Origin of the sequence: Pseudonocardia sp. Ae331_Ps2 (genome assembly GCF_001932405.1) — a bacterium.
Lineage (GTDB): Bacteria > Actinomycetota > Actinomycetes > Mycobacteriales > Pseudonocardiaceae > Pseudonocardia.
Genome location: NZ_MCIM01000001.1, coordinates 5,556,680 through 5,614,350, shown reverse-complemented (window position 1 = coordinate 5,614,350; position 57,671 = coordinate 5,556,680). Strand labels below are relative to the sequence as shown.

The window sequence follows — 57,671 nt, the reverse complement described above, 5'->3', positions numbered from 1 at the left end:
GCCTCGTTGCTCTGCTTGCACACGAGCAGGTAGGCGTTGTTGTCCATCTCGCCGACCGAGATCTTGCTGATGCTCAGCCGCTCCAGGTCGCGGCGGATGGCCGCGCCGCCCGGCTCGGTGTGACCGGTGTAGTTCTCCAGGACGTCCACGAGCGGGAGGGTAGCGGCCCGTCCCGACATCCCGCGGTGGGGAGAACCCGCCGGTCGCACGCACGGGGCCGCTGACGGATCGAACAGGCGTGCGAGTACCGTGCGCGGTGGACCGACCGGCGCGTACCGAGGTGCATCCACCGCGCCGGACCACCGCCGGGCCCCGCTCACCGGGTTCCTGTCGGGGGTCGCACCTAGCATCGACGGCGGACGAGGGGACGAACCTCACCGGCCACGGGTGCCCGGTCCGGGAATGTCCGTCAGCCCGCGGGCGTCACAACCGGGTCCGACCCGGACGGCACCGCCACCCCAGGAGGCGCGCAACGTGAGCGACCACAGCACCGACCGCCGCGACGCCGGCACCGCCCTGTCCCCGGGCGCGTCGCCGGTCCCGGAGGGGCCGAAGCTGGTCGTGCGCGGTGCGCGCGAGCACAACCTGCAGGGCATCGACATCGACCTGCCCCGCGACAGCATGATCGTCTTCACCGGGCTGTCCGGGTCCGGCAAGTCCAGCCTCGCGTTCGACACGATCTTCGCCGAGGGGCAGCGGCGCTACGTCGAGTCCCTCTCGGCGTACGCGCGCCAGTTCCTCGGGCAGATGGACAAGCCCGACGTGGACTTCATCGAGGGCCTGTCCCCGGCGGTCTCGATCGACCAGAAGTCGACCAACCGCAACCCGCGCTCGACGGTCGGCACGATCACCGAGATCCACGACTACCTGCGGCTGCTCTACGCGCGCGCCGGCATCCCGCACTGCCCGACCTGCGGCGAGCGGATCGAGAAGCAGACCCCGCAGCAGATCGTCGACCAGGTGCTGGAGATGGAGCAGGGCAGCCGCTTCCAGGTGCTCGCGCCGGTCGTGCGGACCCGTAAGGGCGAGTTCGTCGACCTGTTCGGGAACCTGCAGGCCCAGGGCTACTCCCGCGTCCTCGTCGACGGCACGGTCCACCCGCTGTCGGACCCGCCGAAGCTGAAGAAGCAGGAGAAGCACGACATCGCCGTCGTCGTCGACCGGCTCTCGGTGAAGGCGACGGCCAAGCAGCGGCTCACCGACTCGGTGGAGACCGCGCTGCGGCTGGCCGACGGCCTGGTCGTGCTGGACTTCGTGGACCTGCCCGACGACGACCCGCAGCGCGAGCGCCGCTTCTCCGAGAAGATGGCCTGCCCGAACGGGCACACCCTCGCCGTCGACGACCTCGAGCCTCGCACCTTCTCCTTCAACTCGCCCTACGGCGCCTGCCCGGCCTGCTCCGGCATCGGCATCAAGAAGGAGGTCGACCCGGAGCTGGTCGTCCCCGACCCGGACCTGTCCCTCGGCGACGGCGCCATCGCGCCCTGGTCGTCCGGACACAACGCGGACTACTTCGGCCGGCTGCTGTCCGGCCTGGCCACCGCGGTCGGGTTCCGGATGGACACCCCCTGGCGCAAGCTCCCCGCCGCCGCGCAGAAGGCGGTCCTGCACGGCAGCGACGACCAGGTCCACGTGCGCTACCGCAACCGCTACGGCCGCGAGCGCTCGTACTACGCCAACTTCGAGGGCGTGATGCCGTTCCTCGAGCGTCGCCTGGAGCAGACCGAGTCCGAGTCGCAGCGGGAGCGCTACGAGGGCTACATGCGCGACATCCCCTGCCCGGCGTGCAACGGCGCCCGGCTGCGTCCCGAGGTGCTGTCGGTGACCCTGCCGCACCGCGACCTGGGGGAGCGGTCGATCGCGCAGGTGTCGAACATGTCGGTGGCTGAGTGCTCACAGTTCCTGAACGGCATGGTGCTCGACGACCGGCAGGCGATGATCGCCGGTGCGGTGCTCAAGGAGGTGCAGGCCCGGCTGGGCTTCCTGCTCGACGTCGGGCTGGACTACCTGTCGCTGGACCGTGCCGCGGGCACGCTGTCCGGTGGCGAGGCGCAGCGGATCCGGCTGGCCACCCAGATCGGATCCGGCCTGGTCGGGGTCCTCTACGTGCTCGACGAGCCGTCGATCGGGCTGCACCAGCGCGACAACCGGCGGCTGATCGACACGTTGACCCGGCTCAAGGAGCTGGGGAACACGCTGATCGTCGTCGAGCACGACGAGGACACCATCCGCGCCTCGGACTGGGCGGTGGACATCGGCCCCGGCGCCGGCGAGCACGGCGGCCGCGTCGTGCACTCGGGCACCATCGCCGACCTGGAGTCGCACGACACCTCGCTGACCGGCGCCTACCTGTCCGGGCGCAAGTCGATCCCGCTGCCCGAGCGCCGGGTGCTCGACCACGACCGCAGGCTGACCATCGTCGGCGCGCGGGAGCACAACCTGCGCGGCATCGACGTCGACATCCCGCTCGGTGGCCTGGTGTCGATCACCGGGGTCTCCGGGTCCGGCAAGTCGACGCTGATCAACGACATCCTCGCCACGGTGCTGGCGAACCGGCTCAACGGCGCCCGCCAGGTCCCCGGCAGGCACACCCGGATCAACGGCGTCGACGAGCTCGACAAGCTCGTCCGGGTCGACCAGTCGCCGATCGGGCGGACCCCGCGGTCCAACCCGGCGACCTACACCGGCGTGTGGGACAAGGTCCGCAAGCTGTTCGCCGCGACCACCGAGGCGAAGGTCCGCGGCTACGCCGAGGGCCGCTTCTCCTTCAACGTCAAGGGTGGCCGCTGCGAGGCGTGCACCGGCGACGGCACGATCAAGATCGAGATGAACTTCCTGCCGGACGTCTACGTGCCGTGCGAGGTCTGCAAGGGGGCCCGGTACAACCGGGAGACCCTGGAGGTCCACTACAAGGGCAAGACCGTCGCCGACGTCCTGGACATGCCGATCGAGGAGGCCGCCGAGTTCTTCGAGCCGATCACCTCGATCGCCCGCTACCTGCGGACCCTGGTCGACGTCGGCCTCGGCTACGTCCGGCTCGGGCAGCCCGCGCCGACGCTGTCCGGCGGTGAGGCCCAGCGGGTCAAGCTCGCCAGCGAGCTGCAGAAGCGCAGCAACGGCCGCACCGTCTACATCCTCGACGAGCCGACCACCGGCCTGCACTTCGAGGACATCCGCAAGCTCCTCGCCGTCATCCAGGGGCTGGCGGACAAGGGCAACACGGTGATCGTGATCGAGCACAACCTCGACGTCATCAAGACCTCGGACTGGGTCATCGACATGGGCCCGGAGGGCGGCTCGGGCGGTGGCACCGTGGTGGCGCAGGGGACACCGGAGCAGATCGCGGCGCACCCCGACAGCCACACCGGCCGGTTCCTGCGTGATCTGGTCACCCCGGACCACACCCCGGTCACACCGGCCCGGCGGCGGGCCGCGTCGTCGAAGGGCAGTGGAAGCGGCACGGGGACCGCGGCCGCGGGCCGGTCGACGACCGCACGGCGAAGTCGGGCCAAGGCGGCCAGCGCGGGCTGAGCCCCGCCCCGGGCCGGGGTCCGCGCAGGTCCCGGTCCGACCCCGCGTTCCCGGCGCACCGGCGGCCTGTTACCCTCGGGAATGCGACCACCCGGGATCGCGTTGTCACGTGTGTTCCGGGCGTCAAGTGGAGCCCCGCTCCCACCCGTGCCGTGATCGTGACGGTGTCCGGGTCCATGGTCCGGCTTCACGGCAGAATTCTGTCGCGGGCCGATCAACGGGTCTTCGCTTGTCGTCGCCGGCGCAGCAGGTAGTAGCGACACAGCGAGTCACTCAGGAGACCCCATCAGCACAGAGCCCCGCATCAACGACCGCATCCGCGTGCCCGAGGTCCGCCTCGTGGGCCCGAACGGCGAGCAGGTCGGGATCGTGCGCATCGAGGACGCCCTCAAGCTGGCCCAGGACGCCGACCTCGACCTCGTCGAGGTCGCCGGCCAGGCCCGCCCGCCGGTCTGCAAGCTCATGGACTACGGAAAGTTCAAGTACGAGAGCGCGCAGAAGGCCCGGGAGTCCCGGCGCAACCAGCAGCTCACCGTGATCAAGGAGCAGAAGCTCCGGCCGAAGATCGACAAGCACGACTACGAGACGAAGCGCGGTCACGTCATCCGCTTCCTCGAAGGCGGCAACAAGGTCAAGGTCACGATCATGTTCCGTGGTCGCGAGCAGTCGCGTCCCGAGCTGGGCTACCGCCTGCTCCAGCGCCTGGCCGAGGACATCGGTGACATGGCCGTCGTCGAGGCCGCTCCGAAACAGGACGGCCGCAACATGACGATGGTGCTGGCACCGACGAAGAAGCCGGTCTCGCGCAAGACGACGGCCGCAGCCAGCTCCGACGCCCCGGCAGACGCCGAGGCGTGAGGTCCCACTCCCGTGTCCGGCCGCCGCCGGGCACGGGAGGGACACGCAGTACCCGCACCGACCCCCGGAACCTCGGGGGCCGACATCGAACGGATACGTCATGCCGAAGAACAAGACGCACAAGGGGACCGCGAAGCGCGTCCGCATCACCGGTGGCGGCAAGCTCATGCGCCAGCAGGCCGGGCTGCGGCACCGTCTCGAGGTCAAGTCGCGCAAGGAGAAGCGTGACCTGTCGGGCACCGTCGAGCTCGCCAAGGCCGATGTGAAGCGCGTCAAGAAGCTGCTCGGTCACTGACCTTCCGCCCCTTTCACGAACCCCGGCACGCCGCACCCCCACCGCGGTAGTGCCGGAGAAGCCCCAGGAGATACCCCATGGCACGCGTGAAGCGCTCCGTGAACGCCCAGAAGAAGCGCCGCACCACGCTCGAGTCGGCCGCCGGCTACCGCGGGCAGCGCTCGCGGCTGTACCGCAAGGCCAAGGAGCAGATGCTCCACTCGATGAACTACGCCTACCGGGACCGTCGCGCGCGCAAGGGCGACTTCCGGCAGCTGTGGATCACCCGCATCAACGCCGCGGCCCGCGCAAACGACATGACCTACAACCGGTTCATCCAGGGCCTCAAGGCCGCCGGTGTCGAGGTCGACCGCAAGAACCTCGCCGAGATCGCCGTGAGCGACCCGGCCGCCTTCGCCGCGCTCGTCGCGGTGGCGAAGGAGAACCTGCCGGTCGGCACCGAGCAGGGCTCCGCGGCCTGAGGTGACCCGGGGCGACATCGAGTCGCGCAGCGCCGGTGAGCGCTCCGCGGACTCCACGCCCGGCACCGAACGCACCCCCCGCGTCGCAGCGGCACGCAAGCTGCTGCGACGCGCGGGGCGCGATCGGGCCGGGCGTTTCCTCGTCGAGGGGGCCCAGGCCGTCCGTGAGGCCCTCGACGCCGTCACGGTGCACGAGCTGTTCGTCACCGCCGTCGCCGCCGCGCGCCACCCCGAGCTGGTCGAGGCCGCGGAGCGCTCCGGCGCCCGGGTGTCCCCGGTGACCGAGAAGGCCGCCGCGGCCCTGTCGGAGACGGTCACCCCGCAGGGGCTCGTCGCCGTCTGCGACCTGCTCGACGTGCCGGTGTCCGCCGCGCTGGCCGGGGTCCCCGGCTTCGTCACCGTCTGCGACGGCATCTCCGACCCCGGCAACGTCGGCACCGTGGTCCGGGTCGCCGACGCAGCCGGCTGCGACGCGGTCCTCCTCGCCGGGGACACCGTCGACCCGCACAACGGGAAGGCCGTCCGGGCCTCCACCGGCAGCGTGTTCCACCTGCCGCTGGCCCGCGACCGGGACGCCCCCGCCGTCGTCGAGATGTGCCGGGCGGCCGGGCTGACCACACTCGTCGCCGACGGGCACGGCGAGGTCGACCTGCACGACCCCGCCGTCACCCCGACCCTCGCCGGGCCGGTCGCCTGGATCCTCGGCAGTGAGGCGCACGGCCCGTCGGCCGAGGTGCACGACGCCGCCGACCACCGGGTCCGCGTCCCGATCCACGGCCGGGCCGAGTCGCTGAACCTCGCCACCGCCGCGGCGATCTGCCTGTACGCGACGGTCGCGGCCCGTGCGGGCGTCGCCCCGCAGCTGCCCCCGGCGCGCGGCTGAAACCCGCTCGCGGCCGCCCTCTACGATCGTGGGCACCATGAGTGAGAACGACACGGCGAGCCCTCTTGACCCGGACGTACTGAAGGCCGCGGTGGAGGCCGCCCGCACGGCGTTCGACGAGGCGGGCGACCTCGACGCGCTGGCCGCGGTGAAGCCCGCGCACCTCGGGGACCGCGCCCCGATCCCGATGGCGCGCCGGTCGCTGGGACAGCTGCCCGGTCCCGAGCGCGCCGACGCCGGCAAGCGGGTCAACGCCGCCCGCGTGGAGGCCCAGGCCGCGTTCGACGCGCGCCGCGAGGTCCTGCTCGCCGAGCGCGACGCCCGGGTGCTGGCCGAGGAGACCGTCGACGTCACCCTGCCCTGGGACCGTTGCCCGCGCGGCGCGCGCCACCCCATCACCCAGCTGTCCGAGCGGATCGCCGACATCTTCGTCGGGATGGGCTGGGAGGTCGCCGAGGGCCCCGAGGTCGAGGCGTCTTGGCTGAACTTCGACGCGCTCAACTTCGGCAAGGACCACCCGGCCCGCACCATGCAGGACACCTTCTACCTGGGTGACCCCGAGCGCGGGCAGGACTCGGGCACGGTGCTGCGCACGCACACCTCGCCGGTCCAGGTCCGGTCGCTGCTGGAGCGCGAGCTGCCGGTCTACGTCGCCTGCCCGGGCCGGACCTTCCGCACCGACGAGCTCGACGCCACCCACACCCCGGTGTTCCACCAGGTCGAGGGCCTCGCCGTCGACCGCGGGCTGACCATGGCCCACCTCAAGGGGACGCTCGACGCGTTCGCCCGCGCGGTGTTCGGCCCCGAGGCCGGGACCCGCATGCGACCGTCGTACTTCCCGTTCACCGAGCCCTCGGCCGAGGTGGACCTGTGGTTCCCGCAGAAGAAGGGCGGCCCCGGCTGGGTCGAGTGGGGCGGCTGCGGCATGGTCAACCCGAACGTCCTGCGCGCCTGCGGCGTCGACACCGAGGTGTACTCCGGGTTCGCCTTCGGCATGGGCATCGAGCGGACCCTCATGTTCCGCAACGGCATCCCGGACATGCGGGACATGGTCGAGGGCGACGTCCGCTTCTCGACCGCGTTCGGCGTCTGACCCGGCCCACCCCGCTTCCACACGAGGAGTTCTGAGCAGTGCGAGTGTCCGCGTCCTGGCTCGCCCGGCACATCGACCCGGCGGCGCTGCCCGCCGGGCCCGAGGCGATCGGCGACGCCTTCGTCCGGGTCGGGCTGGAGGTCGAGGACATCCACCCGGCCCCCGCGATCACCGGGCCGGTGACCGTCGCCCGCGTGCAGGAGATCGAGGAGCTCACCGAGTTCAAGAAGCCGATCCGGTACTGCCGGGTGGGCTTCGGAACCCAGGGCGACGGCACCGAACGTCACCGGTACGTCGTCTGCGGTGCGCGCAACTTCGCCGTCGGCGACCTCGTCGTCGTCACCGAGCCGGGTGCCGTGCTCCCCGGCGACTTCGCGATCGCCCAGCGCACGACCTACGGCAAGGTCTCCGACGGCATGATCGCCTCGGCGAAGGAGCTCGGCCTCGGCGCCGACACCGGCGGCATCCTCGTGCTCCCGCCCGGCACTGCCGAGCCCGGCGACGACGCGCTGGAGGGCCTCGGGCTCACCGAGCCCGTCGTCGAGCTCGCCGTCACCCCGGACCGGGGCTACTGCTTCGCCGTCCGCGGCCTCGCCCGCGAGCTCGCGACCTCGCTCGACGCCGACTACACCGACCCGGTCACCAGGGTCGCCGTCCCGGACACCACCGGCGACGCCTGGCCGGTCCGGCTCGCCGACACCGACGCCTGCCCGCGGTTCGTCGCGCGGCGGGTCGACGGCGTCGACCCGGCCGCGCCCAGTCCGTGGTGGATGCAGCGCGCGCTGCTCTCGGCCGGGATGCGCCCGATCTCGCTGGTCGTCGACGTCACCAACTACGTGATGCTCGACCTCGGCCAGCCGCTGCACGCCTACGACGCGTCCCGGCTGAGCGGCGCCATCGAGGTCCGCCGCGCGACGACGGGGGAGAAGCTGCAGACCCTCGACGGTCAGACCCGCGCCCTGGACCCCGACGACCTGCTCATCACCGACGACTCCGGCCCGATCGGGCTCGCCGGCGTGATGGGCGGGGCGTCCACCGAGATCCCCGCGCCGGAGGACCTCGCCGACGGCGCCCGGGTCGACGTCCTGCTGGAGGCCGCGCACTTCTCGCCGCCGGTGATCGCGCGCGCCGCACGCCGGCACAAGCTGCCCAGCGAGGCGTCCAAGCGGTTCGAGCGGGTCGTGGACCCGGCGCTCCCGCCGGTCGCGGCCGAGCGTGCCGCGCAGCTGCTCGTCGAGCTCGGCGGCGGCACCCTCGCCGACGGGCGCACCGACGAAGGCGGGGTCCCCGCCGTCGCGAGCGTGCGGATGCCGCTGTCGATGCCCGACCGCGTCGCCGGGGTCGAGTACCCGCGCGGGTCCACCGTGCGGCGCCTGACCCAGGTCGGCTGCGCGATCTCCCTGGACACCGGCGCCGGCGGGGAGGGTGTCGTCGTCGCGACCCCGCCGACCTGGCGCCCGGACCTCACCATGGCCGCCGACCTGGTGGAGGAGGTGCTGCGGCTGGAGGGCTACGACGCCATCCCGTCGGTGCTGCCCGCCGCCCCGGCAGGGCGTGGCCTGACCGCCGCCCAGCAGCGCCGCCGCGCGGTGTCCCGGGCCCTCGCCGAGGCGGGCCACGTCGAGGTGCTGCCGTTCCCGTTCGTCTCCGACGCCGTCTGGGACGACCTGGGCCTGGCTGCCGACGACGAGCGCCGCCGCACCGTCGCCGTCACCAACCCGCTCGACGCCGAGCGGTCCCGGCTCGCGACGACCCTGCTCCCCGGCCTGCTCGACATGCTGGTGCGCAACCGTTCCCGCGGCGCCGAGGACCTCGCGCTGTACGCGATCGCGCAGGTCGTGCAGCCGGGGGAGACCACCCCCGCGATGCCCGACCCGGCCGTGACCGGCCGTCCCTCCGACGAGGAGTACGCCGCCCTGCGCGCCGCGCTGCCCGACCAGCCCGTGCACGTCGGGATCGTCCTCGCCGGGAACCGTGAGCCGCGCGGCTGGTGGGGCCCGGGCCGTCCGGCGTCCTGGTCCGACGCCGTCGAGGCGGCCCGGCTGACCGGCGCCGCCGCCGGGGTGGAGCTGCGGCCGCGCCGCGCCGAGCGGGCACCGTGGCACCCCGGCCGGTGCGCCGAGCTCGTCCTGGTCGACGCGGCCGGGACCGACACCGTCGTCGGGTACGCCGGTGAGCTGCACCCCAAGGTCGTCGAGGCGCTGGGGCTGCCGGCCCGCACCGCCGCGGCCGAGATCGACCTCGACGCGATCCCGCTGCGGGAGAACCTGCCGGTGCCGCGGGTGTCGGCGTTCCCGCCGGTCGCGGTGGACGTCGCGCTGGTCGCCGACGAGTCGGTCCCGGCGGCGGACCTCGCCGACGCGCTCACCGCGGGCGCGGGGGAGCTGCTGGAGTCGGTGCGGCTGTTCGACGTCTACACCGGTGACCAGGTCGGACAGGGGCGCCGTTCGCTGGCGTTCTCGCTGCGCCTGCGCGCCTCGGACCGCACGCTGACCAGCGAGGAGGCGAACGCCGCCCGCGACGCGGCGGTCGCCGAGGCCACGGCCCGGCACGGGGCCGCGCTGCGCTGAGTCCGGGCCCGCAGCGGTCCGTGCCGCGCCGGCCCCGGCCGGCTCAGCGCGGGACCGCCGCGGCCGCGGCCACCGCCGCGGCCCGCCACTGGTCCCGGGACGGGGTCCGCCCCGCAACCGCCACCGTCACGAGGTACCGGGCGGTGGCCAGCTGCAGGGTCGGCCCGGCGACGGTGTCGAGCACCGTCGCCGAGGTCCCCGCCGGCAGCCCGGTCACCGCGCTGCCGTGCCGCGCGGCGGCCACGTAGCCGGCAGGGGTGCTCCGGTTGGTCGTGTAGGCGTTCACCGACACCGTCACGCCGTCGGCGAGCGCGAAACAGGCCCGGGTGCGGGTGCCGTCGGTGCGGGTGACCACGGCGTTCGTCGCCGGCGCGACCGGTGGGCCGCCCAGCAACCCGGTCAGCGTCGCACGGTCGAGCAGGCACTCGTCGGCCACCACGTCGGAGGTCAGCGGGGCCGGTGCGGCCGGCGCGGCGGCCCGCGTGGGAGCGGCGCGCGCCGCGTCCGGTGCGGGCCGGGCCCGGCCGTCCGGGACACGGGACGCACCGTCCCCGACCGGCACCGGCGGCACCGTGCGGGCCGTGCCGTCCCCGCCGTCCCCGCCGTCCCCGCCGTCGGGGAGACCGGACGAGGGCGGAACCGGGACGGGCGGGACCGTCGTCGTCGGACGGCCGTCGGTGGTCGGGGCGGCGAGCGGCCCGTTCGACAGCGGCCCCGGCACCGTGAACGACGTCGGCGGCCGCCGCGTGGGCTCCACCGGAGCCGCCGCGGTCGAGGGCAGCGCCGGCCCCTGTCCGGTGGGCCACGGCGTCCCGGCCACGGTCGAGGCGCACCCGCCGAGCAGCCCCGCGAGCACCGCCGTGACCACCGCGGTGACCGCCGCCGTCGGGGTCGCCGACCGTCCCCGGGCAGGCGTTCCCGCGCCCGGTCCCACCCCGCGTGTCACCCGTCGCCGCACCCGCGGGAAACTAGGCGCCGGACGTGCCCGCCGGGCCCGGTTCCGCCCCGCCCGGTCGCGATCGCGAATCCCGATTGCATGGCTTTGCGTGGCCGTGCATACTCATCCACGTGGTACGCATCGCAGTGGCGGGAGCCAGTGGCTACGCCGGGGGAGAGCTCCTCCGGCTGCTGCTCGCACATCCCGAGGTGGAGATCGGCGCCCTCACGGCCGGCGGGAACGCGGGCACGCGTCTGGGCGAGCACCAGCCGCACCTGGCCCCGCTCGCGGACCGCGTCCTGGGCGAGAGCACGGCGGAGAACCTCGCCGGACACGACGCGGTGTTCCTGGCCCTGCCGCACGGCAAGTCCGCCGAGCTGGCGGCGCAGCTGGGGCCGGACACCCTCGTCGTGGACTGCGGGGCGGACCACCGCCTGACCGACCCGGCCGCCTGGGACCGGTGGTACGGCGGCGAGCACGCCGGGCACTGGCCCTACGGGCTGCCCGAGCTGCCCGGCGCCCGGGCGTCGCTGACCGGCACCAGGCGCGTCGCGGTGCCCGGCTGCTACCCGACCGGGACCAGCCTCGCGCTGGTCCCCGCGCTGGTCGCCGGCCTGGTCGCCCCCGAGGTCGTGATCACCGCGGTCACCGGCACCTCCGGTGCGGGCAAGTCGCTCAAGCCGCACCTGCTGGGCGCGGAGGTCATGGGGTCGCTGTCGGCGTACGGCGTCGGCGGTGTGCACCGGCACACCCCCGAGATCGCGCAGAACCTGTCCGCCGCGCTCGGCTCGCCCGTCTCGGTCAGCTTCACCCCGGTGCTCGCGCCGCTGCCGCGCGGCATCCTCGCCTCCTGCTCGGCCCTGCTGGCCGACCCGGCGACCGATGCGGCCGCGGTCCGGTCGGTCTACGAGAAGGCCTACGCCGACGAGCCGTTCGTGCACCTGCTGCCGGAGGGCCAGTGGCCCACCACGGCGCAGACCCTGGGCTCCAACAACGTCGCGCTGCAGGTCACCGTCGACGCCGACGCGGGCCGCCTCGTCGTCGTCTCGGCGATCGACAACCTGACCAAGGGCACCGCGGGCGGCGCCGTCCAGTGCATGAACCTGGCCCTCGGTCTGCCCGAGACCACCGGCCTGCCGACGACGGGAGTGGCGCCGTGAGCGTGACCGCAGCGAAGGGCTTCCGGGCCGCCGGGATCGCCGCCGGGATCAAGAAGTCCGGGCGGGCCGACCTGGCGCTCGTGGTGAACGACGGCCCGCGCACCGAGGCCGCCGGGGTCTTCACCCGCAACAAGGTCAAGGCCGCTCCCGTCCTGTGGTCGCAGCAGGTGCTGACCACCGGCTCGCTGCGCGCGGTGGTCCTCAACTCCGGCGGGGCGAACGCCTGCACCGGGGCCGAGGGCTTCCAGACGGCGCACGCCACCGCGGAGCAGGCCGCCGAGGTACTCGGCTGCGGTGCGATCGACGTCGCCGTGTGCTCCACCGGCCTCATCGGCGAGCAGCTCCCGCGGGAGACCCTGCTCGCCGGGGTCCGGACGGCCGCCGGGGAGCTGGCGTCGGGGCCCGAGGCCGGGTCCGCCGTCGCCGGCGCGATCATGACGACCGACACCGTCCCGAAGGAGTCCGTCGTCACCGATCCGGCCGGCTGGACCGTCGGGGGCACGACCAAGGGCGCCGGGATGATCGCCCCGTCGATGGCGACAATGCTCAGCGTGCTCACCACCGACGCGGTGCTCGACCGGGCGACGCTCGACGCCGCGCTGCGCGAGGCCGTCCGCTACAGCTTCGACCGGCTCGACGTCGACGGCTCGATGTCCACCAACGACACCGTGCTGGTGCTGGCCTCCGGCGCGTCCGGCGTCGAGGCCGACCCGGCGGTGTTCACCGCCGCGCTCACCCGCGTGTGCCGTGACCTCGCCGAGCAGATGCAGGCCGACGCCGAGGGCGTCACCAAGCGCATCACCGTGCGGGTCACCGGCGCCGCCTCCGAGGACGACGCGGTGACCGTCGCCCGCACGATCGCCCGCGACTCCCTGGTGAAGACCGCGATGTTCGGATCCGACCCCAACTGGGGCCGGGTCGCGGCCGCCGCCGGGTACGCCGACGCCGAGCTCGACCCCGAGCACCTCGACGTCACGATCAACGGCGTGCTGCTGTGCAAGGGCGCGGCCGTGGCCGGGGACCGGGCCGACTGCGACCTGTCCGGGAAGGACGTCCTGATCGAGGTCGGGCTGGGTCTGTCCGGCGGGGCCGAGGGACACACCGCGGAGATCAGGACCACCGACCTGTCACACGCCTACGTGGAGGAGAACAGTGCCTACTCCTCCTGAGCCGGTCGCCCCGGACGCGCTGCCCCAGCCGCAGATCGCGCGGTCCCCGGAGACCCCGGCCCGACTGAAGCGGGCGGGGGAGAAGGCGGGCGTGCTCGCCGAGGCGCTGCCCTGGCTGCAGCGGTTCCACGGCCGGATCGTCGTCGTCAAGTACGGCGGGAACGCCATGATCGACGAGGAGCTGAAGCAGGCCTTCGCCCGGGACATGGTGTTCCTGCGGCTCGCCGGCATCCACCCGGTCGTCGTGCACGGCGGCGGGCCACAGATCTCGGCCATGCTGAAGCGGCTCGGCATGCCCGGCGAGTTCCGCGGAGGCCTGCGCGTCACCACCCCGGAGACGATGGAGATCGTCCGGATGGTGCTGTTCGGCCAGGTCGGGCGCGAGCTCGTCGGGCTGATCAACGTCCACGGCCCGTTCGCCGTCGGGTTGTCCGGGGAGGACGCAGGACTGTTCACCGCCGAGAAGCGCACCGCGCTCGTCGGCGGCGAGCCCGTCGACATCGGCCTGGTCGGCGACGTCACGAAGGTCAACCCGGACGCGGTGCTGGACATCATCGCCGCGGGCCGCATCCCGGTCGTCGCGGGGGTCGCGCCGGACGCCGACGGCCAGGTCCACAACATCAACGCCGACAGCGCCGCCGCGGCGCTGGCCGGTGCGCTGGACGCCGCGAAGCTCGTGGTGCTCACCGACGTCGAGGGTCTCTACGCGAACTACCCCGACCCGGAGTCGATCATCACCTCGTTGACGGCGGACCAGCTGGAGCCGATGCTGCCCCGCCTGGAGAGCGGCATGGCCCCGAAGATGGAGGCCTGCCTGCGCGCCGTGCGCTCGGGCGTCGGACAGGCCCATGTGATCGACGGGCGGGTGCCGCACTCGGTCCTGCTCGAGGTGTTCACGCACGAGGGCGTCGGCACGATGGTGCTGCCGGACGCCCCCGGTGCCACGGCTGGGGGAACGACATGAACACGCACGCGCAGCGGTGGCAGGCCGCCCTGATGAACAACTACGGGATCCCGCCGCTGACCCTGGTCCGCGGCGAGGGCGCCCGGGTGTGGGACGCCGAGGGTCGCGCCTACCTGGACCTGTATGCGGGGCTCGCGGTCAACGCGCTCGGGCATGCGCACCCGGCCGTCGTCGAGGCGGTGTCCGAGCAGGTCCGCACCCTCGGCCACACCTCGAACTTCTTCATCACCGAGCCCGCGCTGCAGCTCGCCGAGCGGCTGCAGGCACTGCTCGGCCGCGACGACGCCCGCACCCTGCTCTGCAACTCCGGCACCGAGGCCAACGAGGCCGCCTTCAAGATCGCCCGCCGGACGGGCAGGCCGGAGATCATCGCCTGTGAGGGCGCGTTCCACGGCCGCACGATGGGCGCGCTCGCGCTGACCGGGCAGCCCGCCAAGCGGGCCCCGTTCGAGCCGATGCCCGCCGGGGTGAGGCACATCCCGTTCGGTGACGTCGCCGCAATCGACGCCGCGGTGACCGAGCGGACCGCCGCGGTGGTCCTGGAGCCGATCCTCGGCGAGGCCGGCGTGATCGTGCCTCCCGAGGGGTACCTGGCGCAGGCCCGGCGGATCACCGCCGAGCGCGGCGCGCTGCTCGTCCTCGACGAGGTGCAGACCGGCATCGGCCGCACCGGGTACTGGTTCGCCCACCAGGCGCACGGCGTCCTCCCGGACGTGGTCACCCTGGCCAAGGGCCTCGGTGGCGGCCTCCCGATCGGTGCCTGCATCGGGCTCGGCGCCGCCGCAGCCCTGCTCGAGCCCGGGCAGCACGGCACCACCTTCGGCGGCAACCCGGTGACCTGCGCCGCGGCGCTCGCCGTGCTCGACACGGTCGCGGCCGAGGGTCTGCTCGGCCACGTCGACCGGCTCGGCAAGGAGATCCGCAGCCGGATCGACGGTCTCGGCCACCCCCTCGTGGGCGACGTGTCCGGCGCCGGCCTGCACATCGGCATCGGCCTCACCGCGCCGGTCGCCGCGCAGGCCGCCGCGGCCGCCCGCGACGCCGGGTTCCTGATCAACAACGCCACCCCGGACCGGCTGCGGCTGGCCCCGGCCCTGACCCTGACCGACGACGAGGCCGAGGAGTTCCTGACGGCCTTCCCGGCGTTCCTCGACGCCGCCGCGGCCCAGCACGAGGGGCAGGGGAGCTGATGGTCCGCCACCTGCTGCGGGACGACGACCTGACCCCGGCCGAGCAGGCCGATGTCCTCGATCTCGCCGACCGGCTCAAGGCCGACCCCTTCGCCGAGAGCCCGCTGGCCGGCCCGCGTGCGGTGGGGGTCGTGTTCGACAAGTCCTCCACCCGCACCCGGGTGTCGTTCGAGGCCGGGATCACCCAGCTCGGTGGCACCGCGATCATCCTCGACGGCACGACCAGCCAGCTCGGGCGCGGCGAGACGATCTCCGACACCGCCCGGGTGCTGTCGCGCTACCTCGACGCGATCGTGTGGCGCACCAGCGGCCAGGAACGGATCGAGGAGATGGCCGCCGCGGCGACCGTGCCGGTGGTCAACGCGCTGACCGACACGTTCCACCCGTGCCAGATCCTGGCGGACCTGCAGACCGTGCGGGAGCGCTTCGGCCGCCTCGCCGGGCTCACCCTGACCTACCTCGGCGACGGCGCGAACAACATCGCCCACTCGCTGCTGCTCGGCGGGGCCACCGCCGGGCTGCACGTGCGGATCGCCGCGCCCGCCGGGTTCACCCCCGACGACGACGTGCTCCGCGACGCGAAGGCCCGGGCCGAGCAGACCGGCGGTTCGGTCGCACTCGTCGCGGACCCGGTGGCCGCCGTGGCGGGGGCCCAGGTCGTCGTCACCGACACCTGGACCTCGATGGGCCAGGAGGACGACGGCCTGGACCGGGTCGCGCCGTTCCGGCCGTACCAGGTCAACGCCGCCCTGCTGGAGCACGCCGCGCCGGACGCGATCGTGCTGCACTGCCTGCCGGCCCACCGCGGCGACGAGATCACCGACGAGGTCCTCGACGGCCCGGCCAGCGCCGTCTGGGACGAGGCCGAGAACCGGCTGCACGCGCAGAAGGCGCTGCTCGCCTGGCTCCTGCGGCATGGGTGAGACCGACCGCGACCGGAGGAACCCGGTCAACCGGGCCCGACGGCAGGCCGCCGTCATCGACGTGATCTGGAACCACCAGCTGAGCAGCCAGGTCGAGATCATCGGACTGCTCCACGAGCGGCACGGCATCGAGACGACCCAGGCCACGCTGTCGCGGGACCTCGACGAGCTCGGTGCGGTGAAGCTGCGCGGCGCCGACGGCGGGCAGCCGGTCTACCGCATCCCCGAGGACGGCAGCCCCGTGCGCGGCGTCGAGGGCGGCACCGGCCGGGTGGCCCGGTTGCTGGGGGAGCTGCTCGTGTCCGCCGACGCGAGTGGGAACCTGGCCGTCCTGCGTACCCCGCCGGGCGCGGCGCACTACCTCGCGAGCGCGCTCGACCGGGCCGCACTGCACGACGTCGTCGGCACCATCGCCGGGGACGACACGGTCATCGTCGTCGCCCGTGAGCCCCTCACCGGGGCGGAGCTGGCCGAGCGGCTGCAGGACCTGTCCCGGAGGGCCCACGCGGCCACCGGGGCGCACGACGAACGAGAAGGAGACCCGACATGACCGACGCGGACCCCCGACGGGGCGCGGTCGCCGGTGGCGGAGCGCTGTGGGGTGGCCGGTTCGCGTCCGGTCCGGCCGATGCGCTCGCGGCGCTGTCGAAGTCCACCCACTTCGACTGGGCACTGGCCCCCTACGACATCCGCGGCTCGAAGGCGCACGCCCGGGTCCTGCACCGCGCCGGTCTGCTGACCGACGAGGAGCTGTCGGGGATGCACAAGGCACTCGACGAGCTCGCCGCCGATGTCGCCTCCGGGGCGTTCGGCCCCGACCCGGGCGACGAGGACGTGCACACCGCACTCGAGCGCGGCCTGATCGAGCGGGCGGGTGCCGACCTGGGCGGGAAGCTGCGGGCCGGTCGCTCGCGCAACGACCAGGTCGCCACCCAGTTCCGGATGTGGCTGCGCGACGCCGTGCGGCGGGTCGGTTCCGGTGTGCTCGACGTCGTCGACGCACTCGTCGACCAGGCGCAGGCGCACCCCGACGCCCCGATGCCCGGCCGCACGCACCTGCAGCACGCGCAGCCGGTGCTGCTCGGCCACCAGCTCGCCGCGCACGCCCAGGCCCTGCTGCGCGACGTCGACCGGCTGGCCGACTGGGACCGGCGCAGCGCCTGGTCGCCGTACGGCTCCGGCGCGCTCGCCGGTTCCTCGCTCGGGCTCGACCCGGAGGCCGTCGCCGCCGAGCTCGGCTTCACCGGGTCCTCGGCCAACTCGATCGACGGGACCGCCGCGCGCGACTTCGCGGCCGAGGCCGCGTTCGTCCTCGCGATGATCGGCGTCGACCTGTCGCGGCTGTCGGAGGAGGTCATCCTCTGGGCGACGGCCGAGTTCGGCTACGTCACCCTCGACGACGCGTTCTCCACCGGCAGCTCGATCATGCCGCAGAAGAAGAACCCCGACGTGGCCGAGCTGGCACGTGGGAAGTCCGGCCGGCTGGTCGGCAACCTCGCCGGGCTCATGACCACCCTCAAGGGGCTCCCGCTGGCCTACAACCGGGATCTGCAGGAGGACAAGGAGCCGCTGTTCGACTCGGTCGCGCAGCTGGAGCTCCTGCTCCCCGCGGTCGCCGGGATGGTGGCCACCCTGACCTTCCACACCGAGCGGCTCGCCGAGCTGGCCCCGGCCGGGTTCACCCTGGCCACCGACGTCGCCGAGTGGCTCGTCCGGCAGGGCGTGCCGTTCCGGGTGGCCCACGAGGCCGCGGGCGGCTGCGTCCGCGCCGCCGAGGCCCGCGGCGTCGGACTGGAGGACCTGACCGACGCCGAGCTGGCCGCCGTGCACCCGGCACTGGACCCGAGTGTGCGCGAGGTACTGACCGTGGAAGGCTCCATCGCGTCGCGGAACGCCCGCGGTGGGACGGCCGGCGACCGGGTCGCCGAGCAGCTCACCGACCTGCGTACCGCGGTCGGAGCAGCGCGAGAGTTCACCGGAGGAACCGCATGACCGACCCTGCCGCAGCCTACGAGGAGCTCAAGGCCGCCGGCCTGAAGCTCGACCTGACGCGGGGCAAGCCGTCCGCGCAGCAGCTGGACCTGTCCCACGAGCTGCTCGGCCTGCCGGGCGCGGGACAGTTCCGCGCGGCCGACGGCACCGACATCCGCAACTACGGCGGCGGCCAGGGTCTGCCCGAGCTGCGCGAGATCTTCGCGCCGTCGCTCCAGGTCCCGGTCGGGCAGCTGGTGGCGGCCAACAACTCCAGCCTCGAGCTCATGCACGACACCCTCGTGCACGCGCTGCTGACCGCGCTGCCCGGCGCCCCGACCCGCTGGGTCGACGCCGGCCGCGTGGCGTTCATCGCCCCGGTCCCCGGTTACGACCGGCACTACGGCGTGTGCGAGCGCCTGGGGATCGACGTGGTCACCGTCGGCATGACCGCCGACGGCCCCGACATGGACGAGGTCGAGCGGCTCGTCGCCGAGGACCCGTCGATCAAGGGCATCTGGTGCGTGCCGAAGTACTCGAACCCCGACGGCGTCGTCTACTCCGACGAGGTCGTGCGCCGGTTGGCCACCATGCCGACCGCCGCCCCGGACTTCCGGATCATGTGGGACAACGCCTACGCGGTGCACCACCTGACCACCGAGGAGATCGAGATCGCCGACGTCCTCGCGCTCGCGGCCGAGGCGGGCAACCCGGACCGGCCGTTCGTCTTCGGGTCCACCTCGAAGATCACCCTCGCCGGTGCGGGCGTCGCGTTCTTCGGTGCCTCGCAGGCGAACGTCGACTGGTGGCTGAAGCTGGCGTCGAAGAAGACGATCGGCCCGGACAAGGTCAACCACCTCCGTCATGCGCTGTTCCTCAAGGACGCCGCCGGGCTGCGTGCGCACATGGCCGCGCACCGCGAGCTGATCGCCCCGAAGTTCGCCGCGGTCGATCGTCTGCTGACCGAGGCGTTCGCCGACGTCGACGGCGTGACCTGGACGAAGCCGAAGGGCGGCTACTTCGTGAGCCTGACCGTCCCGGACGGCCTCGCCTCGGAGGTCGTGCGCCTGGCCAAGGAGGCGGGCATCGTCCTGACCCCGGCCGGTGCGACGCACCCCTACGGCAAGGACCCGCAGGACGCGACCATCCGTCTCGCCCCGACCCTGCCCCCGCTCGACGAGGTCGAGAAGGCCATGGCCGGTGTCGTGACCTGCGTGCAGCTGGCGCTCGCACGCCGCTGATGGCGGACGACGACCACACGGCGGGGCCCGGCCGGGACGACCGGCCGGGCCCCGCCGGTCTGCTGGACCGTTCGGTGCTGGCCGTCGACGTCCTGCCCGCCGCGCGACGCCTGCTCGGCTGCGTCCTCGAGGCCGACACCCCCGACGGCACGGTCGCGGTGCGGCTGGTCGAGGTGGAGGCCTACCGGGGCCGCGATGACCCCGCGTCGCACTGCTACCGCGGCCGGACCCCGCGCAACGCGGTGATGTTCGGCCCGCCCGGCCACCTGTACGTCTACTTCGTCTACGGCATGCACTTCTGCGCGAACGTGTCGTGCCTGCCCGACGGCGAGCCGGGCGCTGTCCTGCTGCGCGCCGGCGAGCTGCTCACCGACCCGGGGGTGGCCCGCCAGCGCCGGCCCACCGCCCGCCGCGACGCCGACCTGGCCCGCGGACCCGCACGGCTGGCCGCGCTCCTCGGGCTGCGTCGCGAGGACGACGGGACCGACGTCACCGACCCGGCCTCCCGGGTACGGCTGCGAATGGGGCCCCCGCTCGGTCCGGAGATCGTCCGGTCCGGACCCCGGGTGGGCGTCGCCGCGGCGGTCGAGCTGCCGTGGCGGTACTGGGTCGACGGCTCGCCCGCGGTCAGCCCGTACCGGGCCGGGACGCGCCGTCGTCGCAGCGCCTGAGGAACCCGCGTGCACGCGCCGCGGCGGCCCGACCAAGATGGGCACCGTGGGTACCGACATCCTCGACGACCTGGAGTGGCGCGGCCTGATCGCGCAGAGCACCGACCGCGACGCGCTCGCGAAGGAGCTCGCCGCCGGCGACCCGGTGTCGATCTATGCCGGGTTCGACCCGACCGCGTCCAGCCTGCACGCCGGGCACCTGATCCCGATGCTGACGCTGCGCCGGTTCCAGGAGGCCGGCCACCGGCCGGTGATCCTCGCGGGCGGCGCGACCGGCATGATCGGCGATCCGCGTGACGTGGGGGAGCGGACGCTCAACGACGCCGCGACCGTGGCCGACTGGACGAACCTGATCCGCGGACAGCTGGAGCGCTTCGTCTCCTTCGACGGCGGACCGACCGGCGCCACCGCCGTCAACAACCTGGACTGGACCGGGCAGCAGACGGTCCTGGAGTTCCTGCGCGACCTCGGCAAGCACTTCCCGGTCAGCACGATGATCTCGCGGGACACGGTGAAGCGTCGCCTCGCCGGCGACGGGATGTCCTACACCGAGTTCAGCTACCTGCTGCTGCAGGCCCAGGACTACCTGCACCTCTACCGCGAGCTCGGGGTGCGGCTGCAGATCGGCGGGTCCGACCAGTGGGGCAACATCGTCGGCGGTGTCGACCTCATCCGTCGGGTGACCGGTGACCACGTCCACGCGCTGACCCTGCGGCTGGTCACCGACTCCGAGGGCCGCAAGTTCGGCAAGTCCACCGGGGGCGGCAACGTCTGGCTCGACCCGGACCGCACCTCGCCGTACGCCTGGTACCAGTACTTCGTGAACGTCGCCGACGCCGACGCGATCACCTACCTGAAGCTCTTCACCTTCCTCGACCGCGCCGAGATCGAGGCGCTGGAGACCGAGCTGGCCGAGAAGCCGCACCTGCGCGGCGCGCAACGGCGTCTCGCCGCCGAGCTGACGACGTTGGTGCACGGCGAGGAGCAGACGAGGCAGGTGACGACCGCGAGCCAGGCCCTGTTCGGCCGGGCGGAGCTCACCGACCTGGACGCGGCCACCCTCGGCGCCGCGCTCGCCGAGGTGCCGACGGCCGACGCCGGCCCGGCCGACACGATCGTCGACCTGCTCGTCGCCACCGGCCTGACCGACAGCAAGGGCGCCGCGCGTCGTGCGGTGAAGGAGGGCGGCGCGTACGTCAACAACGTCAAGATCGTCGACGAGGAGTGGGTGCCGGGTGCCGGTGACGTCCTCGACGGCGGCTGGCTGGTGGTGCGCCGGGGGAAGCGCAACCTGGCCGGTGTGCGGGTCCGAGCGGCCTGATCGGCCGTTGACCTGCAAGAACACCGGAAGGGGACCCCCCCTGTTCAACGGCTCCGGAACATCCTGTAACTTTCTCGATGTCGCCAGGACGGGACGGACGAGAGCGAGACCGGCCGACAGGCCAGGGACGCGGATCCGGACCGGAGGCGACGGCCCAGGAACTCCACTTCGGTGTAGATCCGGCCGCCCGGAGTGAGGCTTGACGCCGCTCTCCGGTACACGTAGCATAAGAGAGTTGCCTCCTCGCGGGGCCGACTCTGACGCCCCGGGGCGACGGCCATCAGGCCCGGTCCCCGAGCGCGGGTGTCTTTTGAGAACTCAACAGTGTGTCGAGCTATATTGAATCGGTTTGGCGTTTTGTGCCAGATTGTTTGTTTGGTTGCAGCATTCGATCCCGTCGGGTGTTGTGGCTAGTTGTTTGTTGCAAGTCAGGGTTTTGTTGGAGAGTTTGATCCTGGCTCAGGACGAACGCTGGCGGCGTGCTTAACACATGCAAGTCGAGCGGTAAGGCCCTTTCGGGGGTACACGAGCGGCGAACGGGTGAGTAACACGTGGGTGACCTGCCCTCCACTCTGGGATAAGCCTGGGAAACTGGGTCTAATACCGGATAGGACCACTGGCTGCATGGTTGGTGGTGGAAAGTTTTTTCGGTGGGGGATGGGCCCGCGGCCTATCAGCTTGTTGGTGGGGTGATGGCCTACCAAGGCGGTGACGGGTAGCCGGCCTGAGAGGGCGACCGGCCACACTGGGACTGAGACACGGCCCAGACTCCTACGGGAGGCAGCAGTGGGGAATATTGCGCAATGGGCGGAAGCCTGACGCAGCGACGCCGCGTGGGGGATGACGGCCTTCGGGTTGTAAACCTCTTTCGCCAGGGACGAAGAGTGATTGACGGTACCTGGAGAAGAAGCACCGGCCAACTACGTGCCAGCAGCCGCGGTAACACGTAGGGTGCGAGCGTTGTCCGGAATTATTGGGCGTAAAGAGCTCGTAGGCGGTGTGTCGCGTCGGCCGTGAAAACTTGGGGCTTAACTCTGAGCGTGCGGTCGATACGGGCATCACTTGAGTTCGGCAGGGGAGACTGGAATTCCTGGTGTAGCGGTGAAATGCGCAGATATCAGGAGGAACACCGGTGGCGAAGGCGGGTCTCTGGGCCGATACTGACGCTGAGGAGCGAAAGCGTGGGGAGCGAACAGGATTAGATACCCTGGTAGTCCACGCCGTAAACGTTGGGCGCTAGGTGTGGGGACCATTCCACGGTTTCTGTGCCGCAGCTAACGCATTAAGCGCCCCGCCTGGGGAGTACGGCCGCAAGGCTAAAACTCAAAGGAATTGACGGGGGCCCGCACAAGCGGCGGAGCATGTGGATTAATTCGATGCAACGCGAAGAACCTTACCTGGGTTTGACATGCACCAGACATCCCTAGAGATAGGGCTTCCCTTGTGGTTGGTGTGCAGGTGGTGCATGGCTGTCGTCAGCTCGTGTCGTGAGATGTTGGGTTAAGTCCCGCAACGAGCGCAACCCTTGTTCCATGTTGCCAGCACGTTATGGTGGGGACTCATGGGAGACTGCCGGGGTCAACTCGGAGGAAGGTGGGGATGACGTCAAGTCATCATGCCCCTTATGTCCAGGGCTTCACACATGCTACAATGGCTCATACAGAGGGCTGCGAGACCGTGAGGTGGAGCGAATCCCTTAAAGTGAGTCTCAGTTCGGATCGGGGTCTGCAACTCGACCCCGTGAAGTTGGAGTCGCTAGTAATCGCAGATCAGCAACGCTGCGGTGAATACGTTCCCGGGCCTTGTACACACCGCCCGTCACGTCACGAAAGTTGGTAACACCCGAAGCCGGCGGCCCAACCCTTGTGGAGGGAGCTGTCGAAGGTGGGACTGGCGATTGGGACGAAGTCGTAACAAGGTAGCCGTACCGGAAGGTGCGGCTGGATCACCTCCTTTCTAAGGAGTCCCATCATGTGATGGGGCATCACATGGCTCTGCAGGGTTTTGCTCTGTGGGTTTCTGTGGTTCCTTCATTGAATCGCATCATCAGCTCCGTCTGTGGGTTGGGTGCGTTGGGTGGAACGCAGTTCGTTGGACCGGTTTGGCTTGGCACACTGTTGGGTCCTGAGGAGACACCTGGTGAACGGGTTGTTTTCTTTGGCCGCTCTGGTCGGGGGCTTCCTAACGCCTGCTTGTGGTGGGTGGTGGTTGTTCTTGGTTGGGTGTGGTTGTGGGTTGAGTGTTGCATAGTGGATGCGAGCATCTTGTTGTGGTCAAGTTGTTAAGAGCACATGGTGGATGCCTGGGCATCAGGAGCCGATGAAGGACGTGGGAGGCCGCGATAGGCCTCGGGGAGCTGTCAACCGAGCTGTGATCCGAGGGTGTCCGAATGGGGAAACCCAGCGCCCGTCATGGGGCGTTACCCGTACCTGAATTCATAGGGTGCGTGGAGGGAACGTGGGGAAGTGAAACATCTCAGTACCCACAGGAAGAGAAAACAATAGTGATTCCGTGAGTAGTGGCGAGCGAAAGCGGATGAGGCTAAACCGTGTCCGTGTCAAGCCGGCAGGCGTTGCGGGTGCGGGGTTGTGAGGCGTGTCGTTCATCTTCTGCCGAGGGTGGGACAGCATGAACCGGTGTTAGCGGAACGATTCTGGGATGGTCGGCCGTAGTGGGTGATAGCCCCGTACGCGAAAATGTTTGGTTCTGTTGTGGGCATTGTTCTCGAGTAGCAGCGAGCCCGTGAAATTCGCTGTGAATCTGGCGGGACCACCCGTCAAGCCTAAATACTACCTGGTGACCGATAGCGGACAAGTACCGTGAGGGAAAGGTGAAAAGTACCCCGGGAGGGGAGTGAAATAGTACCTGAAACCGTGTGCTTACAAGCCGTCAGAGCCTTGCGGGGTGATGGCGTGCCTTTTGAAGAATGAGCCTGCGAGTTATGCTTCGTGGCGAGGTTAACCTGTGTGGGGTAGCCGTAGCGAAAGCGAGTCCGAATAGGGCGGTTGAGTCGCGGGGTGTAGACCCGAAGCGGAGTGATCTACCCATGGCCAGGGTGAAGCGTCGGTAAGACGTCGTGGAGGCCCGAACCCACCAGGGTTGAAAACCTGGGGGATGAGCTGTGGGTAGGGGTGAAAGGCCAATCAAACTTCGTGATAGCTGGTTCTCCCCGAAATGCATTTAGGTGCAGCGTCGTGTGTTTCTCGCCGGAGGTAGAGCACTGGATGGCCTAGGGGGCCGACAAGCTTACCGAAGTCAGCTAAACTCCGAATGCCGGTGAGTGAGAGCGCGGCAGTGAGACTGCGGGGGATAAGCTTCGTGGTCGAGAGGGAAACAGCCCAGATCACCGGCTAAGGCCCCTAAGCGTGCGCTAAGTGGGAAAGGATGTGGGATCGCCCGGACAACCAGGAGGTTGGCTTAGAAGCAGCCACCCTTGAAAGAGTGCGTAATAGCTCACTGGTCAAGTGGTCCTGCGCCGACAATGTAGCGGGGCTCAAGCGCACCGCCGAAGCCGTGGCAATGACATCTTTGTGGTGTTGTTGGGTAGGGGAGCGTCCTGCGTCTGGTGAAGCCCGGGAGTGATTTACGGGTGGAGGGTGTGGGAGTGAGAATGCAGGCATGAGTAGCGAATGCAGAGTGAGAATCTCTGCCGCCGGATGACCAAGGGTTCCTGGGCCAGGTTGTTCCGCCCAGGGTGAGCCGGGACCTAAGGCGAGGCCGTCAGGCGTAGTCGATGGACAACGGGTTGATATTCCCGTGCTCGTGATAGTGCGTCCATGCCGAGGCTGGTGATGCTAACCATCCGAACCCACCTTCGCTCCTTCGGGAGTGTTGTTTGTGGGGGAGCGTGGGATCCGATCTGGTAGTAGGCAAGTGATGGGGTGACGCAGGAGGGTAGCTCCGCCACGCGGTGGTTGTCGTGGTGTAAGCCTGTAGCCTGATCTCCTAGGTAAATCCGGGGGGTCGTGAAGGGTGAGAGGTGATGCGTAGCCGATTGAGGCGAAGAGGGTGATCCCATGCTGTCGAGAAAAGCCTCTAGCGAGTGCTGTTGCGGCCCGTACCCCAAACCGACACAGGTGGTCAGGTAGAGAATACCGAGGCGATCGAGCGAACTGTGGTTAAGGAATTCGGCAAAATACCTCCGTAACTTCGGGAGAAGGAGGGCCGGTTGTCTTGATGCCCCGTGCGGGCTAGGGATGGCCGGTCGCAGAGACCAGGCCCAAGCGACTGTTTACTAAAAACACAGGTCCGTGCGAAGTCGCAAGACGATGTATACGGACTGACGCCTGCCCGGTGCTGGAACGTTAAGAGGACCTGTTAGTCCCCTTGTGGGGCGAAGCGGAGAATTTAAGCGCCAGTAAACGGCGGTGGTAACTATAACCATCCTAAGGTAGCGAAATTCCTTGTCGGGTAAGTTCCGACCTGCACGAATGGCGTAACGACTTGGGCGCTGTCTCGACCACAGACTCGGCGAAATTGCACTACGAGTAAAGATGCTCGTTACGCGCGGCAGGACGGAAAGACCCCGGGACCTTTACTATAGCTTGGTATTGGTGCTCGGTTCGGCTTGTGTAGGATAGGTGGGAGACTGTGAAGCTATCACGCCAGTGGTGGTGGAGTCGTTGTTGAAATACCACTCTGGTCGAATTGGGTGTCTTAACCTCGGGCCATGATCTGGTTCAGGGACAGTGCCTGGTGGGTAGTTTAACTGGGGCGGTTGCCTCCCAAAGAGTAACGGAGGCGCCCAAAGGTTCCCTCAGCCTGGTTGGCAATCAGGTGTTGAGTGTAAGTGCACAAGGGAGCTTGACTGTGAGACTGACGGGTCGAGCAGGGACGAAAGTCGGGACTAGTGATCCGGCACCACCTTGTGGAAGGGGTGTCGCTCAACGGATAAAAGGTACCCCGGGGATAACAGGCTGATCTTGCCCAAGAGTCCATATCGACGGCATGGTTTGGCACCTCGATGTCGGCTCGTCGCATCCTGGGGCTGGAGTAGGTCCCAAGGGTTGGGCTGTTCGCCCATTAAAGCGGTACGCGAGCTGGGTTTAGAACGTCGTGAGACAGTTCGGTCCCTATCCGCCGCGCGCGTTGGAGACTTGAGGAAGGCTGTCCCTAGTACGAGAGGACCGGGACGGACGAACCTCTGGTGTGCCAGTTGTCCCGCCAGGGGCACGGCTGGTTGGCTATGTTCGGGAGGGATAACCGCTGAAGGCATCTAAGCGGGAAGCCTGTTCCAAGATGAGGTCTCCCACCACCTTTGAGTGGGTAAGGCTCCCAGGAGATGACTGGGTTGATAGGCCGGAGATGGAAGCCCTGTGAGGGGTGGAGTTGACCGGTACTAATAGGCCGAGGGCTTGCCACAACGAGTTGTTCGCATCCACTGTGTGACCCTGAGCCCACAACCCTGTGCGGGTTGTGTGTTCGTAGGTCCCCCCATGTTTGTGTGGGGGTTTGTTGAATAGTGTTGTCGGTGGTCATTGCGGTAGGGGAACGCCCGGTCCCATTCCGAACCCGGTAGCGAAGCCTTCCAGCGCCGATGGTACTGCACTCGCCAGGGTGTGGGAGAGTAGGTCGCCGCCGACATTCAACCTCTGAAAGGGGAGTCCGCAACGGTGTAGAAACCGCTGTGGGCTCCCCTTTTTTCGTATGTCTGCAACCGTGTCCGCCTCGCTGCGCGGAGCGGTTCGCCCAGTGCGGTCGCTGACCGCGGAAGTGACGGTGTTCGTTTGTACCCTGACCACGTGACGGACGGGGAACGTCCCGGCAACGGCCGGGCAGGCGAGGGGCGCGGCTCGCGCAGCGGGTCGGGATGGTCGCGCGGCGATGACCAGCGGGGACGGCGCCGTGACGGCGACGACCGCCCGCGTCGCGACGACCGGGCCGGCCGCAGCAGCGGCGACCGTGTGCGGGACGACCGAGGGCGTCCGGGCGACCGTCGTACCGAGGGACGCTCCTGGTCCGACCGGGGCGGACGCGACACCGATCGGGGCGGACGTGACACCGGCCGGCGTGACGGCGGCTTCCGCGGCGACAACCGGGACCGGCCGCGGCGCGACGACGACCGTCGTCCCGCCCGCGACGACGATCGTCGGTCCGGTGGCGGCGACCGCCGTGACTCGTTCCGGGGTGGACGCGACGACCGCGCCGGTCGTCCGGGCTCCGGCCGCGACGACCGTGGTGGCCGCTCGTTCTCGGGCGGCGACGACCGTGGCAGCCGCTCGTTCCGCGGCGACCGCGGGGGACGACCCACGGGTGACCGCGACGATCGTGGTGGCCGCTCCTACCAGGGACGTGACGACCGACGGCCCGCCCGCGACCGCGACGACCGTGGCGGCCGCCCGTACCGCGACGACCGAGGTGGTCGCCCGGCCGGGGACCGTGACGACCGTGGTGGCCGCTCCTTCGGCGGGCGGGACGACCGCGGTACGCGCTCCTTCCGGGACCGCGACGACCGGGGGCCCCGTCCGCAGCGCGACGACGACCGAGGCGGCCGTTCGTTCCGCGACCGCGAGGACCGGCCCACCCGTCCGTCCCGCGACCGTGACGATCGTGCCGGCCGCTCCTTCGGCGGTCGCGACGACCGTGCCCCCCGTGGCCGTGACGACCGCGGCGGGGACCGGCGCAGCACCTTCCGCGACCGCGATGAGCGTGGCGGCCGTCCCGCAGGCGGCCGTGACGACCGTGGCCCCTACCGGGAGCGTGACGACCGCGCCCCTCGCGGTCGTGACGACCGCGGCGAGGGCCGGCGCAGCACTTTCCGCGACCGCGACGACCGCGGGCCCCGGGAGGAGCGGCCGTACCGCGCCCGCGAGGAACGACCGTCGCAGGGCCGCCAGGTCGAGGGGTCCACGGCCCTGGAGCCCCAGGACGTCGTGCAGACCGACCCGGCTCCGTCGTCGGCCCCGGCCGGTGACACCTCTGTCGTGACCCCGTCGTCGGCCGGTACACCGGTCCACGACGGTCGCGAGCCTGCCTCGCCGACCGGCGCCACCTCCGACGCCGTCACCTCCGACGCCACCGCAGCGGGTACCGGCACCCCGGGACCGGACACCTCGTCCGCAGCGGCGGACGGCGCCCCGGCCGGCCGCGACGAGCGCATCGACGACGTGGGCGGCACGGGCACCGTCGCACCCGACAGCCCCCGGACCGACAGCGACCGGGCCGACAGTGACCGGGCGACTGACACCCGCGGGACCGACTCCCGCGATGCGGGGGCCGACGCCGTCGACCGTGCCGGGACCGACCCGGTCGCAGCGGGCACGACAGGCGTCGCCGACGGGCCCCGCGCGGACCGTGCGGAGCGTCCCGCAGGGCGCGATGAGCGTCGTCCGCTCCGTGACCGTGACCGTGACGACCGTGGCCCGCGCCGGGAACGCGACGACCGCGGGCCGCGTGGCGGCCGGGACGACCGTGGACCGCGGGCCGGCCGGGACGACCGCAGGCGCGACGACCGGGGTCGGAACGACCGCGGCCGCAACGAGCGCGGCCGTGATGACCGTGGCCGCGACGACCGTCCGCGCCGGGCGATCCCGGAGTCGGCCGAGCGGACCTTCGTCGCCGAGCCGGACCTGCCGGACTCGGTGTCGGCCGCCGAGCTCGACCCGAGTGTGCGCCGGGACCTGCGCGGGCTCCAGAAGGAGACCGCCGAGGTCGTGGCGCGGCACCTCGTCGCAGCGGGTCTGCTCGTCGACGAGGACCCCGTGCAGGCCCTCGAGCACGTGCGCTACGCACGCCGCCGGGCATCGCGGATCGCCGTCGTCCGCGAGGCCGCCGGCATCGTCGCCTACCACGCGGGGGAGTGGAACGAGGCCCTCGGCGAGTTCCGCGCGGCCCGCCGGATGGGCGGCGGACCGGGACACGTGCACGTCATGGCCGACATCGAGCGCGCCCTCGGACGTCCCGAGCGAGCCCTCGACCTGGCCCGCAGCCCCGAGGCCCGCGACCTCGGCCACGAGGAGCGCATCGAGCTGCTCATCGTCGCCGCGGGGGCCCGGCGCGACCTCGGTGAGGCCGACGCCGCCGTCGTCGGGCTCCAGGTCCCCGAGCTCGACGCGGCGCGCCGCGACCCGTGGAGCGCCAGGCTGTTCTACGCCTACGCCGACAACCTGCTCGCCGCCGGCCGTGAGTCCGAGGCCGTGCAGTGGTTCGTGCACGCCCACGACGCCGACGCGCACCGGGAGACCGACGCGGCCGCGCGGATCGCCGAGCTGACCGGCGACGAGCTCGAGGGCGCCGACGACGAGCTCACCGTCGGCTGGGAGGACGTGCCCCCGGCCGCCGACGACCACCGCACCGAGACCGGCACTGACGCAGGCGGTGCCACGAGCACCGCACGCGCCGATGCCGCGTCCGCCGACAGCTCCGACAGCGCCGAGACCGAGGCCCCGGTGGTCGACGGAACCGACGAGGACGGGACCGACGAGAACGGGACCGTCGGGGCTGGGACCGTCGGGGACGGCACCCGCGAGGAGCGGACCGGCCAGGACGGGACGGACGACGTCCGCGGGGACGCCGAGGCCGACACCGTCGCCGGTCAGGTGACGGCCGGTGGGACCACGTCGGGCGCAGTGGACGGGGACGGCCCGTCCGACCCCGAGAGCCCGGCGGGCGCCGGCAGCGCGGCCCCGGAGGTCGGGACCGGACGGGACGACACCGCGCCGGACCCGACCGCACCCGTCACCGACCAGGACACGGTTCGGGACCAGGACCAGCGCCGGGACCCCGGGGCCGGCGACCGGTGACCGACGACCTGCTGTCCCGCCACGACGTCCTCCTGGCCGATCTCGACGGCACCCTGTACCGGGGCCCCGAGGTCGTCCCGGGGGCCGTCGAGGCGGTGCTCGGGGCGGCCGACCGCGGCGTGCCCACGGTCTACGTCACCAACAACGCCTCCCGCAGCCCCGCCGACGTCGCCGCGCACCTCGCCGAGCTCGGGTTCCCGGCGCGCGTCGAGGACGTCCGCACCAGCTCGCAGGCCGCGGCCGCGATGCTGGCCGAGCAGCTCCCGCCGGGCGCGCGGGTCCTGGTCGTCGGCACCTCGGCGCTGGCCGACGAGGTTCGCGCCCGCGGACTCGCCGTCGTCGACGCCGCCGACGGCGCGGACGCCGTCGTCCAGGGGCACTCGCCCGACACCGGATGGCGGATCCTGGCCGAGGCGGTCGTCGCCGTCCGGGCCGGGGCGCTGTGGATCGCCTCCAACGTCGACCCCACCCTGCCCACCGAGCGGGGTGCACTGCCGGGCAACGGCTCGATGGTGCAGGTCGTGCGGACGGCGACCGGCGCGCAGCCGCAGGTGGCGGGCAAGCCCGCCGCCCGGCTGCTCCGCGAGGGGGCCGGTGACGCGCGGGCCCCGCTCGTCATCGGGGACCGGCTCGACACCGACATCGAGGGCGCCAACGCCATGGGAGCCCCGTCGCTGATGGTCCTGACCGGGGTCAGCGGCGCCGCGGACCTGCTCGCCGCCGCCGCGGAGCTGCGCCCCACCCACATCGGGGCCGACCTCGCCGCGCTCACCCGTGCACCGGACGAGCTGCCCCCCGGTCCGCGACCCGGGTGGCACATCGCCGTCGACGGCGGCACGCTCGTGCTCTCCGGCGACGGGGACGGTCCCGAACCCGCGGTGGACGCGCTGCGTGCGCTCTGCGCGGTGGCCTGGGAGCACGGCGTCCAGGACGTCCGCCCCGACGGTGCGGCCGCCGCCGCGGCGCTGGCCGACCTCGGTCTGGCGGAGCCGCCAGGGCGGTGACGCCGCGTCCCCGCCGCTGTCGGGACCGTCGGCTACCGTGGCGTCAGAACCCCGTCCCCGGAGACCATCCATGAGCGTTCCCGCACCCGGACCCCGTCCGGGCGACCCGCGGCCCGAGCAGGACCGCCCGGTCGCGGCCCTGCGTGCCGAGGTCGACGCGGCCGTCGCGGCGCTCGACGCGCTGGACGACCGTCCGGTCGCCGAGCACCCGGCCGCGTTCGAGCGGGTGCACGCCGCGCTCGGCCGCGCGCTGAGCGCCGGCTCGGAACGGGAGTGACGATGGGACCCACCCGTTCCCGGCTCGACGCCGAGCTCGTCCGCCGCAAGCTCGCCCGCTCCCGCGGCCAGGCCGCCGAGCTGATCGCCGCCGGCCGGGTCGTCGTCAACGGCATGCCGGCGGCGAAGCCCGCCACCGTGGTGGACCGGGACGCACCCGTCCTCGTCCGCCCGGACGACGCCGGCGAGCCCGACTGGGCCTCCCGCGGCGCCAAGAAGCTGCTCGGGGCCCTCGACGCGTTCACCGGCGTCGATCCGGCCGGGCGCCGCTGCCTCGACGCCGGCGCCTCCACCGGCGGCTTCACCGACGTGCTGCTCACCCGCGGGGCGGCGGAGGTCGTCGCCGTCGACGTCGGGTACGGCCAGCTGGTGTGGCGTCTCCAGTCCGACGAGCGCGTCCACGTGCACGACCGCACCAACGTCCGGGCCCTCGAACCGGCGCAGATCGGCGGACCGGTCGACCTGACCGTCGCCGACCTGTCGTTCATCTCGCTGCGCACCGTGCTGCCGGCACTCGCCGCCTGCACCGCGCCCGGAGGTGACCTGCTGCCCATGGTGAAACCCCAGTTCGAGGTCGGGAAGGACCGGCTCGGGTCCGGCGGGGTCGTGCGCGACCCGGGTCTGCGCACCGAAGCGCTGCACGGGGTCGCGACCGCCGCCGCGGCGGCCGGGCTGCAGGTCCTCGGCGCGACCGCGAGCCCGCTGCCCGGCCCGTCGGGCAACGTCGAGTACTTCCTGCACCTGCGCCGGCCCGCCGACGGGCCGGCCGGCGTCGCCCCCGCGCAGCCCGAGCTCGCACCGATGCTGGCGGCCGCGGTCGCGGACGGCCCCGCATGAGGGACGTCCTGCTGGTCCTGCACACCGGGCGGCCCACCAACCGCAAGACCGCGCTGCACGTGATGAGCGAGCTCGGGCGGCTCGGCCTGCGCACCCGGGTGCTCGCCGACGAGTGGGCCGAGCTCGCCGCGGACCCCGACGTCCCCGCGGGCTACGAGCCCGTCCCGGTCCCCGGGAGCCCCGAGTGCGCCCGCGGTGCCGAGGCGGTCCTGGTCCTCGGCGGCGACGGCACCCTGCTGCGCGCCGCCGACCTCGCCCGCCACGCCGGCGTGCCGCTGCTGGGCGTCAACCTCGGCCACGTCGGCTTCCTCGCCGAGGCCGAGGAGGACACCCTGCCCGAGGCGCTGCAGAAGCTCGCCGACGGCGACTACGAGGTGGAGGAACGCACCACCCTCGAGGCCGTCGTCACCGCCGCCGGGCAGGTCCTCGGCCGGGCCTGGGCGCTGAACGAGGCCGTCGTCGAGAAGACCACCCGCGGCCGCATCCTCGAGGTCGTCCTCGAGGTGGACGGCCGCCCGGTGTCCTCCTTCGGCTGCGACGGGGTGCTCTGCTCGACCCCGACCGGCTCCACCGCCTACGCCTTCTCCGCGGGCGGCCCGCTGATCTGGCCGCAGGTGCAGGCACTGCTGGTGGTCCCCAGCAACGCACACGCCCTGTTCGCCCGGCCGATGGTGATCGCGCCGGAGAGCACCGTCGCCATCGAGGTGTCCGCCGACGGCCCGTCCGCCGTGCTGGACTGCGACGGTCGCCGCACCGTCGCCGTGCCGCCCGGGGCCCGGGTGGAGCTGCGCCGCGCGTCGGAGCCGGTGCGCATGGTGCGCCTGGCCGCGCAGCCCTTCGCCGACCGGCTCGTCCGCAAGTTCGACCTGCCCGTCCGGGGCTGGCGCGGGGCCCGGAACCCACCACCGGATTCGAACGCCTGATCGACCGTTCGGCGCACGGGAACATCCGTTCGGTGTCGGCTGCGTGTCGGGGCTCGAACGCTGTCGGTGTTCGAACGTATGGTCCCACGCATGTTGTCCGAGATGCGGATCCAGGGCCTCGGCGTGATCGACGACGCGACCTTGGAGCTCGACCCGGGCCTGACCGTGCTGACCGGCGAGACCGGCGCCGGGAAGACCATGGTCGTGACCGGGCTGAACCTCCTCGGCGGTGGCCGTGCGGAGTCCTCGCGGGTGTCGGCCGGGGCGAAGCGGGCCGTCGTCGAAGGCCGGTTCGCGGCTTCGCCGGGTGCCCTGGAGCTGGCCGAGGAGGTGGGCGCCGAGGCCGACGAGGACGGGTCGCTGATCGCCGCCCGCACCGTGTCGGCCGACGGGCGCTCCCGTGCCCACCTGGGCGGGCGGTCGGTGCCGAACGGGGTGCTGGGCAGGCTCGCCGAGACCCAGCTCGCCGTGCACGGGCAGAACGACCAGCTGCGGCTGCTGCGCGGCTCCGACCAGCGTGCCCTGCTCGACCGCTTCGCCGGGGATCCGGTCGCGGTCCCGCTGGCCGCCTACCGGGCGGTCCGCACCGAGTGGCTCCAGGTGGTCACCGAGCTCGCGGAGCGGCGGGACAACGCGCGCCGGCTCGCGCAGGAGGCGGACCTGCTGCGGCACGGGCTCGCCGAGATCGAGGCCGTCGACCCACAGCCCGGGGAGGACCGCGAGCTCGTCGGACAGGCCCGCCGGATGGCCGAGGCAGACGACCTGCGGGCCACCGCGGAGAGCGCACATCTCGCGCTGTCCGGGACGGACGACGGCGAGGCCCCCGGTGCCGTCGGGCTCGCCGGGCAGGCCAAGGGGCTCGTCGAGGGCAGTGGCGACCCCGCGCTCGAGGAGCTCGGGCCGCGTCTGACCGAGGCCGTCGCGGTGCTCGCCGACGTCGCGGCCGAGCTGTCCGGCTACCTCGACCGGCTCGACGCCGACCCCGAGCTGCTGTCCCGCGTCCTGACCCGGCAGGCGGAGCTCAAGGCGCTCACCCGCAAGTACGCCGCGGACACCGACGGCGTGCTCGCCTGGGCGGCCACCGCCCGCGAACGGCTGTCCGGGCTCGACACCTCCGACGAGGCGCTGGCCGAGCTGTCGGCCCGCCGTGACGCACTCGCCGGTGAGCTGGCCGGGCACGCCGCCGCGGTCACCGCGGCGCGTACCGCCGCTGCGTCCCGGCTGGCCGAGGCCACCACGGCCGAGCTCGCCGGTCTCGCCATGAAGGACGCGACGCTGCAGGTCGGTGTGCAGCCGCGGCCCGCCGCCGACACCGGGCCGGTGCTCGAGGTCGGCGGGCGGCGCTGTCAGGCCGGGTCGAGCGGTGTCGACGAGGTCGAGATCCGGCTCGTCCCGCACGCCGGCGCGGTGGCCCAGCCCCTGCACAAGGGGGCCTCCGGCGGTGAGCTGTCCCGCGTCATGCTGGCCCTGGAGGTCGCGCTCGCCGGAGCCGACCCGGTGCCGACCATGGTGTTCGACGAGGTCGATGCCGGCGTCGGCGGCCGGGCCGCGGTGGAGATCGGCCGCCGGCTCGCGCAGCTCGCCTCGCGGCACCAGGTCATCGTCGTGACGCACCTGCCGCAGGTCGCGGCGTACGCCGACCGGCACCTCGTGGTGCAGAAGGCGTCGGGGGCGGGGGTCACCCGCTCCAGCGTGCGGCGGCTCACCGACGAGGAGCGCACCGGGGAGCTGGCACGGATGCTGGCCGGAATGGACGACACCGACACCGGCCGCGCGCACGCCGAGGAGCTGCTCAGCGCCGCGACCGCGCACCGCGAGGCCGACCGCGCGGCGGCACGCCCCGCGGATCTCGCCGAGGCCCGGTCGCGGCGCGCGCAGTCCCGGCGCGGCCGGCCCCCGCGGGACGCGGAGACCGAGCTCTCCACTGCGCAGGCGGAGGGGACGGTTCCCGGTCCGCGCGGCAGCGATTCCTGCGGCACCGATTCCTGCGGCACCGACACCCGGGGAACCGGCTCGGACGGCGCGGCGACCCGTCCTGCGGCGTCGCCGCGGCGTCGCCGGGTCGCCCGGGCCGGCTGAGCGGCCGGGCGAACGATCGGGCCGAGCTGATCGGCAGGGCCGGACGGTCGAGCAGACCGACCGGGCCGGACGGCCAGGGTGAGCTGCCGGGCCGGGTCGCCAGTGTGAGCCGGCGGGCGGTGTGTGGTCGCTGTGGGTGAGCAGGCTGCTGCTCCGATTGCCGTCGACCGGCGGCGCGGGGAATGCTCCGGGCCAGTGACGTCACAGTCTCACGCGGCGTGCCTCCGTGGTCACGGGCGCCCCACCTGTCACAGTGCGCGACATGAAGCTGTCCGGCCTGCTGCACCGTTCCCGACCGGAGCTGCCGGGCCTGACCGGCCCGGCACGCGCCGACCGCCGCATCGAGTCGCTCCTCCGGCGCCTGCGGCCCGGCGACATCGCCGTGATCGACCAGGTCGACCTGGACCGGGCGACCGCGGATGCGCTCGTCGCCGCCCGGGTCGCCGCCGTCGTCAACGCCGCGCCGTCGATCTCCGGCCGGTTCCCGAACCTCGGCCCGCAGGTGCTCGTCGAGGCGGGTGTCCCGCTCGTCGACGACTGTGGTCCCGACACCCTCCGCGCCGTCAAGGACGGCATCCGGGTGCGGCTGCACGACGGCGTCCTCTACTCCGGCGAGCAGCCGCTGTGCGAGGGCCGCGAGCAGACCGAGGACACCGTCGCCGACGCCCTGGACGAGGCCAAGCAGGGCCTGACCCACCAGCTCGAGGCGTTCGCCGCGAACACCATCGAGTTCATGCGTCGGGAGCGTTCGCTGCTGCTCGACGGGCACGGCGTCCCCGAGGTCGACGTCGCCCTCGACGGACGGCCGGTGCTCGTCGTCGCCGCCGGGTTCGAGCACCTCGCCGTGCTCAAGCAGCTCAAGGCCTACATCAAGGAGTACCGACCGGTGCTCATCGGCGTCGGGGCCGGGGCGGACGCGCTGCTCAACGCGCGCCATCGCCCCGACCTCATCGTCGCCGACCCCTCCGAGGTGTCGAACCAGGCGCTGACCAGCGGTGCCGACGTCGTCGTCCCGGCCTTCCCCGACGGGCACGCCCCGGGTCTGCACCGCGTGCAGGACCTGGGCGCCAGCGCCGTCACCTTCCCGTCGATGGCCAACCCCGAGGACCTGGCGCTGCTGCTGGCCCACCACCGCGGCGCCTCGATGATCGTCACGGTCGGGCTGTCCGCGTCGATGGGGGAGTTCCTCGACCGCGGACGCTCCGGCAGCAACGCCTCCACCTTCCTGACCCGGCTCCAGGCCGGGGGCAGTGTCGTCGACGGCGCGATGATCGCGCAGATGTACCGGAGCCGGACCTCGTTCGCGCCGCTGCTGCTGCTCGTCGCGGCCGCCGTGGTCGCGGTCGTCGTCGCGGTGCTCGTGTCCGGCGGCGGTCCGGCGGTGCTGGAGTGGCTGCGCGGGGTGCTGGAGAGCGTGCGGGCCCTGGTCGCCGGATGGTTCCCGGCGTGATCTCGCGGCGCCACCACCGCATCGCCCTGGTCGCGGTGTTCGTGCTGGCCCTCGCGGCCGGGTTCGCCCTCGCCGTCGTCGGGCTGCCGCAGCGCATCGCCGACGTCGCGGCCTCGGGGGCGGACACGGGAGAGATCGCCCGGCTGAGCGCCGAACGCGACGCCCTGGCCGCGCAGCTGCACGCCAGCGACGAGTTCGCCGGCCGCGTCGGACCGGACCTGGTGCGCGGGAAGCTCACCGGGGTGCCGGTGACCGTCGTCTCGCTCGGTGCCGACCCGGCCGACACGCGCGCGGTCGCCGAGCTCGTCGTCACCGCGGGGGGCAGCGTCGCGGGGGAGGTCGTGCTCACCCCGGCCGTCACCGACCCGGCCCGCGCCGATCAGCTGCGCGACCTGTCCGCGCGGCTGCTGCCGTCGGGGGCGCAGCTCCCCACCGCCACCGACGCCGGTGCGCTCGCCGGGGGCCTGCTCGGCTCCGCGCTGCTGACACCGCCCGACGGCCCCGCACCCGCCCCGGACGCGGCCGGCACGGTCCTCGCCGGGCTCGCCGGCGGCGGCTTCGCCGAGGCCCCGCAGGGCAGCCCCGCGGCCGGGAGACTCGCCGTCGTCGTGACCGGGGCGGCGTACTCCGGGGTGGACGCCGACGCCTCGGCAGGCACCGCCGCGGCACTGGCCGCCGAGCTCGACCGTCGGGGTGCGGGAGCCGTGCTGGCCGGGCGGGACGCCGCGGAGGGCTCGGCCGTCGCCGCCGCCCGGGCGGCCGGGGCCGGGCCGGGGGGCCGGCTCGCCACCGTCGACGGCGTCGGCACCGGGGCCGGGCGGGTCGCGACCGTGCTCGCACTCGCCGAACGACAGGCAGGAGGCACCGGCCGCTACGGTTCCGGGGCCGGAACGGCGGGGCCGGTTCCCGCCGCCCCTTGACCGATCGGTAGGCTGAAGCTCCGTGCAGACTCGCGCCACCCGTCATCTCTTCGTCACCGGTGGGGTCGCGTCCTCGCTGGGTAAGGGCCTGACCGCCTCCAGTCTCGGTCAGTTGCTCACCGCGCGCGGGCTTCGCGTCACCATGCAGAAGCTCGATCCGTACCTCAACGTCGATCCCGGGACGATGAACCCGTTCCAGCACGGCGAGGTGTTCGTCACCGAGGACGGCGCCGAGACCGACCTCGACGTCGGCCACTACGAGCGGTTCCTGGACCGCGACCTCGCCGGGCGGGCCAACGTGACCACCGGCCAGGTCTACTCCGAGGTCATCGCCAAGGAGCGCCGCGGCGAGTACCTCGGCGACACCGTCCAGGTCATCCCGCACATCACCAACGAGATCAAGGACCGCGTCCTCGCGATGGCCGAGCCCGACGCCGAGGGCGTGGCCCCCGACGTGGTCATCACCGAGGTCGGCGGCACCATCGGCGACATCGAGTCGCTGCCGTTCGTCGAGGCCGCCCGGCAGGTCCGCCACGAGGTCGGCCGGGACAACTGCTTCTTCCTGCACGTGTCGCTGGTGCCGTACCTGGCGCCGTCGGGCGAGCTGAAGACCAAGCCGACCCAGCACTCCGTCGCGGCGCTGCGCAACATCGGCATCCAGCCCGACGCGGTGGTCCTGCGTGCCGACCGGGACATCCCCGAGGGCATGAAGCGCAAGATCTCGCTGATGTGCGACATCGAGCTCGACGGCGTCGCCGCGTGCCCGGACGCCCCGTCGATCTACGACATCCCGAAGGTGCTGCACGGTGAGGGCCTCGACGCCTACGTCGTGCGCCGGCTCGGGCTGCCCTTCCGCGACGTGGACTGGACCGTGTGGGGCGACCTGCTCGACCGCGTCCACCACCCGCGGGAGACCGCGACGATCGCGCTGGTCGGCAAGTACGTGGACCTGCCCGACGCCTACCTCTCGGTCACCGAGGCGCTGCGGGCCGGGGGCTTCGCCCACCATGCCAAGGTCGCCGTCCGCTGGGTGCCCTCGGACTCGTGCGAGACCCCGGCCGGCGCGGCCGAGGCGCTCGACGGCGTCGACGGGGTGCTCATCCCCGGCGGCTTCGGCATCCGCGGCATCGAGGGCAAGCTCGGCGCGATCACCCACGCCCGCACCCGGCGCATCCCCACCCTGGGCCTGTGCCTGGGCCTGCAGTGCATGGTCATCGAGACCGCGCGCACCGTCGCCGGCCTGGAGGGTGCCAGCTCGACCGAGTTCGACCCGGAGACCGCGCACCCGGTCATCTCGACGATGGCGACCCAGCGCGACGTCGTCGCGGGCGAGCGGGACATGGGCGGCACCATGCGCCTGGGCGCCTACCCGGCGGTGTTGCAGCCCGGCTCGGTCGCGGCGAAGGCCTACGGGACGCGCGAGATCTCCGAGCGGCACCGGCACCGCTTCGAGGTCAACAACGCCTACCGGCAGCAGCTCACCGAGGCGGGCCTGGTGTTCGGGACCTCCCCGGACGGCACGTTGGTGGAGTTCGTGGAGCTGCCGTCGTCGCAGCACCCGTTCTTCGTCGGGACCCAGGCGCACCCGGAGCTCAAGAGCCGCCCGACCCGGCCGCACCCGCTGTTCGCGGCGTTCGTGAAGGCGGCGCTGCGCTACCGGGCCGAGGACCGGCTGCCGGTGCACCTGCCCGGCCGGGACAACGCCGACGCCGACGACGCCGAGACGGCCGAGGGCGACGACGTCGCCGTCGGCGCGGGCGGCAACGGCGTGGCCCCGGCCGAGAGCACCCCCGTCCGCTGACCCCGACCGGACCGGGCCGCCGTCGGTGCTGCGGTCCGGTTCCAGTGGTCGGGTGCCCTGCCGTCGGGCGCGGGGCGCGGCCCGTACGGCCCGCGCGCCCGCACGGGCGGGGCCCGGCGACTACTGTCCGACGGGTGATCGAACTGCGCACCCGCCGGGCGGTGGCCCGGTGACCCGCCCCGGTGAGCACGACTTCCCGGTCCGCTCGGCCACCGACATCTACTCCGGTCGTGTCATGGCGCTGCGGTCCGACCGCGTCGTCATGCCCGGCGGCCGGGTCGCGACCCGCGAGATCCTGGAGCACCCGGGCGCGGTCGCCGTCGTCGCGGTGGACGAGTCCGGGCGGGTCCGGATGCTGCACCAGTACCGCCACGCCGTCCGGCGACGGCTGTGGGAGCTCCCCGCCGGCCTGCTCGACGTGGCGGGGGAGGACCCCGCGGTCACCGCCGACCGGGAGCTGACCGAGGAGGCCGGGCTGTCGGCGCGCGACTGGTCGGTGCTGCTCGACGTCGTGCCCTCGCCCGGGTTCTCCGACGAGTCGGTCCGCATCTTCCTGGCGCGCGACCTCGTCGAGAAGCCCCGCCCCGACCTGGGCGACGACGAGGAGGCCGACCTGGAGCTGCGCTGGATCCCGATCGCCGAGGCGCTCGGGATGGTGTTCTCCGGGGAGATCGTGAACGCGGTGTCCTGCGCCGGGCTGCTCGCGGCCCGCGCGGTCCTGGCCGGGGAGTTCGACCCGCGGCCGGTCGACGCCGAGTGGGTCGACCGGCCGTTCCGCTTCGCCCGCCGCGCCGACGAGTGACCGCCCCCGCCACGGGGTGCCGCATCCTCCGGCCGTAGCCGCGTTCAGCTGTGGAACAGCACGCTGCGGCACGCCAGGTGCAGGGCGAGGCGCTCGTCCGGGTCGGCGAGGTCGACGCCGAGCACGTGCCGTACCCGTTCGATCCGGGTCGCGACGGTGTTGCGGTGCACCCCGAGCACCGCCGCGGTCTCGGTCAGCGACGACTCCGCGTCCAGGTAGGCGGTCAGCGTCGTCAGCAGGTCCCCGGGCCTGCCCTGCAGGGGTTCCAGCATCGACCTGGCGGCGGGCAGGAACGTGTCGGTGCGGGTCCAGGCCAGCAGCAGCGCCCCCAGGCCGAGCCGGTCGACGTGGACGAACCGGCCGCTGGTCGTGCGTTCGGCCGCGAGCCGTGCCGCGTCCCCGGCCTCGCCGAGGGTCCGGGCCAGCCCGCGCGCCCCGCGGTGCACCCGTCCCACCCCGGTCGAGGTCGGCAGGGACTCCCGCAACAGCCACTGGGTCCGCCGCGCGGCCGTCGCGTGCTGCTGCAGCTCGCCGGCGACGGGCTCGTGGTCGAACGTCGTCCAGGCGTTCCACCCCGGCCCCTGTTCGACGACGACCGCCCGCAGCCGCGCCGTCTCCACCGCCCGCAGCACCTGCTCCCGGGCCGCGACGACGTCCACCGAGGACGGCACGTCGATCCGCAGGCCCGCGTGCCAGCCGTCGAGCGACCAGCCCGCGTCGAGCGCCCGGCGTCGCAGCCCGGCGGGGAGCGGGTCCCCGGCCTGCAGGATCTCGGCGAGCAGCGCCGTGCGCAGCCGCGCGTCGCGCTCCACGGTGAGCCGCTGCTCGGCGAGCCGCTGACGGACCGAGTTCGCGGCGACGGCCAGCGCCGCCCGCAGCGCCGCGGTCTCGGCGGGCACCCCCTCCGGCTCGGTGACGGCCAGGCGGCCGTCCGGCTGGCCCGGACCGAACGCCACCTCCAGCAGCGCCGACCCGGCGGCAGGCGGCGGGGGCGCGGGGCCCGCCGGATCCGCGCCCGCGACGACCGAGCCTCCCGGGTCGAGCAGCCACACCGGCCGCCGCCAGGTCCGGGCCAGGTCCGCGACGAGGTCGTCGACGCCGCCGTGCGGGACCCCGCACACCGCCGCCGTCCGACCGACGAGTGCCGCGACCACCTGGTCGGGCTCCTGCAGCAGCCGGGTCGCGGTCAGCGCGGCGGCCAGCGCGTCCGGTGTGCCGAGCACCGGCAGCCCCATCCGCCCGGCGAGCAGCCGGCTCGCCGGGTGCAACGGTGCGTCCCCGGCGAGCAGCACCGCGACGGCCCCGGCCGCGACGGCGCGGCGCAACAGCACGTCCAGGTGCCAGTCCTCGCGCGGCGCGGACACCGCGACCGTCAGCAACGCCGCCCGCACCTCACCCGGGTCGGCGTGCAGATCGGCGACGGTGACCACCCGCTCGACCGTGGCACCGTCCGGGACGGGACCGCCCAGCGAGCGCACCGCGGCCCAGTCGGGGTGGGCGAGCAGCCCGGACAGACCCAGCCCGCCGGTCACCATCCCGCCCCCGTCCTGGGTCGCGCGGCTGCCGCCCCGCCGCGGGCCGTGGGCGGCCCGAGCCCGAACGCCTGCGGACCGACGTGGACCGCGGCATCCGGGCGGGCCGCCCACCACGGCGGCGCGGGCAGCACCAGGACCAGCACGTCGTCGCCGGAGCGGACGGCGTCGGCGGCGATCGGCGCGGCCGAGCGACGGTCCAGCAGCACGATCACCTCCGGCGACGCGGCCACCGTCTCGCCGTCGGCGAGCACGAGCAGGTACTCGTTCTCCGCCTCGATCCGCAGGACACCCGTGCCCGGTGCGTCGACGGTGACCGCGGCCCGGCCGAACCGGCCGACGGGGGAGCGGCGCACGTCCACCACCCGGCCGCCGCCGAGCGGGTGTCCGCCGAGCGCGTCCGCGACGCGGGCGGGCGCCGGGGTGTCACCCAGCCCGGCGTGCGCGCGACCCAGCCCCAGCGCGCGGCCCAGCGTGCCCAGGCAGGCGTCGCCGAGCGCGGCCGAGGCCGGTGCGGGCGCCATCACCGTCCCGGCCCAGCCGCCCGCCTGGGCGACGAACGCCCGCACGGTCAGCTCGGTCGACACCGCGTCCCCGCCGTCGACGACGACGGTCTGCCCGGCCGGCTCGGCCAGCGCCATCGGCGTCACCGCGCCCCCGGCGACGACCCGGGTCAGCTGGTCGACCCGGGGCAGCGCGCGCCCCATCAGGTCGGCGTCGACCAGCGGCAGCCCCAGCTGGTGGGCCAGCGGCAGCGGCAGCACGCCGTTCAGCCCGGCCGCCTCGAACGGCATGACCGCGGCCGGGGTGACCCCGGTCCAGCGGACCAGAGCGCGCACGGCCGCGGGCAGCTCGTCGCCCGAGGGCAGCTTCTCGCCCAGCACCCGGGTGCCGCCGAGCATCCCGACCGGCACGACCGGGGCGTCGCCGAGCTCCGCCGGGGAGTGCAGCCGGACCGGGCCCGCCGCCAGCACCGACCGCAGCACGTGGGCGTACACCCTGGCGTCGCCGCCCCCGCCGGAGCCCAGCAGCAGCACCCCGGTGACGAGGGCGTCGACGTCTCCCGCGGTCACCTCCACGCCGGGGATGCTGCCAGGTCAGACCCGGTCCGCGGCGCCCGCTCCCCGCGGGACCGCGGTCTCCAGCGGCACGAACGGCACGTCCAGCCCGAAGCAGGCCGGCCCGAACACCGCGAGGGCCTCCGGCGTGCGCATCATGTCCGGCGTCGAGATCCCCACCACGACGACGCGCTGGCCGTAGCGCAGCGCCTCGGTGGTGATCGGCTCCCCGGACTCGGCCTCCAGCACGCAGATGAGGTCCGGGACGACCGCGACGGTGGTGTCGTCGACGGTGGCGACCAGGGTCTCGTTCTGGAAGACCGTGCGGAGCTCCGAGCCGCCGTCGAACGCGGTGAACCGGGCGGTGCCGCGGGCGAACCCGTCGACGGTGCGCCGCTCGACGTCGGTGACCTTGCCGGCGAACAGCACCCGCAGGTGCCGGTAGAGCGTCGGCGCGAGCGTGTCGGCGATCGCCGCGACCGGGTCCCCGAGCTGCTCGCGCGCCTCCCGGATCGCCCGGCCCAGCCGCAGCGCCAGGGTGAGGGTGTGCGGGATCGCGGTGCGGCGCACGTCGGCGCCGGACATCGGGTACTCCGCGATCAGCGCGGACCCGCCCATCCGGATGGCGGCGCCCCGCGCGAGGTGCTCCATGCGGTGGTTGTCGGTGCCGGTGTCGATGAGCACCGACTCGCCGTGGTCCCCGGCGACGACCATCGGGGACCCGGGCACGCCGTACACCCCGAAGGTCTCCATCTGCAGCTCCGGAAACGCCCGGCCCATGCCGTCGCCGTCGATCACCGGCAGCCCGGTCCGGGCCGCGACGAGCAGCGGGATCATCGAGTTGATGCCGCCGCACTCCATCGGGATGGTCGCGTCCGCGGTGCGCCCGAGGTGCTGCTCCAGGCGGCGCAGGGCGAGCACCGGCTCGTCGCCGCGCGGGATCTTCTCGATCATCACCGTGGGCGCGCCCATCATTGCCGTCGCGATGACGAACATCTCCTCCGGCAGGTCGGCCGGATCGGCCGGGTCGAGCACGGTGACCGGCCCGTGCTCGCGCATCGCCTGCTCCACCATGAGCCGCCCGATGTAGGGGTCCCCGCCGCCGCCGGTCCCGAGCAGCGCGGCGCCGCGGGCGAGGTCGGGCAGGTCGTCGGGGGTCAGGGTCCAGCTCATACCGGCGCTCCGTCCGTCACGGTGTCGTGGACCCGCACGGGGTCGGTGTTGCCTGCGACCCGTACCGGGTCGGTGTCGTAGCCGAAGTACCGCGGTCCGACGACGGCGATCGCCTCCGGGGTGTGCCAGCGGGGGTCCGCGGGGGCGGCGAGCACGCTGACCCGGTGCCCGAAGCGCAGCCCCTCGGTGGTCACCGGCTCCCCGGTCGCGGTGTCCAGCACCATGATCAGGTCCGGGGTGGTGACGACCGTCGCGCCGTCGACCTCGGCGATCAGGTGCTCGTTCTGGAAGTGCAGGACGCACCCACCGGACAGCGTCGCCGTCCCGCGGGCGAACCCGGTGGTGGTGCGCCGCTGCACGTCGACGACCTTCCCGGTGTGCACCACGCGTCCGCCGATCTCGGCGGCGGCCGCGGCGACCGGGTCGGTGAGCCCGGCCCGGGCCCCGGCGATGGCACGCCCGATGCGCACGCAGAGCCCGAGGGTGCCGCGGATCATCGTCTCCCGTGCCCGGGCCCCGGTCATCGGGTAGTTCGAGATGATCGCGGTGCAGCCCATGGTGATCGTCATGGAGCGGGCGAGGTCCTCGGCCCACTTCGCGGTGGGGCAGTCCAGGACGCCGGTGTTGCCCTGCTCGTCGGTGATCGACATCGGGGTGGCGGGGACGCCGGCGATGCCGGGCAGCACCATCTGCAGCTCGGGGAACGCCCGGCCCATGCCGTCGCCGTCGACCAGCGGCAGCCCGAGCATCGTCGCACCGGCCACCGGGATCGTGGAGTTGATGCCGCCGGCCTCGATGCACGCGACGTGGGTGGGGGTGACCCCCAGGTGCCCGGCGAGCGCGGTGACCGCGCGGCCGATCTCGTCGTAGGCGGGCAGCTTCTCCACGCTCACCGTCGGCGCCCCCATCTGCGCGACGACGAACACGGCGGCGTCGTCGGGCAGGTCGGCGGGGTCGACGAGCGGCACCGGCCCGTGCTCGCGCAGCGCCCGCTGGGCCAGCAGCCGTCCCAGGTAGGGGTCACCACCGCCGCCGGTCCCCAGCAGCGCGGCACCGCGGGCGAGCGCGGGCAGGTCCTCGACGGTCAGCACGCCGGTCACCGGGTCACCCTCCGCTCCAGACGCAGGTCGCCGACCGCCTTGGCGCGGATGCGGGTCGCGTTGCCGGGCAGGTAGGGGATGGGGACCTCGTCGAAGTCGACGAGCGCGACGGAGCCGGGGTCGGCGCCGGAGGCGACCGCACGGTCGACCGCCTCCTGCTTGGCGGCGTCGACGACGGCGTCGCGGCGTCCCGGCTCGATCGCGTACACCCGGTCGACCTCCCCACCGACCTGCGCGATCGCCGCGCCGATCGCGTTGGCGACGGCGAAGTTCTCCGGGCGGTGCACCGCGCCCAGCCCGGGGAAGGCGTCGGGCAGCAGCACCGAGCCGCCGCCGACGGCGACCACCGGCAGCGGGTCGGCGGAGATCCGCATCCGGTCCACGACGTCGGCGACGTCGGTGGCGATCCGGTCCAGCGCCGCGGTCACCAGCTCCCGGGACAGCCCGGCGACCAGGGAGCGGTCGCCGATGTCGGCCCGGCCCGCCGCGACGGCGATGTCGGTCGCGGTCAGGGTGTCGCCGCCGAACACCAGCGCCCGCTCGGTGAGCCGGTAGCCGACCGAGTCCGGGCCGACGGTGGGCCCCTCGGACCGTCCGGGCTCGCCGGTGCGGACCAGGGAGCCGCCGCCGATGCCGACGCTGAGCACGTCGGGCATCCGGAAGTTGGTGCGCACCCCGGCCACGCTGACCTCGACGGCGGCCTCCCGCGGGAAGCCGGCGGTCAGCACACCGACGTCGGAGGTGGTGCCGCCGACGTCGACGACCGCGCAGGTGCCCAGCCCGGACAGCACGGCGGCACCGCGCATCGAGTTGGTCGGACCCGAGGCGAACGTCGCCACCGGGTAGCGACGGGTGTAGCCGACGTCCATCAGTGTGCCGTCGTTCTGCGACAGGTACAGCGGCGCCGTGATGCCCTGGCCCTGCACCGCCCCGGCGAGCGCGTCGACGATGTGCGCGGCGAGCTCGCGCAGCGCGGCGTTGACGATCGTCGCGTTCTCCCGCTCCAGCAGCCCGACCCGACCGATCTCGTGGGACAGCGAGATCGGGACGTCCTGGCCCAGCTCCTCGGCGATGATCTCCGCCGCGGCCAGCTCGCACTCGCTGGTCACCGGGGAGAACACCGAGGAGATCGCGACCGAACGGACGCCGTGCGCGGCCATGTCCGCGGCGTGGCGACGCAGTTCGTCCGGGTCGAGCGGGGAGATCCGGCGGCCGTCGAACTCGTGGCCGCCGTGGGCGAGGTAGCCGCGCCCGGCGATCGCGTCGACCAGCCGCTGCGGCCAGTCGACCATCGGCGGCAGCGCCGCGGTGGCGGGCAGGCCCAGGCGCAGCGCCGCGGTGGGGGCGAGGCGGCGGGCCTCGACCAGGGCGTTGACGAAGTGCGTCGTCCCGATCATCACGGCGTCGACGTCGGTGGGGGAGAACGGGTGGTCGGCCTGCAGGCCGGTGAGCGCGCCGACGATGCCGGAGGTGACGTCGTCGGTGGTCGCGGACTTGACGGCGGCCAGTACCCGGACTCCGCCGGCCGGGGCGTCGTCGAGCAGGACGGCGTCGGTGTTGGTGCCGCCGACGTCGATGCCGATGCGCATGGAGTGCTCCTTCGGTGGTGCCGCGCCGCCCGCCCGCGGGATCGCGGACGGGCGGCGCGGAGTGCGGGTCAGGACGTGACGGCGGGGGCCGGGACCACGTCCGGCCGTTCGGTGCGGCTGACGCCGATCCCGCGGAGCAGCCCGAGCCGCCCGGCGACGACGTAGAGCACGAAGGCCGCCACGATCGAGTTCACGCTGGGCAGCCCGGCGTCGACGAGACCGCCGAGCAGGGCCGAGGCGGCCCAGATGACCAGCGTCGCCGGCACCCAGGTCGGTGAGGTGGCGGGCAGCGCACCGGTGGTCCGCGCGGCCTCCAGGTCACCGCGCCAGCGCTTCACCACGAAGTACTCGGCGACCATGATCCCGGCGATCGGCGGGAACACCACGCCCAGCACCGACAGGAACCCGGTGAACAGGTCGAGGATGCCGCCCGCGGCCAGCAGCGAGCCGACGACGCCGAGCGCGAGGGTGACCATCGGGCGGCTGACGGTGCGTCCCAGGACGCTGCCGGCGAAGTTCACCACGCCCAGCCCGGCCGAGTAGAGGTTCCAGTCGTTGATCTTGAGGGTGCCGAGGATGATGATCAGCGTGCCGACCCAGCCGACCGACGACGTGACGATGGTGATGATGTCGTCGGACCGGATGGCGTGTGCGAGCAGCACACCGGACATGCCGATCACGTACTCGCCGAGGGTGAACCCGACGACGGTCTGCTTGACCACGTCGGCGGAGGTCCGGTTGAACCGGGTCATGTCCGGGGTGATGATCGCCCCGACGATGAAGCCGCCCGCGACCAGCGTCGTGCCCTCGACCAGCGAGATCGACGGCCCCGGCGGCGGGCTCACCATGAGCGCGCCGACGTCGTGGCCGAGCAGGGCGCTGCCGATCGACCAGCCGACCAGCACCAGGAAGGCCGGCACCGTCACGTAGGCGACCCACTGCATCGAGCCGAAGCCCCACAGCACGATCATGGTGACGACCAGGCCGAACACCAGCGACCACGCCCAGACCGGCAGCACGCCGACCAGCGAGACCAGGCCCTCGGCCGAGACCCCGGACTGGACGCCGAACCAGCCGACGAGGCTCACCCCGATCGCGACACCGATCAGTGCGCTGCCGCCGTGACCGAAGCCGGTCCAGCGGGCCAGCAGCGAGGTGTTCAGGCCCTCCTTGCAGCCGATGATCCCGACGCCGATCGAGACCAGCTCCAGGATCACCGCGCCGAGGGTGAAGGCGAGGAAGGCGTCCCAGAACCCCATCCCGAACCCGAGTGTCGAGCCGAGCAGGAACTGGCTCAGGGCCGACACCTGCCCGAACCGCTGTACCGCCACGCTCCACCACGAGTACCGGGCGTGCTCCGGAACCCTGCTCAGGGCGTAGTCGTCCGTACCGACCCCACCGCTCATCTCGGTCTCCTCTCGGCTGGTCGGGAGAACGGTAGGTGCAGGTCAGGGCCGGGTCACGGGGCGATGTGCCCGGTCCGGGGCGGCCGACTGTGCAGATCGCCCTTCCCGGCCGCCGAGCGGCGGGCGTCCTAGGGTCGGTGCATGCGTTTCGGACTCTTCGTGCCCCAGGGCTGGCGCCTCGACCTCGTCGGCATCGACCCCACCGCGCAGTGGGACGTGATGCGCGGCCTCGCCGAGCACGCCGACCGCGGCGACGTCTGGGAGTCGGTCTGGGTCTACGACCACTTCCACACCGTCCCCGCGCCCACCGACGAAGCCTGCCACGAGGCGTGGAGCCTGATGGCCGCCTTCGCCGCGACGACCGAGCGGGTGCGGCTCGGCCAGATGTGCACCTGCATGGCCTACCGCAACCCCGCCTACCTGGCGAAGGTCGCCGCCACCACCGATGTCATCTCGAAGGGCCGCGTCGAGATGGGCATCGGCGCCGGCTGGTACGAGCACGAGTGGCGCGCCTACGGCTACGGCTTCCCCCGGCCCGGTGAACGGCTCGGCATGCTCGAGGAGGGCGTGCAGATCTTCACCCAGGCCTGGCGCGACGGCCGGGCCACCCTGAACGGCACGCACTACACCGTCGACGACGCCATCGTCGCGCCCCGCCCGCTCCAGGAGGGCGGCATCCCGCTCTGGATCGCCGGCGGCGGGGAGAAGGTCACCCTGCGGATCGCCGCGCAGTACGCGCAGTACACCAACTTCGACGGCACCTTCGACGGCTTCCGGCACAAGTCGGCGCTGCTCGCCGACCACTGCCGCGACCTCGGCACCGACTACGACGCCATCGTCCGCTCGGCCAACTACAACGTCGCGATCGGGCACACCGAGGACGAGGTGGAGGAGCGGCTCGCCCGGCTCGTCGCCCGGCTGGAGCCGATCGTCGGCGCGGAGAAGGCCCAGGGCGCGCTGGGTGCGTTCCGCGGGATGCCGGGCGTCGGGACCCCGGAGCAGATCGTGGAGAAGCTCTCCGCACTGGCGGCCGTCGGCATGAGCTACGGCATCTTCTACTTCCCCGAGGCCGCCTACGACCGGTCGGGCATCGAGCTGTTCGAGCGCGAGGTCGTCCCGGCCCTGCGGGACTGACCGGTGCCGACCGCGCGACGGGTGGCCGAGGACTACCTCGACCACCTGGCCGTCGAACGGGGACGGGCGCAGAACACCCTGCGCTCCTACCGGCTCGACCTGGGGCGCTACCTCGACCACCTCGACCACCTGGGACGCACGGAGCTGACCCAGGTGGCCGAGGCCGACGTCGCCGCGTTCGTCGCGGCCCTGCGCACGGGGGAGCGTCCGCTGGCCGCGTCGTCGGCGGCGCGGGCGCTGGCCGCGGTCCGCGGGCTGCACCGGTTCGCGCTGCACGAGGGGCTGACCCCGACCGACGTCGCGGCCGGGGTGACGCCGCCCGCCCTGGGCTCGCGGCTGCCGTCGGCGCTGTCGGTCGACCAGGTCGACCAGCTGCTCGCCGGCTGCGTCTCCGACGGCCCGGTCGGACTGCGCGACCGCGCCCTGCTGGAGCTGCTGTACTCCACCGGTGCCCGGATCTCCGAGGTCGTCGGCGCCGACCTCGACGACCTCGACCCGGACGCGCGGACGATCCTGCTGCACGGCAAGGGGAACAAGCAGCGGATCGTGCCGGTCGGTCGTCCCGCGCTCGCCGCGGTCGACGCCTACCGGGTCCGCGCCCGCCCCGCCCTCGCGGCACGGGGCACGGGCAGCCCGGCGCTGCTGCTCAACGCCCGCGGCAACCGGCTGTCGCGCCAGAGCGCCTGGCACGTCCTGCGGGCCGCCGCCGAGGCGTCCGGGCTGCCCGGCGACGTCGTCGCCACCGTCTCCCCGCACACGCTGCGGCACTGCTTCGCCACCCACCTGCTCTCCGGCGGCGCCGACGTCCGGGTCGTGCAGGAGCTGCTCGGGCACGCGAGCGTCGCCACGACGCAGATCTACACCCACGTCACCGTCGACACGCTGCGCGAGGTCTACGCCACCGCGCACCCCCGCGCCCGGGGGTGACCACGGACCCCGGGGCGGCGGGCCGCAGGGGAGGACGAACGACTACGTTCCGGGCCCATGCGGTACGGAACGTGGGTGACGGCGGTCGTGGCGGGACTCCTCCTGGCCGGGTGCGGTGGTGTCGCCGCCGGGCCGGAGCAGCAGCAGACGGTGAACGAGCCCGTCGACGGGCCGGTCACCCGCCTCGAGGTCGACTCCGACGCCGGGGACGTGCGCCTCGTCGCGGGGGAGAGGCCTGCGGTCGAGCAGGACCTGCGGTGGACCGGCGACGCCCGCCCGCAGGTCGAGCAGAAGGTCGAGGGCGGCGTCCTGCGGATCACCGCCCGCTGCCCGGACCAGGTCGGCGACCGCTGCCAGGCGAGGCTCGTGGTGACCGCGCCCGCCGCGTCGTCGGCGCTGGTCGACCTGCGCGCGGGCGGCATCGAGGTCCGGGGGCTGACCGGGGCGCTGGACCTGACCTCGTCGGCGGGCGGGGTCGACGCCACCGGCGTCGGACCGGGCGACGTGCGGGCGAAGTCCAGCGCCGGCTCGGTCGAGCTGACCTTCGCCGCGGCGGCCGCGGACGTGACCGCGGAGTCCAGCGCCGGCGGCGTCGAGGTCCGGGTCCCGGTCGGCCCGGCCTACGAGGTGACCGCCGAGACCTCCGCCGGGTCGACCGAGGTCGGTGTCCCCGACCAGCCCGGTGCCGACCACCGGATCACCGCGAAGAGCAGCGCGGGAGGCGTGTCGGTCCTGCCCGCGGGCTGAGGCGCGACACGCCGGGGCGCACCGTCGGCCGGACGGCGCCCGCCCGCGGGTAGGGTGACCGGAAATCCATACCGCGACGTGGCCCGACAGGGACGTCGCCGCACGTGGGGGAATCTCCTGCAGTGCGGTCTCAGGCCCTGACCGGGACCCGAGACCCGGCACGGTACCCGCGACGAGACCGGAGACCGCATGAACCCGACGCGGCCGGAGGCCCAGGGCAGGTTCGACGACCCGAGCGACGAGCCGGCGCCGGATCACGGGCGAGGCACCCAGACCACCAGCGCGCGCGCTCCCGAGCCCGCACCGCTGTCGGTGCACGGGCCGGCCCGCGTGATCGCGGTGGCGAACCAGAAGGGCGGCGTCGGGAAGACGACGTCGACCATCAACCTCGGGGCCGTGCTCGCCGAGTACGGCCGCAGGGTCCTGCTCGTCGACTTCGACCCGCAGGGCGCGCTGTCGGTGGGGCTCGGCGTGCAGCCCCACCAGCTCGAGTCCACCGTCTACAACCTGTTGATGGAGCGCGGCGTCGAGGCCGACGAGGTGCTCCAGGACACCGGTGTGGCGAACCTCGACCTGCTGCCGTCGAACATCGACCTGGCGGCGGCCGAGGTCCAGCTCGTCACCGAGGTCGGCCGGGAGCAGGCACTCGGCCGCGCCCTCAAGCGGTTCCTGCCCGACTACGACATCGTCCTCATCGACTGCCAGCCGTCGCTGGGCCTGCTCACGATCAACGCGCTCGCCTGCGCCGACGAGGTCCTCATCCCGCTGGCCTGCGAGTTCTTCTCGCTGCGCGGCGTCGCGCTGCTGATGGACACCATCGACAAGGTGACCGAGCGGCTCAACCCGGACCTGCGCCTGCTCGGCGTGCTCCCGACGATGTTCGACACCCGCACGCTGCACACCCGCGAGGTCCACGACCGCGTGGTGGAGGCGTTCGGGGAGAAGGTGTTCGACGCCGTCATCAACCGGACGATCAAGTTCCCGGAGACCACGGTCGCCGGGGAGCCGATCACGACGTGGGCGCCCACGTCGTACGCCGCGGAGGCCTACCGGATGCTCGCGCGCGAGGTCATCGCCCGGTGACGCTGCTCGCCGACGGCGCCCCCGAGGGGCTCGACGACGGGGACGTGGCGGCGCCGCGGACCCGGCGCTTCACCGTCCGGCTGTACAACTTCGAGGGCCCGTTCGACCTGCTGCTGCAGCTGATCGGCAAGCACGAGCTCGACCTCACCGAGATGGCCCTGCACAAGGTCACCGACGACTTCATCGCCCATCTCACCGATCTCGGCGACGACGCCGACCTCGACGAGATCACCGAGTTCCTGGTCGTCGCGGCGACCCTGCTCGACCTCAAGGCCGCGCGGCTCGTGCCCGGCGCCGAGGTCGACGACGAGGACGACCTCGCCCTGCTCGAGGCCCGTGACCTGCTGTTCGCCCGGCTGCTGCAGTACCGCGCCTACAAGGAGGCCGCGGCGCTGTTCGTCGAGCTGGAGAACGGCGCGATGCGCCGCTTCCCGCGCTCGGTCGCGATCGAGGACCGCTACGCCGACCTGCTGCCCGAGGTGCTGCTCGGCGTCGACGCGCAGGCCTTCGCCGAGCTCGCCGCCGCGGTGTTCCGGCCCCGCCCGCCGGACGAGGTCGGCGTCGACCACCTGCACGCGGTGCACGTGTCGGTGCCCGAGCACGCGGCGATCCTGCGGGAACGCCTCGCGCTCGTCGGCACGGCCACCTTCGCCGACCTGACCGCCGACTGCGTCGCGACGCTGGAGGTCATCGCCCGGTTCATGGCGCTGCTGGAGCTGTACCGGGAGCGCTCGGTCGCCCTGGAGCAGCCGGAGGCGTTCGCCGACCTGACGGTCACCTGGACCGCGGACCGCGACGACGACCCGGTCGCCTACGCCGCCGCGCTGGAGGACGAGGCCGCCGCCGCCGAGGAGGCGGTGCGGGCCCGCGACCGGCGCCGCAGGAAGAAGAACCGCGCCGAGCCGGACGCGGACCCGGCCGACCCGGTCGCGTCCGGCTCCGATGCCGCCGCGGACCCCGAGGCTCCCGGTCCCGAGGACCCGGATCGGGAGGACCTCGATCCGGAGGACACCGATCCGGAGGACACCGACCTCGCCGGTCACGGCTCCGACCAGGACCCGGCGGACGTGCTCCACCCCGAACCCGACGACGAGAGGACCGGAACCACCGGTGACTGAGCCGGACGACCGGCCGGGCTCCGACGACCCGGAGGACCCGTCCGAGCTGCTGCGCCTGATCGGTCGCACGGTGCCGCGCAGCCCGCACGCCAGTGCGTCGCCGCAGGTGGCTCCGGGCGCGGAGGGGCGAGCCGCCCCGGAGGCCGAGGGCCCGCCCGCCGCGGCCGACGACGGCGCGACCGCCGATGCCGAGTTCGCCCGCACCGCGGGGACCGCTGACGACGTGGATCCGTCGGCCGATGCCGGGCATGGGGCGGCCGACCCAGCCGGCACCGAACCACACACCTCGGAGAAGCCCGAGCCCTCCACCGCCACCCCCGACACGTCGGCAGACCATCGAGCGTCGCGGAACGGTGCTCGCGACGACGCATTCGTAACGCTCGCCGCCGGGCCGAGCAACGTGGCCGGACCGGGGAACGACGCCCGGCCGGACGACGCAGCAGGGCCGGAGAACGCAGCAGGGCCGGAGGGGACGGACGGCCTGAAGGCCCACGGAACCGAGGACTCCCGAGCGGAGGAACCCGGAACCCAGGACGAGCCGGAACCCGAGAACGATCAGGACCCCGAGTTCCACGAGCTCGCCGACGACACCGAGCTCGAGCACGCCCTGGAGGCGCTGCTGCTCGTCGTCGACGCCCCCGTCGACGAGGCGCCGCTGGCCACGGCGCTGCACCAGACGCCGTCGCGGATCCGGCAGACGCTGCACCGGATGTCGCTGGCCTACACCGCCGACCGGCGCGGCATCGACCTGCGACGGGCGGGGGAGGGGTGGCGGTTCTACACCCGCGACCGCTACGCCCCCTACGTCGAGAAGATGCTGATGGACGGCCAGCGCGCCCGGCTGACCCGGGCCGCGCTGGAGACCCTCGCCGTCGTCGCGTACCGCCAGCCGGTCACGCGTGCCCGGGTCTCCGCGGTCCGGGGCGTCAACTGCGACGGCGTGCTCCGCACCCTTCTCACCCGGGGGCTGGTGGAGGAGGCGGGCACCGAGGAGCACACCGGGGGGACGCTGTTCCGGACCACCGAGCTGTTCCTCGAACGGCTCGGGATATCCTCGGTGGCCGAGCTGCCCCCGCTGGCACCGCTGCTCCCCGACATCGACGCGATCGACGACCTGGACAGCTGACCCCGGTCCGGGAACGTCGACACCGGACCCGGCGCGCGCCGCCTGTCGGCGCCGCGGCCGAGCACGCCGGGTACCGTCGGTACCCGGCCGGTCCGGCGCCCTGCCGACGACCACCCGGCCCCACCGATTCCGGCCCTGACATCTCTGGACGAGGCAACAAGTCATCATGAGCAACACACACGACCCCGACGGCGTCCGGCTCCAGAAGGTGCTGGCCCGCGCGGGCGTCGCCTCCCGGCGCGCGGCGGAGGCCCTCATCGCGCAGGGACGCGTGCAGGTCGACGGCGAGACCGTCCGCGAGCAGGGCCGCCGGATCGACCCGGAGACCGCGGTCGTCCACGTCGACGGCGCCCGGGTCACCCTGCGTGACGACCAGGTCTACCTGGCGCTGAACAAGCCGTACGGGCTGCACTCCACGATGTCCGACGACCTGGGCCGGCCGTGCATCGGTGACCTGCTCGCCGACCGCGTCGAGATCATGAACACCGCGCAGCGGCTGTTCCACGTCGGCCGGCTCGACGCCGAGACCGAGGGACTGCTGCTGCTCACCAACGACGGCGAGCTCGGCCACCGGCTGATGCACCCGTCCTACGAGGTGCCCAAGACCTACCTCGCCGAGATCGAGGGCAAGATCGCCCGGGACCTCGGGCGACGGCTGCGCGACGGCATCGAGCTGGAGGACGGCATCGCCCGCGTCGACGCGTTCAAGCTCGTCGACGCCGTCCCCGGCCGCGCCACGGTGCAGCTGGTCCTGCACGAGGGCCGCAAGCACATCGTGCGGCGGATGCTCGCCGAGGTCGGTCACCCGGTGCTCCGGCTGGTGCGGACCCACGTCGGGACGGTCGCGCTGGGCAACCAGCGGCCCGGCAAGCTCCGTCCCCTCGACCGTGTCGAGGTGGGTTCCCTGTACAAGGCGGTCGGTCTCTGATGGCCGTGCGGGCCCTGCGGGGCGCGACCCAGGTCGACGCCGACGACCGGCAGCAGATCCTCGACCGCTCCGCCGAGCTGGTCACCGCGGTGCTGGAGCGCAACGAGCTGGTCTCCGACGACATCATCTCGATCTGGTTCACCGCCACGCCGGACCTCACTGCCGAGTTCCCGGCGTACGCGGCACGGCTGCTCGGGCTCACCGACGTGCCGCTGATGTGCGCCACCGAGATGTCGGTGCCCGGCGCGCTGCCGCGGGTGCTGCGGCTGCTCGCCCACGTCGACACCCCGAAGCCGCGCTCGGCGATGCGTCACGTCTACCTGCACGGGGCCCGGGCGCTGCGCACCGATCTACCGCAGTAGGACACCCCGCCCCGTCGTGGCGGGGGCCGACCGGCGACAATGCCGGACGCAGCACACTCGAACACGGTGGGGGAACAAGGTGGCCTTGCGGGGCGTCGTCGCGATGGACGGTCCGTCCGGGACGGGCAAGTCGACCGTCTCCCGGCGGCTGGCGCAGGCCTGCTCTGCGGCCTATCTGGACACCGGGGCGATGTACCGCGCCGCGACCCTGGCCGCGCTGCGCGCCGGGCTGCGGGAGGGCGCGGCGGAGGACGAGATCGCCCGCGCTGCCGTCGGGGCCCGCCTGGAGTCGGGCACCGACCCGGACGCGCCGACGATCACCCTGGACGGCGAGGACGTCTCCGTCCCGATCCGCGGCCCGGAGGTGACCGGGTTCGTCTCGGCCGTCTCGGCGGTGCCGCAGGTCCGCGCCGAGATGGTCGCCCGTCAGCACGCCCTGATCCGGGCGGCCGTCGAGAGCGGGGGCGGGATGGTCGTCGAGGGCCGCGACATCGGTACCGTGGTGGTGCCGGACGCGCCGCTCAAGGTCTACCTGACGGCGTCGCCGGAGGTCCGCGCGGCGCGGCGCGGGCGGCAGGACGAGAAGGCGGGCCGCAAGGCCGACCTGCACGTCACCCTCGCCGACGTCGAACGCCGGGACCGGCTCGACTCGTCGCGGCGGGTGTCCCCGCTCTACGCGGCGGCGGACGCGCTGGTGCTCGACACCGACCACCTGTCGGCGGACGCGGTGCTGGCGAAGCTGCGCGAGCTCGTCGCCGCGCGGGGGCTGGACGGGTGAGCCGGGCGCGTGCGCTGCCGGAGCACGCTCTCGGGTGGCTGCACGACCTCGGCCGCTGGATCGGCACGTGGGTGTGGGTGCCGTTCTTCCGGGTGCGGATCCGGCACCGGGAGCGGATCCCGGCGACCGGCCCGGTGGTGCTCGTCGCGAACCACACCGCGTTCGTCGACGGACCGCTGCTGTTCGGCATGTTCGGGCGCCGCGTGGTGTTCCTGGTGAAGGCGGAGATGTTCTCCGGGATCGTGGGGACGTTGCTGCGGTGGCTGGGGCAGGTGCCGGTGCGGCGTGACGTCGTCGACCGGAGGCCGCTGACGACCCTGCTGGAGGTCCTGCGCGACGGCGGCATGGTGGCCGTCTTCCCGGAGGGGACCCGCGGCACCGGCGAGCTCGGCGGCGAGATCGGCAGGGCCCGGCAGGGCGCGGCCTGGCTGGCCCGTTCGGCATCGGCGCCGCTGCTCCCGGTGGCGGTGCGCGGCACGCACCGCCCGGCGGGTGCGCCCCGCCGCTTCCGCCCCCGGGTGGACGTGCTGGTCGGTGACCCGCTGCCGGCGCCGACGGCGCCGGGACGGGACGGCCTGGCCGCCGCGACCGCCCAGGTCACGGAGGCCCTGCGGACACTGGTCCGCGAACTGGACAACGAACACAGGCAAGTGACACGGCCCGACGCGGCCGGGGACGTGAGAGAGCAGTGAGCGAGAACAGCGAACGCGGAACGAGCCTCGGCGCGGCGTACGACGCCGGCGTCGGGATCGGTGACGCGGCCGACCGGGCCGAGATGGACCGGCTCGGGCTGGACCCGGCCGAGTTCGTCGCGGTCGACGCCGACGGTGTGGTCACCGCCGGGATCGACCCCGACGAGGTCCTGGCGACCCCGACCCTGGCCGTCGTCGGCCGTCCGAACGTCGGCAAGTCCACCCTGGTCAACCGGATGCTCGGTCGTCGCGAGGCGGTCGTGCAGGACGTGCCGGGGGTGACCCGTGACCGCGTCGTCTACGACGCGCTGTGGAACGGCCGCCGGTTCAAGCTGATGGACACCGGGGGCTGGGAGCCCGACGCGGACGGCCTGCAGGGCTTCGTCGCCCGCCAGGCCGAGACCGCGATGCGCATCGCCGACGCGGTACTGCTCGTCGTCGACGCCACGGTCGGTGCGACCGCGACCGACCAGGCCGTGGCGCGGGTCCTGCGGCGCGCCGACGTCCCGGTGATGCTGTGCGCCACCAAGGTCGACGACGACCGGCTCACCTCCGACACCGCCGACCTGTGGCGGCTCGGGCTCGGCGAGCCGCACCCGGTGTCGGGCCTGCACGGCCGCGGCTCCGGTGACCTCCTCGACGCCATCCTGGAGATCCTCCCCGAGACCCCGCGCGACGACTTCGGCGCGTCCGGGGGCGGTCCGCGCCGGGTGGCGCTGGTCGGCAAGCCGAACGTCGGCAAGTCCAGCCTGCTGAACAAGCTGGCGGGCGAGGAGCGGTCGGTCGTCCACGACGTCGCGGGCACCACCGTCGACCCGGTCGACTCCCTGGTCGAGCTCGACGGCCA

The 57,671-nt window shown here is 73.1% G+C and carries 45 protein-coding genes, 3 rRNA genes and 1 pseudogene (2 of these 49 running past the window's edge); 41 read left to right on the top strand and 8 right to left on the bottom strand.

Annotated elements, in window-relative coordinates; translation table 11 throughout:
* Positions 1 to 149, bottom strand: the start of a protein-coding gene (locus tag Ae331Ps2_RS26210) for an MBL fold metallo-hydrolase (protein WP_060712357.1). It extends 526 nt beyond the left edge of the window; the window shows 149 of its 675 coding nt (coding positions 1-149); the start codon lies at positions 147 to 149; the stop codon falls past the left edge of the window.
* Between the two features lie 367 nt (positions 150 to 516).
* On the opposite strand from Ae331Ps2_RS26210, the gene uvrA reads away from it, so the two are divergent.
* From uvrA to pheT, 7 genes are all read left to right on the top strand, one after another.
* On the top strand, positions 517 to 3,531 hold the full coding sequence (uvrA, locus tag Ae331Ps2_RS26205; protein ID WP_075311666.1) for an excinuclease ABC subunit UvrA: 3,015 nt from the start codon (positions 517 to 519) through the stop codon (positions 3,529 to 3,531).
* A gap of 321 nt (positions 3,532 to 3,852) precedes the next feature.
* Entirely contained in the window at positions 3,853 to 4,389 is a 537-nt protein-coding gene (gene infC, locus Ae331Ps2_RS26200) for a translation initiation factor IF-3 (RefSeq protein ID WP_020623394.1), read from the top strand.
* A gap of 100 nt (positions 4,390 to 4,489) precedes the next feature.
* Positions 4,490 to 4,684: a 50S ribosomal protein L35 gene (gene rpmI, locus Ae331Ps2_RS26195; RefSeq protein ID WP_020623393.1), complete on the top strand. Its 195-nt coding sequence runs from the start codon at positions 4,490 to 4,492 to the stop codon at positions 4,682 to 4,684.
* A 77-nt stretch (positions 4,685 to 4,761) separates the two neighbouring features.
* Positions 4,762 to 5,145, top strand: coding sequence for a 50S ribosomal protein L20 (rplT, locus tag Ae331Ps2_RS26190; protein WP_020623392.1), 384 nt, complete (start codon positions 4,762 to 4,764; stop codon positions 5,143 to 5,145).
* A gap of 1 nt (position 5,146) precedes the next feature.
* Positions 5,147 to 6,028 carry an RNA methyltransferase gene (locus Ae331Ps2_RS26185; protein WP_337819500.1) on the top strand — a complete coding sequence of 294 codons (882 nt, stop codon included), beginning with the start codon at positions 5,147 to 5,149 and terminating at the stop codon, positions 6,026 to 6,028.
* Between the two features lie 37 nt (positions 6,029 to 6,065).
* Positions 6,066 to 7,121 (top strand): phenylalanine--tRNA ligase subunit alpha, encoded by a 1,056-nt coding sequence (gene pheS, locus Ae331Ps2_RS26180; RefSeq protein WP_075305853.1) that lies wholly within the window; start codon positions 6,066 to 6,068, stop codon positions 7,119 to 7,121.
* A gap of 38 nt (positions 7,122 to 7,159) precedes the next feature.
* Positions 7,160 to 9,691 carry a phenylalanine--tRNA ligase subunit beta gene (pheT, locus tag Ae331Ps2_RS26175; RefSeq protein ID WP_075305855.1) on the top strand — a complete coding sequence of 844 codons (2,532 nt, stop codon included), beginning with the start codon at positions 7,160 to 7,162 and terminating at the stop codon, positions 9,689 to 9,691.
* A gap of 43 nt (positions 9,692 to 9,734) precedes the next feature.
* On the opposite strand, the gene Ae331Ps2_RS26170 is transcribed toward pheT, so the two are convergent.
* A complete protein-coding gene (locus Ae331Ps2_RS26170; RefSeq protein ID WP_075305857.1) occupies positions 9,735 to 10,559 on the bottom strand; it encodes a hypothetical protein in 825 nt (274 codons plus the stop codon).
* Between the two features lie 194 nt (positions 10,560 to 10,753).
* On the opposite strand from Ae331Ps2_RS26170, the gene argC reads away from it, so the two are divergent.
* From argC to Ae331Ps2_RS26055, 23 genes are all read left to right on the top strand, one after another.
* Positions 10,754 to 11,788, top strand: coding sequence for an N-acetyl-gamma-glutamyl-phosphate reductase (gene argC / locus Ae331Ps2_RS26165; protein WP_170917146.1), 1,035 nt, complete (start codon positions 10,754 to 10,756; stop codon positions 11,786 to 11,788).
* Complete coding sequence (argJ, locus tag Ae331Ps2_RS26160) at positions 11,785 to 12,957, top strand: bifunctional glutamate N-acetyltransferase/amino-acid acetyltransferase ArgJ (protein ID WP_020623713.1); 1,173 nt, start codon at positions 11,785 to 11,787, stop codon at positions 12,955 to 12,957. Before argC ends, argJ begins: the two co-directional genes overlap by 4 nt.
* Positions 12,958 to 12,991: 34 nt before the next feature.
* The gene (argB, locus tag Ae331Ps2_RS26155; RefSeq protein WP_075311670.1) at positions 12,992 to 13,921 is read left to right on the top strand and encodes an acetylglutamate kinase; all 930 of its coding nucleotides are present in this window, start codon (positions 12,992 to 12,994) and stop codon (positions 13,919 to 13,921) included.
* Positions 13,918 to 15,111, top strand: coding sequence for an acetylornithine transaminase (locus tag Ae331Ps2_RS26150; RefSeq protein WP_075305859.1), 1,194 nt, complete (start codon positions 13,918 to 13,920; stop codon positions 15,109 to 15,111). The genes argB and Ae331Ps2_RS26150 overlap by 4 nt, the downstream gene beginning before the upstream one ends.
* On the top strand, positions 15,111 to 16,034 hold the full coding sequence (argF, locus tag Ae331Ps2_RS26145; RefSeq protein WP_020623716.1) for an ornithine carbamoyltransferase: 924 nt from the start codon (positions 15,111 to 15,113) through the stop codon (positions 16,032 to 16,034). The genes Ae331Ps2_RS26150 and argF overlap by 1 nt, the downstream gene beginning before the upstream one ends.
* On the top strand, positions 16,027 to 16,584 hold the full coding sequence (locus Ae331Ps2_RS26140) for an arginine repressor (protein ID WP_020623717.1): 558 nt from the start codon (positions 16,027 to 16,029) through the stop codon (positions 16,582 to 16,584). The genes argF and Ae331Ps2_RS26140 overlap by 8 nt, the downstream gene beginning before the upstream one ends.
* A complete protein-coding gene (gene argH, locus Ae331Ps2_RS26135) occupies positions 16,581 to 18,026 on the top strand; it encodes an argininosuccinate lyase (RefSeq protein ID WP_020623718.1) in 1,446 nt (481 codons plus the stop codon). The genes Ae331Ps2_RS26140 and argH overlap by 4 nt, the downstream gene beginning before the upstream one ends.
* Positions 18,023 to 19,246 (top strand): aminotransferase class I/II-fold pyridoxal phosphate-dependent enzyme, encoded by a 1,224-nt coding sequence (locus Ae331Ps2_RS26130; protein ID WP_075305860.1) that lies wholly within the window; start codon positions 18,023 to 18,025, stop codon positions 19,244 to 19,246. The genes argH and Ae331Ps2_RS26130 overlap by 4 nt, the downstream gene beginning before the upstream one ends.
* Complete coding sequence (locus tag Ae331Ps2_RS26125) at positions 19,246 to 19,917, top strand: DNA-3-methyladenine glycosylase (protein ID WP_083696022.1); 672 nt, start codon at positions 19,246 to 19,248, stop codon at positions 19,915 to 19,917. The genes Ae331Ps2_RS26130 and Ae331Ps2_RS26125 overlap by 1 nt, the downstream gene beginning before the upstream one ends.
* A gap of 46 nt (positions 19,918 to 19,963) precedes the next feature.
* Positions 19,964 to 21,238, top strand: a complete 1,275-nt coding sequence (gene tyrS, locus Ae331Ps2_RS26120; RefSeq protein ID WP_170918276.1) for a tyrosine--tRNA ligase — start codon at positions 19,964 to 19,966, stop codon at positions 21,236 to 21,238.
* A 436-nt stretch (positions 21,239 to 21,674) separates the two neighbouring features.
* A 16S ribosomal RNA gene (locus tag Ae331Ps2_RS26115) occupies positions 21,675 to 23,194 on the top strand.
* 315 nt (positions 23,195 to 23,509) lie between these two features.
* A 23S ribosomal RNA gene (locus tag Ae331Ps2_RS26110) occupies positions 23,510 to 26,600 on the top strand.
* Between the two features lie 104 nt (positions 26,601 to 26,704).
* Positions 26,705 to 26,821 (top strand): 5S ribosomal RNA (rrf, locus tag Ae331Ps2_RS26105).
* Together the 16S, 23S and 5S rRNA genes form the textbook arrangement of a ribosomal RNA operon.
* A gap of 158 nt (positions 26,822 to 26,979) precedes the next feature.
* Positions 26,980 to 29,979, top strand: coding sequence for a hypothetical protein (locus Ae331Ps2_RS32235; protein ID WP_075305863.1), 3,000 nt, complete (start codon positions 26,980 to 26,982; stop codon positions 29,977 to 29,979).
* Complete coding sequence (locus Ae331Ps2_RS26095; protein WP_075305864.1) at positions 29,976 to 30,983, top strand: HAD-IIA family hydrolase; 1,008 nt, start codon at positions 29,976 to 29,978, stop codon at positions 30,981 to 30,983. The genes Ae331Ps2_RS32235 and Ae331Ps2_RS26095 overlap by 4 nt, the downstream gene beginning before the upstream one ends.
* 70 nt (positions 30,984 to 31,053) lie before the next feature.
* The gene (locus tag Ae331Ps2_RS26090; protein ID WP_020622954.1) at positions 31,054 to 31,260 is read left to right on the top strand and encodes a hypothetical protein; all 207 of its coding nucleotides are present in this window, start codon (positions 31,054 to 31,056) and stop codon (positions 31,258 to 31,260) included.
* A gap of 2 nt (positions 31,261 to 31,262) precedes the next feature.
* Entirely contained in the window at positions 31,263 to 32,096 is an 834-nt protein-coding gene (locus Ae331Ps2_RS26085; RefSeq protein ID WP_020622953.1) for a TlyA family RNA methyltransferase, read from the top strand.
* Positions 32,093 to 33,019, top strand: a complete 927-nt coding sequence (locus Ae331Ps2_RS26080) for an NAD kinase (RefSeq protein ID WP_075305866.1) — start codon at positions 32,093 to 32,095, stop codon at positions 33,017 to 33,019. Before Ae331Ps2_RS26085 ends, Ae331Ps2_RS26080 begins: the two co-directional genes overlap by 4 nt.
* 90 nt (positions 33,020 to 33,109) lie before the next feature.
* Positions 33,110 to 35,098 carry a DNA repair protein RecN gene (gene recN / locus Ae331Ps2_RS26075; protein WP_083696021.1) on the top strand — a complete coding sequence of 663 codons (1,989 nt, stop codon included), beginning with the start codon at positions 33,110 to 33,112 and terminating at the stop codon, positions 35,096 to 35,098.
* Between the two features lie 262 nt (positions 35,099 to 35,360).
* Entirely contained in the window at positions 35,361 to 36,548 is a 1,188-nt protein-coding gene (steA, locus tag Ae331Ps2_RS26070; RefSeq protein ID WP_075305867.1) for a putative cytokinetic ring protein SteA, read from the top strand.
* Positions 36,545 to 37,468, top strand: coding sequence for a copper transporter (locus Ae331Ps2_RS26065; RefSeq protein WP_075305869.1), 924 nt, complete (start codon positions 36,545 to 36,547; stop codon positions 37,466 to 37,468). Before steA ends, Ae331Ps2_RS26065 begins: the two co-directional genes overlap by 4 nt.
* Positions 37,469 to 37,490: 22 nt before the next feature.
* The gene (locus tag Ae331Ps2_RS26060) at positions 37,491 to 39,269 is read left to right on the top strand and encodes a CTP synthase (protein WP_075305871.1); all 1,779 of its coding nucleotides are present in this window, start codon (positions 37,491 to 37,493) and stop codon (positions 39,267 to 39,269) included.
* 169 nt (positions 39,270 to 39,438) lie between these two features.
* Positions 39,439 to 40,071, top strand: a complete 633-nt coding sequence (locus Ae331Ps2_RS26055) for an NUDIX hydrolase (protein WP_020623249.1) — start codon at positions 39,439 to 39,441, stop codon at positions 40,069 to 40,071.
* Between the two features lie 44 nt (positions 40,072 to 40,115).
* On the opposite strand, the gene Ae331Ps2_RS26050 is transcribed toward Ae331Ps2_RS26055, so the two are convergent.
* From Ae331Ps2_RS26050 to Ae331Ps2_RS26025, 6 genes are all read right to left on the bottom strand, one after another.
* Positions 40,116 to 41,606 carry a CdaR family transcriptional regulator gene (locus tag Ae331Ps2_RS26050; RefSeq protein WP_083696018.1) on the bottom strand — a complete coding sequence of 497 codons (1,491 nt, stop codon included), beginning with the start codon at positions 41,604 to 41,606 and terminating at the stop codon, positions 40,116 to 40,118.
* On the bottom strand, positions 41,600 to 42,682 hold the full coding sequence (locus Ae331Ps2_RS26045) for a DUF917 domain-containing protein (RefSeq protein ID WP_075305873.1): 1,083 nt from the start codon (positions 42,680 to 42,682) through the stop codon (positions 41,600 to 41,602). The genes Ae331Ps2_RS26050 and Ae331Ps2_RS26045 overlap by 7 nt, the downstream gene beginning before the upstream one ends.
* A gap of 18 nt (positions 42,683 to 42,700) precedes the next feature.
* Positions 42,701 to 43,834 (bottom strand): DUF917 domain-containing protein, encoded by a 1,134-nt coding sequence (locus tag Ae331Ps2_RS26040; RefSeq protein WP_075305875.1) that lies wholly within the window; start codon positions 43,832 to 43,834, stop codon positions 42,701 to 42,703.
* Entirely contained in the window at positions 43,831 to 44,934 is a 1,104-nt protein-coding gene (locus tag Ae331Ps2_RS26035) for a DUF917 domain-containing protein (protein WP_075305877.1), read from the bottom strand. Before Ae331Ps2_RS26035 ends, Ae331Ps2_RS26040 begins: the two co-directional genes overlap by 4 nt.
* Positions 44,931 to 46,523, bottom strand: a complete 1,593-nt coding sequence (locus Ae331Ps2_RS26030) for a hydantoinase/oxoprolinase family protein (protein WP_075305879.1) — start codon at positions 46,521 to 46,523, stop codon at positions 44,931 to 44,933. Before Ae331Ps2_RS26030 ends, Ae331Ps2_RS26035 begins: the two co-directional genes overlap by 4 nt.
* A 68-nt stretch (positions 46,524 to 46,591) precedes the next feature.
* Positions 46,592 to 47,929, bottom strand: a complete 1,338-nt coding sequence (locus tag Ae331Ps2_RS26025; protein ID WP_075305881.1) for a cytosine permease — start codon at positions 47,927 to 47,929, stop codon at positions 46,592 to 46,594.
* A 141-nt stretch (positions 47,930 to 48,070) separates the two neighbouring features.
* On the opposite strand from Ae331Ps2_RS26025, the gene Ae331Ps2_RS26020 reads away from it, so the two are divergent.
* From Ae331Ps2_RS26020 to der, 11 genes and pseudogenes are all read left to right on the top strand, one after another.
* Positions 48,071 to 49,063: an LLM class F420-dependent oxidoreductase gene (locus Ae331Ps2_RS26020; RefSeq protein WP_075305883.1), complete on the top strand. Its 993-nt coding sequence runs from the start codon at positions 48,071 to 48,073 to the stop codon at positions 49,061 to 49,063.
* 3 nt (positions 49,064 to 49,066) lie between these two features.
* On the top strand, positions 49,067 to 49,990 hold the full coding sequence (locus tag Ae331Ps2_RS26015) for a site-specific tyrosine recombinase XerD (RefSeq protein ID WP_083696015.1): 924 nt from the start codon (positions 49,067 to 49,069) through the stop codon (positions 49,988 to 49,990).
* 57 nt (positions 49,991 to 50,047) lie between these two features.
* The gene (locus Ae331Ps2_RS26010; RefSeq protein WP_075305885.1) at positions 50,048 to 50,737 is read left to right on the top strand and encodes a DUF4097 family beta strand repeat-containing protein; all 690 of its coding nucleotides are present in this window, start codon (positions 50,048 to 50,050) and stop codon (positions 50,735 to 50,737) included.
* Between the two features lie 189 nt (positions 50,738 to 50,926).
* Complete coding sequence (locus tag Ae331Ps2_RS26005) at positions 50,927 to 51,820, top strand: ParA family protein (protein ID WP_075305887.1); 894 nt, start codon at positions 50,927 to 50,929, stop codon at positions 51,818 to 51,820.
* A gap of 2 nt (positions 51,821 to 51,822) precedes the next feature.
* Positions 51,823 to 52,665, top strand: a pseudogene (locus Ae331Ps2_RS33640) (ScpA family protein); the annotation flags it as partial.
* A 265-nt stretch (positions 52,666 to 52,930) separates the two neighbouring features.
* Complete coding sequence (scpB, locus tag Ae331Ps2_RS34400; protein ID WP_170918267.1) at positions 52,931 to 54,064, top strand: SMC-Scp complex subunit ScpB; 1,134 nt, start codon at positions 52,931 to 52,933, stop codon at positions 54,062 to 54,064.
* A 166-nt stretch (positions 54,065 to 54,230) separates the two neighbouring features.
* Entirely contained in the window at positions 54,231 to 54,992 is a 762-nt protein-coding gene (locus Ae331Ps2_RS25990; RefSeq protein WP_075305889.1) for a pseudouridine synthase, read from the top strand.
* On the top strand, positions 54,992 to 55,354 hold the full coding sequence (gene aroH, locus Ae331Ps2_RS25985) for a chorismate mutase (RefSeq protein WP_020622138.1): 363 nt from the start codon (positions 54,992 to 54,994) through the stop codon (positions 55,352 to 55,354). The genes Ae331Ps2_RS25990 and aroH overlap by 1 nt, the downstream gene beginning before the upstream one ends.
* Positions 55,355 to 55,457: 103 nt before the next feature.
* A complete protein-coding gene (cmk, locus tag Ae331Ps2_RS25980) occupies positions 55,458 to 56,132 on the top strand; it encodes a (d)CMP kinase (RefSeq protein ID WP_020622139.1) in 675 nt (224 codons plus the stop codon).
* Entirely contained in the window at positions 56,129 to 56,824 is a 696-nt protein-coding gene (locus Ae331Ps2_RS25975; protein ID WP_075305891.1) for a 1-acyl-sn-glycerol-3-phosphate acyltransferase, read from the top strand. The genes cmk and Ae331Ps2_RS25975 overlap by 4 nt, the downstream gene beginning before the upstream one ends.
* A gap of 83 nt (positions 56,825 to 56,907) precedes the next feature.
* Positions 56,908 to 57,671, top strand: partial view of a ribosome biogenesis GTPase Der gene (der, locus tag Ae331Ps2_RS25970; protein ID WP_075311680.1) — the 5' portion only. It continues 649 nt past the right edge of the window; 764 of the gene's 1,413 nt are visible here — the first part of the coding sequence; the start codon lies at positions 56,908 to 56,910; its stop codon lies beyond the right edge, outside the window.

Excerpts from the sequence above, each read along its gene's own strand:
- rpmI (WP_020623393.1), top strand. The coding sequence starts at position 4,490 with ATGCCGAAGAACAAGACGCACAAGGGGACCGCGAAGCGCGTCCGCATC.
- rplT (WP_020623392.1), top strand. The coding sequence starts at position 4,762 with ATGGCACGCGTGAAGCGCTCCGTGAACGCCCAGAAGAAGCGCCGCACC.
- pheS (WP_075305853.1), top strand. The coding sequence starts at position 6,066 with ATGAGTGAGAACGACACGGCGAGCCCTCTTGACCCGGACGTACTGAAG.
- Ae331Ps2_RS26150 (WP_075305859.1), top strand. The coding sequence starts at position 13,918 with ATGAACACGCACGCGCAGCGGTGGCAGGCCGCCCTGATGAACAACTAC.
- argF (WP_020623716.1), top strand. The coding sequence starts at position 15,111 with ATGGTCCGCCACCTGCTGCGGGACGACGACCTGACCCCGGCCGAGCAG.
- Ae331Ps2_RS26140 (WP_020623717.1), top strand. The coding sequence starts at position 16,027 with ATGGGTGAGACCGACCGCGACCGGAGGAACCCGGTCAACCGGGCCCGA.
- argH (WP_020623718.1), top strand. The coding sequence starts at position 16,581 with ATGACCGACGCGGACCCCCGACGGGGCGCGGTCGCCGGTGGCGGAGCG.
- Ae331Ps2_RS26130 (WP_075305860.1), top strand. The coding sequence starts at position 18,023 with ATGACCGACCCTGCCGCAGCCTACGAGGAGCTCAAGGCCGCCGGCCTG.
- Ae331Ps2_RS26125 (WP_083696022.1), top strand. The coding sequence starts at position 19,246 with ATGGCGGACGACGACCACACGGCGGGGCCCGGCCGGGACGACCGGCCG.
- Ae331Ps2_RS26090 (WP_020622954.1), top strand. The coding sequence starts at position 31,054 with ATGAGCGTTCCCGCACCCGGACCCCGTCCGGGCGACCCGCGGCCCGAG.
- Ae331Ps2_RS26085 (WP_020622953.1), top strand. The coding sequence starts at position 31,263 with ATGGGACCCACCCGTTCCCGGCTCGACGCCGAGCTCGTCCGCCGCAAG.
- Ae331Ps2_RS26080 (WP_075305866.1), top strand. The coding sequence starts at position 32,093 with ATGAGGGACGTCCTGCTGGTCCTGCACACCGGGCGGCCCACCAACCGC.
- recN (WP_083696021.1), top strand. The coding sequence starts at position 33,110 with ATGTTGTCCGAGATGCGGATCCAGGGCCTCGGCGTGATCGACGACGCG.
- steA (WP_075305867.1), top strand. The coding sequence starts at position 35,361 with ATGAAGCTGTCCGGCCTGCTGCACCGTTCCCGACCGGAGCTGCCGGGC.
- Ae331Ps2_RS26050 (WP_083696018.1), bottom strand. The coding sequence starts at position 41,606 with ATGGTGACCGGCGGGCTGGGTCTGTCCGGGCTGCTCGCCCACCCCGAC.
- Ae331Ps2_RS26040 (WP_075305875.1), bottom strand. The coding sequence starts at position 43,834 with ATGAGCTGGACCCTGACCCCCGACGACCTGCCCGACCTCGCCCGCGGC.
- Ae331Ps2_RS26030 (WP_075305879.1), bottom strand. The coding sequence starts at position 46,523 with ATGCGCATCGGCATCGACGTCGGCGGCACCAACACCGACGCCGTCCTG.
- Ae331Ps2_RS26025 (WP_075305881.1), bottom strand. The coding sequence starts at position 47,929 with ATGAGCGGTGGGGTCGGTACGGACGACTACGCCCTGAGCAGGGTTCCG.
- Ae331Ps2_RS26020 (WP_075305883.1), top strand. The coding sequence starts at position 48,071 with ATGCGTTTCGGACTCTTCGTGCCCCAGGGCTGGCGCCTCGACCTCGTC.
- Ae331Ps2_RS26010 (WP_075305885.1), top strand. The coding sequence starts at position 50,048 with ATGCGGTACGGAACGTGGGTGACGGCGGTCGTGGCGGGACTCCTCCTG.
- Ae331Ps2_RS26005 (WP_075305887.1), top strand. The coding sequence starts at position 50,927 with ATGAACCCGACGCGGCCGGAGGCCCAGGGCAGGTTCGACGACCCGAGC.
- Ae331Ps2_RS25990 (WP_075305889.1), top strand. The coding sequence starts at position 54,231 with ATGAGCAACACACACGACCCCGACGGCGTCCGGCTCCAGAAGGTGCTG.
- aroH (WP_020622138.1), top strand. The coding sequence starts at position 54,992 with ATGGCCGTGCGGGCCCTGCGGGGCGCGACCCAGGTCGACGCCGACGAC.
- cmk (WP_020622139.1), top strand. The coding sequence starts at position 55,458 with ATGGACGGTCCGTCCGGGACGGGCAAGTCGACCGTCTCCCGGCGGCTG.